We start from the raw sequence: 56,508 nt of genomic DNA on the forward strand, positions 1-56,508 counted from the left end.
CGAAAGCGAGTCTGAATAGGGCGTTTAGTACGTGGTCGTAGACCCGAAACCAGGTGATCTACCCATGTCCAGGGTGAAGTTCAGGTAACACTGAATGGAGGCCCGAACCCACGCACGTTGAAAAGTGCGGGGATGAGGTGTGGGTAGCGGAGAAATTCCAATCGAACCTGGAGATAGCTGGTTCTCCCCGAAATAGCTTTAGGGCTAGCCTTAAGTGTAAGAGTCTTGGAGGTAGAGCACTGATTGGACTAGGGGTCCTCATCGGATTACCGAATTCAGTCAAACTCCGAATGCCAATGACTTATCCTTAGGAGTCAGACTGCGAGTGATAAGATCCGTAGTCAAAAGGGAAACAGCCCAGACCGCCAGCTAAGGTCCCAAAGTGTGTATTAAGTGGAAAAGGATGTGGAGTTGCTTAGACAACTAGGATGTTGGCTTAGAAGCAGCCACCATTTAAAGAGTGCGTAATAGCTCACTAGTCGAGTGACTCTGCGCCGAAAATGTACCGGGGCTAAATACACCACCGAAGCTGCGGATTGATACCAATGGTATCAGTGGTAGGGGAGCGTTCTAAGGACAGTGAAGTCAGACCGGAAGGACTGGTGGAGTGCTTAGAAGTGAGAATGCCGGTATGAGTAGCGAAAGACGGGTGAGAATCCCGTCCACCGAATGCCTAAGGTTTCCTGAGGAAGGCTCGTCCGCTCAGGGTTAGTCAGGACCTAAGCCGAGGCCGACAGGCGTAGGCGATGGACAACAGGTTGATATTCCTGTACCACCTCTTTATCGTTTGAGCAATGGAGGGACGCAGAAGGATAGAAGAAGCGTGCGATTGGTTGTGCACGTCCAAGCAGTTAGGCTGATAAGTAGGCAAATCCGCTTATCGTAAAGGCTGAGCTGTGATGGGGAAGCTCCTTATGGAGCGAAGTCTTTGATTCCCCGCTGCCAAGAAAAGCTTCTAGCGAGATAAAAGGTGCCTGTACCGCAAACCGACACAGGTAGGCGAGGAGAGAATCCTAAGGTGTGCGAGAGAACTCTGGTTAAGGAACTCGGCAAAATGACCCCGTAACTTCGGGAGAAGGGGTGCTTTCTTAACGGAAAGCCGCAGTGAATAGGCCCAAGCGACTGTTTAGCAAAAACACAGCTCTCTGCGAAGCCGTAAGGCGAAGTATAGGGGGTGACACCTGCCCGGTGCTGGAAGGTTAAGGAGAGGGGTTAGCGTAAGCGAAGCTCTGAACTGAAGCCCCAGTAAACGGCGGCCGTAACTATAACGGTCCTAAGGTAGCGAAATTCCTTGTCGGGTAAGTTCCGACCCGCACGAAAGGTGTAACGATTTGGGCACTGTCTCAACCAGAGACTCGGTGAAATTATAGTACCTGTGAAGATGCAGGTTACCCGCGACAGGACGGAAAGACCCCGTGGAGCTTTACTGTAGCCTGATATTGAATTTTGGTACAGTTTGTACAGGATAGGCGGGAGCCATTGAAACCGGAGCGCTAGCTTCGGTGGAGGCGCTGGTGGGATACCGCCCTGACTGTATTGAAATTCTAACCTACGGGTCTTATCGACCCGGGAGACAGTGTCAGGTGGGCAGTTTGACTGGGGCGGTCGCCTCCTAAAGTGTAACGGAGGCGCCCAAAGGTTCCCTCAGAATGGTTGGAAATCATTCGTAGAGTGCAAAGGCATAAGGGAGCTTGACTGCGAGACCTACAAGTCGAGCAGGGACGAAAGTCGGGCTTAGTGATCCGGTGGTTCCGCATGGAAGGGCCATCGCTCAACGGATAAAAGCTACCCCGGGGATAACAGGCTTATCTCCCCCAAGAGTCCACATCGACGGGGAGGTTTGGCACCTCGATGTCGGCTCATCGCATCCTGGGGCTGTAGTCGGTCCCAAGGGTTGGGCTGTTCGCCCATTAAAGCGGTACGCGAGCTGGGTTCAGAACGTCGTGAGACAGTTCGGTCCCTATCCGTCGTGGGCGTAGGAAATTTGAGAGGAGCTGTCCTTAGTACGAGAGGACCGGGATGGACGCACCGCTGGTGTACCAGTTGTTCTGCCAAGGGCATAGCTGGGTAGCTATGTGCGGAAGGGATAAGTGCTGAAAGCATCTAAGCATGAAGCCCCCCTCAAGATGAGATTTCCCATAGCGTAAGCTAGTAAGATCCCTGAAAGATGATCAGGTTGATAGGTTCGAGGTGGAAGCATGGTGACATGTGGAGCTGACGAATACTAATAGATCGAGGACTTAACCATATAATATGTAGCAATGTTATCTAGTTTTGAAGGAATATGCCTTCATAGTTTGGTGATGATGGCAGAGAGGTCACACCCGTTCCCATACCGAACACGGAAGTTAAGCTCTCTAGCGCCGATGGTAGTTGGGACCTTGTCCCTGTGAGAGTAGGACGTCGCCAAGCAACTAAACACGAGTCAAATGACTCGTGTTTTTTCGTGTTTTCTTTTATAATCCATAGTAATTAAAAAAATATGCTTAAATAATTACTATTTTGATTAAATGCAGGGGAATGTGGCTAGGATAGTGAATAAGCAAAAGAGTTGCAAATTTTATTAATACGTATATAATTAAAGTCAAAGATAGTCAAAGTCAATAAAGGTGGCGGATAAATGAGAAATATATCTGATATCATTGAGCAATATCTAAAGCAAGTTATTGACTTAAGTAATAATAATGTGATTGAAATCAAAAGAAATGAGATTGCGGATCGATTCGAGTGCGTACCATCTCAAATCAATTATGTAATCAATACCCGTTTTACATTAGAAAGAGGATTTGTAGTAGAAAGTAAACGTGGTGGAGGAGGTTACATTCGCATTATAAAAGTCAAACTGCATGATGATATAGACATTATTGATCAAATGCTTCATATGATTGATCATAGCGTTGCACAAGGGAATGCAGAGAGTATGATTATACGTTTATTAGAAGAGGGAATCATAACAGGCCGTGAAGCAAAATTAATGTTAAGTGTACTAGATCGTTCTGTATTATCAATGGATATTCCTTCTCGAGATGAACTTAGGGCTCGAATATTATGCGCAATGTTAAGAACACTGAAATATAAATAAATACAGCTTTTGTAAAAGAATGATAATTAAGATAGGGCAGTTAAATATTGTAGAAGTTTTGAAAAAGAGCATGTACTTTTATCTGAGTGGATTAAGGAAAGAGGACAATCTAGTAATGTATGAAAAGTATCATGAGGTAGATCGTTCCTGTTGTAAAGGTGGGGATATTGATGACTTGTCAAAACTGTAATATAAGACCAGCAACTTTACATTATACAAAAGTAATCAACGAGAAGAAGGCGGAAGTTCATCTTTGTGAGCAATGTGCGGAGCAAAGTGGCTATACGTCTTTCTTTCAATCATCACAGTCTAACTTTTCATTTCATGATGTATTTGCTGGTTTATTACACGGTGAATCAACAATGTTTGGAGAAGGAAAAAACGGGTTTTCAAATACAAATACAGTAAGATGTCCAGATTGTAAGATGACATATGAACATTTTACAAAAGTGGGACGCTTTGGTTGTGCTTCTTGTTACGATACATTTAAAGGACACTTAAACCCATTGTTAAAGCGACTTCATGGTGGACATACAGAACATTGTGGAAAAATTCCGGAACGAATGGAAGGAAATATCCACTTAAAGAAAGAATTAGATGAACTAAAACTTATTCTGAAACAATATGTACAGAATGAGGAGTTTGAGAAAGCTGCTGAGGTAAGAGATGAGATTCGAGGGCTTGAAACTCAGCTTAGTGAGCATAGAGAGGGGGAGTAGTTCTATGTCACTGGACAAAATTATGAATGAAGCGATTAGTCCATGGATGAAGGGGGATGGCCCTGATTCTGATATTGTTTTAAGTAGTCGAATTCGTTTGGCTCGTAATTTTAAGCAATATCAATTTTCTACTATGCAAAACGAAGAGGAAGCTCAAAAGGTTCAAGAATTATTTAAAAAGAAATTTATAAATAAAGCGGTAGAGCCCTTTGGGAAGTTTGGACTATTAAAAATGAATGAACTAACTCCTCTTCAAAGGCGAGTTTTAGTCGAAAAGCATTTAATTAGTCCAAATCTAGCAGGGACCGAATATGGAGCATGTCTGTTATCAGAAAGCGAACACATTAGTGTGATGCTTAATGAGGAAGACCACATTAGGATTCAGTGCCTATTTCCAGGACTACAGTTATCAAAGGCGCTTCAAAGCGCCAATCAAATAGATAATTGGATTGAGAAAGAGGTTGAATATGCTTTTGATGAATCACTTGGATATATTACGAGTTGTCCTACTAACGTTGGTACAGGATTAAGAGCTTCTGTAATGATTCATTTACCAGGGCTGGTTTTAACAAAAAGAATTAGCCGTATTATACAAGTAATTCAAAAATTAGGTTTAGTAGTAAGAGGAATATACGGTGAAGGTAGCGAAGCGTTAGGTAATATATTTCAAGTATCAAATCAAATGACGTTAGGGAAATCCGAAGAAGATATTATTGCAGATTTAAAGAGTGTCATGCAGCAAATTATACAACAAGAAAAATTGGCCAGAGAATTAATTGTACAAAATTCGAGCATTGAGCTTGAAGATAAGGTTTATCGTTCTTACGGTATACTAGCAAACAGTCGTTTAATTCAATCTGCAGAAGCGGCAACTTGCTTATCGGATGTACGACTCGGTATTGATCTAGGATATATAAAAGGTATATCGAGAAATATTTTGACTGAGCTAATGGTTCTTACGCAACCTGGTATTTTACAACAATATGCAGGAGGACCTTTAGGACCAGAAGAAAGAGATTATCGAAGAGCAACCTTAATCCGTGAGCGATTACGTATTGAAAAAAACTAAGCGCAAGTAGGAGGCGATTTCTATGATGTTTGGAAGATTTACAGAAAGAGCACAGAAAGTATTAGCTTTATCTCAAGAGGAAGCAATTCGCATTGGGCATAATAACATTGGAACAGAACATATTTTACTTGGGCTTGTACGCGAAGGTGAAGGAATTGCAGCAAAAGCGTTAATTGCTCTTGGATTGAGCCCGGAGAAAGTGCAAAAAGAGGTAGAAGCGTTAATTGGACGTGGAACAGAAGCTTCTCAAACTGTACATTATACACCTCGTGCTAAAAAAGTTATTGAATTGTCTATGGATGAAGCGCGTAAGCTAGGACATTCTTATGTTGGAACAGAACATATTTTACTTGGCTTAATCCGTGAAGGTGAAGGTGTAGCGGCACGTGTATTAAATAATTTAGGTGTAAGCCTCAACAAAGCAAGACAACAAGTGTTACAACTTCTTGGAAGTAACGAAGCAAGTTCAGGTCACCAAGGTGGTTCATCGACAAATGCAAATACACCGACACTAGACAGTTTAGCGCGCGACTTAACAGTTGTTGCACGTGAGAATCGTTTGGATCCTGTTATTGGACGTAGTAAAGAAATTCAACGTGTAATTGAAGTGTTAAGCCGTAGAACAAAAAACAATCCAGTGTTAATTGGAGAGCCTGGTGTAGGTAAAACAGCAATTGCTGAAGGGTTAGCACAGCAAATCGTAAATAATGAAGTTCCTGAAACGTTAAGAGATAAGCGTGTTATGACACTAGATATGGGAACAGTGGTAGCTGGGACGAAATATCGTGGTGAGTTTGAAGATCGTTTAAAGAAAGTAATGGATGAAATACGTCAAGCAGGGAATATTATTCTATTTATTGATGAACTTCATACATTAATCGGTGCAGGTGGAGCAGAAGGTGCAATCGATGCATCGAATATTTTAAAACCATCTTTAGCACGCGGAGAATTACAATGTATTGGTGCGACAACTTTAGATGAGTATCGTAAATATATTGAAAAGGATGCAGCTTTAGAGAGACGTTTCCAGCCAATTCATGTTGATGAGCCGAGTCTAGAAGAATCAACTCAAATCTTGAAAGGATTACGCGATCGTTATGAGGCGCATCACCGTGTGTCTATTACAGATGATGCAATTGATGCAGCTGTAAAACTTTCAGATCGTTATATTACGGATCGTTTCTTACCAGATAAAGCAATTGATTTAATTGATGAAGCTGCTTCAAAAGTTCGCTTGCGTTCTTATACAACACCACCAAACTTAAAAGAGCTTGAAGTGAAGCTTGAGGAAATTCGAAAAGAAAAAGATGCGGCTGTACAAAGTCAAGAGTTTGAAAAGGCTGCTTCCTTACGTGATATGGAACAACGCTTACGTGAGAAATTGGAAGATACAAAACGTCAGTGGAAAGAACAACAAGGAAAAGAAAATTCAGAGGTTACGGTAGAAGATATTGCAAATGTCGTTTCTACATGGACACGTATCCCTGTTTCTAAACTTGCACAAACAGAGACTGATAAATTATTAAACTTAGAATCCATTCTTCATGATCGTGTCATCGGTCAGGATGAAGCTGTAGTGGCTGTAGCGAAAGCTGTTCGTCGTGCAAGAGCAGGATTGAAAGATCCGAAACGTCCAATTGGTTCATTTATTTTCTTAGGGCCAACAGGTGTAGGTAAAACAGAATTAGCAAGAGCATTGGCAGAATCTATGTTCGGTGATGAGGATGCAATGATTCGCATTGATATGTCTGAGTATATGGAGAAACATTCAACTTCTCGCTTAGTTGGTTCTCCTCCAGGATATGTTGGGTATGAAGAAGGCGGACAATTAACAGAGAAGGTTCGTCGTAAGCCTTATTCAGTTGTCCTATTAGATGAAGTAGAGAAGGCACATCCTGATGTATTTAATATTCTACTACAGGTATTGGAAGATGGTCGTTTAACTGATTCTAAAGGACGTACAGTTGATTTCCGTAATACGATTGTTATTATGACGTCTAACGTTGGTGCTGAGGCGTTAAAACGTAACAAACATCTTGGATTTAACGTACAAGATGAAAGCCGTGATTATTCGGATATGAAAGGTAAAGTAATGGATGAGCTGAAAAAGGCATTTCGTCCAGAATTCTTAAACCGTATTGATGAAATTATCGTATTCCATATGCTTGAGAAAAAACATATTCAAGAAATTGTGACTCTTATGGTAAATCAGTTAGTGAATCGCTTAAAAGAACAAGAAATTGAATTGCACTTAACAGAAGGAGCGATTGCAGCTATTGCTGATAAAGGGTTTGATCGTGAATATGGTGCTCGTCCACTACGTAGAGCAATTCAGAAGCATGTAGAAGATAGACTATCGGAAGAACTTTTAAAAGGTGCTATTGAGAAAGGTCAAAAAGTTATCTTTGATGTAGAAGGGGAAACATTTGTCATTCATAGTGCTGAAAAGGTAAAATAAGTATAGACAAACTAAGAGGGCTACGAGATAGCCCTCTTTCTTGTACGAGAAGGTCAAATGTTTATAGATGAAAGCGAAGTGAAATATAAAAAGATATGGCTAAAAAGAAAACAAAATTCACATGTCAAGAGTGTGGTTATCAATCACCAAAATATATGGGTAAATGTCCAGGGTGTGGTCAATGGAATTCGCTTGTTGAAGAGATGGAACCCGTTGTATCATCCAGACGCCTAAATTATGCAAATGCAATTCAAACAGAAGTAACAAAACCAAGACGTCTTACAGAAGTAGAAACAAAGTCTGAGGCACGTATTGAAACAAAATTTCAAGAGTTTAACCGTGTACTAGGTGGCGGAATTGTAGATGGATCTTTAGTACTTATTGGTGGGGACCCTGGGATTGGAAAATCAACGTTATTATTACAGATTTCCTCGCAATTAGCAGATGCTTCATATGATGTATTGTATATATCAGGTGAGGAGTCAGCAAAGCAGATTAAACTTCGTGCAGATCGTTTACATGTAAATGGTAGTAATCTATTTGTTGTATCAGAGACAGATTTACAGCGTATTGCAGCACATATTGAAGAGATGAATCCTGCTTTTGTTGTTATTGATTCTATTCAAACGATACATTTACCTGAGGTAACATCAGCTCCTGGTAGTGTGGCGCAAGTACGTGAATGTACAGCAGAATTAATGAAACTTGCAAAAACAAAGGGAATCCCAATTTTCATCGTAGGACATGTGACAAAAGAAGGTGCAATTGCGGGACCGCGTATGCTAGAACATATGGTTGATGCAGTTCTTTACTTTGAAGGAGATCGACACCATACATATCGTATTTTACGAGCTGTAAAGAATCGTTTTGGTTCTACGAATGAAATGGGTATCTTTGAAATGAAAGAACTTGGCCTTGCAGAAGTCTTAAATCCTTCTGAAATTTTCCTTGAGGAAAGACCAGTTGGAGTTGCAGGTTCAACAGTAGTTGCCTCAATGGAAGGAACAAGACCAGTTTTAGTAGAAATACAGGCATTAATTTCCCCTACTAGTTTTGGAAATCCTCGAAGAATGGCGACAGGAATTGATCATAATCGTGTCTCGCTTATTATGGCGGTACTAGAGAAAAGAACAGGTTTACTATTACAAAATCAAGATGCGTATTTAAAAGTAGCTGGTGGTTTGAAATTAGACGAACCGGCAATTGATTTAGCTGTCGCCTTAAGTATAGCTTCAAGTTTTAGAGATAAATCTACGGCACCAACTGATGCGGTAATAGGAGAAGTTGGATTAACTGGAGAAATAAGAAGAGTATCAAGAATTGAACAACGTGTACAAGAAGCAGCTAAATTAGGATTTCAACGTGCTATCATTCCTAGAAAAAATTTAGGGGGATGGACAATTCCAGAGGGGATTGAGGTTGTAGGTGTTTCTAATTTGGGAGAAGCGCTTCGTTTGACATTAGGAGGCTAGGCTATGGAAGAAAATAAGCAACGTGTCAAAAGTATGATTAACATTTTACAGCTCGTGGCCCCAGGAACACCACTGCGCGAAGGGATAGATAATGTACTTCGCGCACAAACGGGGGGACTAATTGTTCTTGGGTATAATGAGCAGATTAAAAGCATTGTTGATGGTGGTTTTCATATTAATTGCGCATTCTCTCCTGCTAGTTTATATGAATTAGCAAAAATGGATGGAGCACTTATTTTAAATGAAACTGGAAGTAAAATTTTAATTGCAAACGCACAGTTAGTTCCAGATTCATCTATTGATTCTATTGAAACAGGTATGCGTCACCGAACAGCAGAGCGTGTAGCAAAGCAGACGGGCAGCCTTGTTGTGGCCATTTCACAAAGACGTAATGTAATTACGCTATATCAAGGGAACTTACGTTATACATTAAAAGATATAGGTGTCATTTTAACGAAGGCAAATCAAGCAATTCAAACGCTAGAAAAATATAAGGCTGTATGGAATGACGGCATTACGAATTTGGGTATTCTAGAATTTGAAGAGGTCGTTACAATGTCCGAGGTGGTTCACGTTTTACATAGTGTTGAAATGGTGCTGCGTATTAAAAATGAAATATTGAGCTATATTCATGAGTTAGGAACAGAAGGTAGGTTAATTCGTTTACAGCTTACAGAATTACTAGCTGATTTAGAGGCAGAGGCAGCATTGTTAATTAAAGATTATCACCAGGAGAAAACACAAGACCATCATCAAATCTTGAAAAAGTTACAAGATCTTGCAAATACACAACTTTTAGAGGATAGTGATTTAGTTAAATTGCTTGGCTATCCAGGACAAACAAGTTTAGAAGAAAGTGTGACACCTAGAGGGTACCGAATCACAAGCAAGATTTCTCGTGTTCCGCCACTTATTATCGAGAATTTAATTAATCGATTTAAAACATTGCAAGGTGTTTGCCGAGCAACTATTAATGAATTGGATGATGTGGAAGGAATTGGAGAAGTGAGAGCGAAGAAAATACGAGAAGGTCTAAAAAGAATTCAAGAGCATCTCTATATGAGTAGACACAATTAAGAATATTACATTGATTCTATAATATAACGACACTAGAACATTTTTGGTATATGATATGATATATTGGTAAATAAAACTATTTACAAAAAAACACGTCCGCTTTTGCATTCGGCGTTTTGATTAGCGAAACAATGGTTAATAATGAGTAGGAGGTGGTTGGATGTTAAAACGGATTGTACAGCTCTTCTTTTTAGTGATCGGGGGAGCGTTAGGGATTTACTTAATCCCCAAAATTATTAATGTATTAGATATCGGTGCGGTTCCTTTGTTGGAAGGATCGTATGTTCGTGCAATTATTGGTGCAATTATTTTATTTTTAACAACATTTTGGCTTGTAGATTATATTGTTCAACTTATTAAGCATATTGAAGAGGCTCTTGTAAAGGCGCCTGTAGCAGATGTTTTATTTGGTACATTAGGATTAATCTCTGGTCTTATTGTTGCATATTTAATTTTGATACCAATTCGTGAATTTACAATTCCAGTTATTAGTACGGTGTTGCAAGTGTTCTTCACCCTTTTACTTGGATATTTAGGATTCCAAGTAGGATTTAAAAAAAGGAATGAATTGCTAGGATTATTTACATTACCCCAACGCGGAGGTAAGAAGAAAAACAATAGTGAGAATGAAGAGGTAGAGGTCGAAGCAGAAAAATCTACGACTCATTGGAAAATTCTCGATACGAGTGTAATTATTGACGGACGTATTGCAGATATTTGCCAAACAAAGTTTTTAGAAGGAACAATTGTCATTCCGCAATTCGTATTAGAAGAGCTTCAGCATATTGCCGATTCTTCAGATGCTTTAAAGCGTAATCGTGGCCGCAGAGGGCTAGACATTTTAAATCGTATTCAAAAGGAGATGCCAATTCCGGTAGAAATTTATGAAGGCGATTTCGATGATATCCAAGAAGTAGATAGCAAGCTTGTAAAGTTGGCAAAAATCACTGGTGGAACTGTAGTAACAAACGATTTCAATTTAAACAAAGTTTCTGAATTACAAGGGGTTACGGTGTTAAACATTAATGATTTAGCTAATGCGATTAAACCAGTCGTACTCCCTGGTGAAGAATTAAGTGTTTATGTTGTGAAAGATGGTAAAGAACAAAATCAAGGTGTTGCATACTTAGATGATGGTACGATGATTGTAGTAGAAGATGGTAGAGAGTATGTGGGTTCACAACTTGACGTACTTGTTACTAGCGTATTACAAACATCGGCTGGTCGTATGATTTTCGCAAAACGTAAATTGCTAGAAAAAGCATTATAAGTAGAGGATTATTAATATGTATACATTAATTATTCCGGCAGCAGGCCAAGGAAAACGAATGGGTGCTGGTAAAAATAAGTTATTTTTACTTATAGATGAAGTACCAATTATTGTGCACACATTGCGTGCTTTTGAAAAAGATAAAGCGTGCAAAAGTATTATTATGGCAATTAATGAAGAAGAACGCCCGTATTTTGAAGAGTTAATGCAGAAGTACCAGATTGAAAAGCACGTACAATTCATTCAGGGTGGAGCCGAAAGACAAGATAGCGTCTATAACGCACTTCAGTATGCGAGTGGTGTCGAATATGTTCTTGTGCATGACGGGGCGCGCCCGTTCGTAACGAATAAAGTGATTCGCGATGTATTAACTGCAGCAGAAAAATATGGAGCTTCCATTTGTGCAGTGCCAGTAAAAGATACTGTTAAGAAAGTAGAGCAGGGTGTTGTTGTAGAAACGGTAGAGCGATCTCAACTTAACGCTGTACAAACACCACAAGGATTCTCTGTTTCTCTTTTGTTAGAAGCTCATAGAAGCGCAAAGCAAAGTTGTTTTCTTGGCACAGATGATGCAAGTCTCGTAGAACGTGTTGGGAAGCAAGTAGGTGTAGTAGAGGGGAGTTACTATAATATTAAAGTGACGACTCCGGAAGATCTATTAATTGCTGAAAGTTTCCTACGTGTTCAAAAGAAATAACATTGATGACGTGTTAATAAAGAAAAGCTCGGCAACAGCCGGGCTTTTCTTTATAAGGATAGCGATATAATATAGAGTCATAAAGCTCAGTAGTTTAGCTTAAGGAGGAAGTAAGGATGTTTCGAATTGGACAAGGTTTTGATGTACATGAATTTGCGGAAGGGCGCCCGTTGATTATCGGTGGAATTACAATTCCACACGAGAAAGGATTAATCGGCCATTCAGATGCAGATGTATTGTTACATACGATTGCTGATGCATGTTTAGGTGCGATTGCAGCAGGAGATATCGGAAAGCATTTTCCTGATACAGACCCAGCTTTTAAAGATGCAGATTCAGCTGTATTGTTACAAAAAGTTTGGGAATTTGTGCGTGAACAAGGTTACGAGTTAGGAAATTTAGATTGTACAATTATTGCTCAAAAACCAAAAATGGCACCACATATTGAGAGTATGCGTAAGCGCATTAGTGAACTGTTAGAAACGTCTATCGATAACATTAATGTAAAGGCAACAACAACAGAAAAATTAGGATTTACAGGTAGAGAAGAAGGGATTGCTTCTCAAGCGGTTGTTTTATTACAGAAAAAATAATGGTTTTTAATTCGTAAGATGGATAATCACATTTTTTTGGTGTACAATTATAGAATGTGTTGACATTAAGAATGGAAGGTGTACCAATTATGGAAAAGCAAGTGAGAGTGCGCTACGCGCCAAGTCCAACAGGACACTTACATATCGGAAATGCGCGTACGGCATTATTTAATTATTTATTTGCTCGTCATTTAGATGGCAAATTTATTATTCGTATTGAAGATACTGATGTAAAACGTAACGTGGCTGGTGGAGAAGAAAGCCAATTAAAATACTTGAAATGGCTCGGTATGGACTGGGATGAAGGTGTTGATGTTGGTGGTGAATTTGGACCATATCGCCAAACAGAGCGTTTAGATATTTATAAAAAATTATATGAAGATTTATTAGAGCGTGGTCTAGCTTATAAATGTTATATGACAGAAGAAGAGCTAGAAGCAGAGCGTGAAGGACAAATCGCTCGCGGTGAAACACCTCGTTACGCAGGTAACCACCGTGAATTAACTGAAGAACAAGTGAAAGAATTTGAAGCTGAGGGACGTATTCCAAGTATTCGTTTCCGTGTACCAGCTGATCGTGACTACACATTCAAAGATATTGTAAAAGATGAAGTTGCGTTCCATTCAAATGATTTCGGTGATTTTGTTATTGTGAAAAAGGATGGAATTCCAACTTATAACTTTGCAGTAGCAGTAGATGATCATCTAATGGAAATTACACATGTACTTCGTGGTGATGATCATATTTCAAATACACCGAAACAAATGATGATTTATGAAGCTTTCGGCTGGGATATTCCACAATTCGGTCATATGACTCTAATTGTTAATGAAAGTCGTAAAAAGTTAAGTAAGCGTGATGAATCTATTATTCAATTTATTGAGCAATATAAAGAGCTTGGGTATCTTCCAGAAGCAATCTTTAACTTTATTGCACTACTAGGTTGGTCTCCGGTAGGAGAAGAAGAAATCTTCTCTAAAGATGAGTTTATCAAAATGTTCGATGCAGCTCGTTTATCAAAATCACCTGCATTATTTGATTCTCAAAAACTAAAATGGATGAACAACCAGTATATGAAAAAGCAAGATTTAGATACGGTTGTAGAGTTAAGCTTACCGCATTTAGTGAAAGCTGGACGTGTGGGAGAAACTTTAAGTGAACAAGACCAAGCTTGGATTCGTGATGTAATTGCTTTATACCATGAACAAATGAGTTTTGGAGCTGAAATTGTAGAGCTTTCTGAAATGTTCTTTAAAGATCATGTTGATTATGAAGAAGAAGGACAAGAAGTATTAAATGGTGAACAAGTACCTGAAGTACTTCGTGCATTTGCTGGTCAAATAGAAGCTCTAGAAGCAATGGAGCCAGCAGCAATTAAGGCAGCGATTAAAGCAGTTCAAAAGGAAACAGGACATAAAGGTAAAAATTTATTTATGCCAATCCGTGTTGCAACTACAGGACAAACGCATGGTCCAGAGCTTCCGAATGCTATTGCACTTCTTGGAAAAGAAAAAGTTTTAAATCGTCTTCAAAAAGTAATTGGTTAACATTTTCTAGGTTTAGAAATATAATAAGTATACCTAAAACCTAATAAGGAAAAGCGACGAGAAGGAGAAGTAGAAAATCAGGCTTTTTACAGAGAGAACCACCTTTAGGCTGGGAGTGGTTTATAAGCGGATTTTTGAAATGCCCCTTCGAGTCTTCTGCTGAACAGCGAATTGCTTCGTGGGATGTCTTAGGCCGCAAAGTAAGCAGAAGCGGTTTACACCGTTATCATGGATGAGTTTGAGGCTTTTTTAAGCCTAAACAGAGTGGAACCGCGCTTAAAAGGCGTCTCTGTCAATATGACAGAGACGCCTTTTTTTTATACCGTGTAAATAGGTATGAATATAGAATTTATCTCCTTATATAAAGAATTAGGGGAGAAGTGATGAGTTAGGGGAGTTAGTTCGCTCGACAAAAAAGCAGCCCATAAAGGGGAGGGAACACCGATGTTTAAGAGGCTTCGGGAAGATATTGAAGTCGTTTTTGAACAGGATCCAGCGGCAAGAGGTTATTTCGAAGTCATTTTAACTTACTCTGGATTACATGCAGTTTGGGCCCATCGAATTGCACATGCTTTTTATAAAAGAAATTTTTTCTTTCTTGCACGTTTTGTTTCACAAGTGAGCCGCTTTTTTACTGGCATTGAGATCCATCCAGGAGCAACAATTGGTCGACGTTTTTTCATAGATCATGGAATGGGAGTTGTAATCGGAGAAACTTGTGAAATTGGTGATAATGTAACGATTTATCAAGGGGTTACATTAGGTGGTACAGGAAAAGAAAAAGGAAAGAGGCATCCAACAATTCAGGATAATGTATTAATTGCGACGGGTGCTAAAGTTCTTGGTTCTATTACTGTGGGAGAGAATTCTAAAATCGGAGCAGGGTCTGTCGTATTAAAAGAAGTTCCTGCACATTCTACAGTTGTAGGTATACCTGGCCGTGTCGTTATTCAAAATGGAGTAAAGATTGGTCAAGAATTAAATCACTCTGACCTTCCGGATCCGATTTTTGATAAATTAAAGGCTATGGAAGTAGAACTTGATAAATTGAAGAAACAATTGGAATTAAAGGTAGAAAGGAAGGATAAAAATGACTATTCACATTTATAATACGTTAACACGTCAAAAAGAAGAGTTTGTTCCATTAGAAGAAAATAAGGTAAAGATGTATGTATGCGGACCTACAGTTTATAACTACATTCATATTGGGAATGCAAGGCCTCCTATGGTATTCGATACAGTGCGTCGTTATTTAGAATACAAAGGATACGATGTGCAATATGTATCTAACTTTACGGATGTAGATGATAAATTAATTAAAGCGGCAAATGAATTAGGTGAAGATGTACCGACAATTGCTGATCGTTTTGTTGAAGCGTACTTTGAAGATGTAACAGCACTAGGTTGCAAACACGCAACAGTTCATCCTCGTGTAACAGAAAATATGGATATCATTATTGAATTTATTCAAGAACTTGTGAATAAAGGGTATGCATATGAATCAGAGGGTGATGTGTACTTTAAGACGAAGGAATTCGAAGGTTACGGTAAATTATCACATCAACCAATCGCAGATTTACGTCACGGTGCTCGTATTGAGGTAGGGGAAAAGAAACAAGACCCTCTTGATTTTGCTTTATGGAAAGCTGCGAAAGAAGGAGAAATCTTCTGGGAAAGCCCTTGGGGGCAAGGACGTCCAGGATGGCATATTGAATGCTCAGCAATGGCGCGTAAGTACTTAGGGGATACAATTGACATTCATGCTGGTGGTCAAGACTTGGCTTTCCCACATCATGAAAATGAAATTGCGCAGTCAGAGGCATTGACTGGAAAAACGTTTGCACGTTACTGGATGCATAATGGATATATTAATATTAACAATGAGAAGATGTCTAAATCGCTTGGTAACTTTATTTTAGTTCACGATATTATTAAGCAATACGACCCGCAGTTAATTAGATTCTTTATGTTATCAGTACACTATCGTCACCCGATTAACTTTAGTGAAGAGTTATTACAAAGTACGAATAATGGACTGGAAAGAATTAAAACAGCTTATGGAAACTTAAAGCATCGTATGGAGAGTAGTACGGATTTAACGGACCATAATGAGAAATGGTTAGCTGAAATAGAGAAATTCCAGACTGCATTTGAAGAGGCAATGAATGATGACTTTAACACTGCAAATGCAATTACCGAATTATACAACGTAGCAAATCATGCAAATCAATATTTACTTGAAGAGCATACATCTAAAGTTGTGATTGAAGCATACGTAAAACAACTGGAAACGTTATTTGATATTTTGGGATTAGAATTATCAAAAGAAGAATTACTGGATGAAGAAATTGAAGAGCTTATCCAAAAGCGCATTGAAGCTCGTAAAAATCGTGATTTTGCATTGTCTGATCAAATTCGTGACGATTTAAAAGAACGTAATATTATTTTAGAAGATACTGCTCAAGGTACAAGATGGAAAAGAGGATAAGGATGATCGATGCAAAGCAATTAAACAGCTTGGCGTTAGCGTATATGGGTGATGCGGTATATGAACAATATATCCGCTATCACCTCCTTCAAAAAGGAAAAGTTCGCCCTAATCAATTACACCGCTTAGGGACGAGCTTTGTTTCAGCAAAAGCACAGGCGAAAGTTGTTTATCATTTATTAGAGACGGCATTTTTGACAGAGGAAGAAGAGGCGGTATTAAGAAGAGGGCGTAATGCAAATTCAGGTACAGTTCCGAAAAATACGGATGTACAAACATATCGACATAGTACAGCCTTTGAAGCGCTAATTGGTTATCATCATTTATTAAATAATCGTGAAAGATTAGACGAAATTGTATATAAGGCAATTGCAGTTTTAGAAGAAAAGGAAGGGGGCACATCATCATGACTAGTGAATATATTATCGGACGTAACCCTGTAATTGAAGCGTTAAGATCAGGGAGAGATATTAATAAAATTTGGATCGCAGAAGGTGCTGCCAAAGGACAAGTACAAATTGTACTAGCGTTAGCGAAAGAAAATAAGATTATTTTACAACATGCACCAAAGAAAAAGTTAGATCAATTAGTTGAGGGTAATCATCAAGGTGTAATTGCTCAAGTAGCTGCATATCAGTATGCAGAGTTAGAAGATTTATTCAAAGTGGCAGAAAAACGTAATGAAGATCCATTCTTCTTGATTTTAGATGAGATTGAAGATCCGCATAACCTAGGTTCTATTATGCGTACTGCTGATGCAACAGGAGCTCATGGAATTATTATTCCGAAGAGAAGAGCTGTGGGACTTACAGCATCAGTTGCGAAAGCATCAACAGGAGCGATTGAATACATTCCTGTTGCGCGCGTAACAAACTTATCTCGTACAATTGATGAATTAAAAGAGCGTGGACTTTGGATTGCTGGTACAGATGCCAAAGGGAAAACGGATTACCGTAATTTAGATGGTACAATGCCGATTGGGTTAGTAATTGGTAGTGAAGGAAAAGGTATGAGTCGTATTATTGGTGAAAAGTGTGATTTCTTAATCACTTTACCGATGGTTGGTAAAGTTACATCCTTAAATGCTTCAGTAGCCGCAAGTTTGTTAATGTATGAGGTATATCGTAAACGTCACGAAATTGGTAAATAAAAAATGAACGATATTTTAATCGTTGACGGTTACAACATTATCGGAGCTTGGGGAGATTTGAAGAAACTGCGGGATGTAGATTTACAATCATCAAGAGATGCGCTTATTGATAAGATGGCGGATTATCAAGGTTATACAGGTATAAAAGTGATGATAGTCTTTGATGCCTATACAGTCCATGGTATTGAAAAAAAGATGAAACAATCTCGTGTAGAAGTAATATTCACACGAAAGAATCAAACTGCAGACGAAAAGATAGAGCAACTTGCGATAGAGCTTAGAAATATAAATACACAAATATATGTTGCGACTTCTGATTATACAGAACAATGGGTTATATTTGGGCAAGGTGCCCTTCGAAAATCTGCGCGTGAATTAGAGTTGGAAGTACAAGCGATGGAACAACAAGTAAGAAGGCGCACAAAAGACACGAAAGAACAGCAGCCCGCCATGCGAAAGATATTTAGTAAAGATATTACAGAAAAATTAGAAAAATTAAGAAGAGGAGAGCGTTGAAGCATTGACGCTCTTTATCTTTTTACTGTATAATATTGCTAAATAAATAGCGGTCGGAGGGATCAAGGTGGAAGCAGGCTTCGTAAGTATAGGCGACGTTACATTTCGTGATTTAGAGGATGAGGCAATCGTTGAGTTAGTTCGAAAAGGTAATACTGACGCTCTAGAATATTTAATTCACAAGTATAAGAACTTTGTTCGTGCGAAATCAAGATCTTACTTTTTAGTGGGTGCCGATCGAGAAGACATTGTTCAAGAAGGTATGATAGGGTTGTTTAAAGCAATTCGTGATTATAAAGAGGACAAGCTGTCTTCATTCAAAGCATTTGCTGAACTATGTATCACTCGACAAATTATTACCGCTATTAAAACGGCAACAAGACAAAAACATATTCCTTTAAATTCGTATGTGTCTTTAGATAAGCCGATTTACGATGAGGAATCTGATCGAACGTTATTGGATGTTATTTCTGAAGCGAAGGTGACTGATCCTGAAGAGATGATCATTAGCCAGGAAGAATATACAGACATAGAATCAAAAATATCTGAATTATTAAGCGATTTAGAAAGGAAAGTGCTTTCTTTATATTTAGATGGTCGTTCTTATCAAGAGATTTCAGAACAGTTAAACAGGCATGTGAAATCTATTGATAACGCTTTACAAAGAGTAAAGAGAAAATTGGAACGATATATGGAAATGAGAGAAAGTACAACTTTAAATTCATAAGAAGTAACAAGTGCTACAGGTGTAAAATAAATCACCTGTTTTCTTTTGTAGAGAGTACAAAATGCATGTCATTGACATTGTCTTTTATTGTATGATACATTTTTAGGGACATAATGTTACAAGGTTGGTGTAACTAATGAGGAAAAAAGTTGTACTCTCATGTGAAGAGTGTAAAAATCGAAACTACTCTACTATGAAAGATACGAGCTCAATAGAGCGACTTGAAATAAAAAAGTTTTGTAAAACATGCAATCAGCATACAGTTCACAAGGAAACAAAATAAATAATTGAAATAATACACTGGAGGTCCCGCAGATGCGTTTAACGAACTTTTTCGGCGATGTAGGTCGCGAAATGAAAAAAGTAAGTTGGCCTAAAAAAGATGAATTACTCCGCTCAACAGCGACTGTTGTTGCTACAGTTGTGTTCTTTGCGATTTTCTTCGCAGTAGTTGATATGGGCATTTCTTCTTTAATTCGGTTAATTCTTGGTTAATTCTTGAATAAGAAGCACTTATCCATGATATAATGTTATTTATAAGAACTGTGTAAAAGCCCGGTGAACGGGTTTTTTCATTTGCGCAAAAAAATGTACGTCAGGGAGGGAAGGACGCTCGTCCTAAATGAATGGAAAAAAGTTGGTATGTTGTCCATACTTATTCTGGATATGAAAATAAAGTAAAAGCAAACCTAGAGAAACGTGTAGAATCAATGGGTATGCAAGATAAAATTTTCCGTGTTGTTGTCCCGGAAGAAGTAGAAGTAGAAATGAAAAACGGAAAAGAAAAATTAATGAAAAGAAAAGTGTTCCCAGGTTATGTATTAGTAGAATTAATCATGACTGATGACTCTTGGTATGTTGTACGTAACACGCCGGGTGTAACTGGGTTCGTTGGTTCTTCTGGTTCTGGATCTAAACCATCACCTCTATTAGAAGAGGAAGTTGTTACCATTATGAAACATATGGGAATGGACAACGAAGTGGTTGATTTCGACTTTGAACTTCATGAGACAGTACGTGTAAATGAGGGGCCATTCGCAGATTATACAGGTGCTATTGAAGAAATTGATGTGGAGAAGAAAAAGGTTAGCGTGCTTGTGGACATGTTTGGTCGCGAGACTCCAGTTGAACTTGACTTCCATCAAATTGAAAAATTATAAAATGAAACTTGAAATGAATTGTAAAAAGTGATAATATCTTTTAAGTCAGTACGTCTTCGTTATCGGAGACGTTTTTTGAAAGATTTTATCCTTACAGATAAAATATGACGTGGGAGGGCAAATCACTGTCCAATTGACCACATCACGGACTTAAGGAGGTGTGTCTCGTGGCTAAAAAGGTAATTAAAATGGTAAAGCTTCAAATTCCTGCAGGTAAAGCTAACCCAGCTCCACCAGTTGGTCCAGCATTAGGACAAGCAGGTGTTAACATCATGGGCTTCTGTAAAGAGTTTAACGCTCGTACAGCAGATCAAGCTGGTCTTATCATCCCTGTTGAAATTACGGTATTTGAGGACCGTTCATTCACTTTCATTACTAAAACTCCTCCTGCTGCTGTTCTTCTTAAGAAAGTAGCTGGTATTGAGTCTGGTTCTGGTGAACCAAACCGTAATAAAGTGGCAACTGTTAAGCGTGATAAAGTACGCGAAATCGCTGAAACTAAAATGCCTGACCTAAACGCTGCTAGCGTAGAAGCTGCAATGCGTATGGTTGAAGGTACTGCACGCAGTATGGGCATCGTTATCGAAGACTAATTCGATTTGTTTTAAAAAAGGTTGCGGGTCTGGAATTCCAATTCGCAACCTTTATTATCGTAAATGATTATCGTTTTTAAATAAATGGATGGCGCTCATCCTCAGGTTATACCTGAAAACAGGCGTAAACGTGGGAGGTTATTCCGCTAAAACCACATTCGAGGAGGAAATAAAAATGGCTAAAAGAGGTAAAAAGTACGTAGAAGCTGCAAAGCTTGTTGATCGTGCAGCTGCTTACTCTGCAACAGAAGCAGTAGAATTAGTAAAGAAAACAAACACAGCTAAATTTGATGCAACTGTAGAAGCTGCATTCCGTTTAGGTGTTGACCCTAAGAAAGCTGACCAACAAATCCGTGGCGCAGTTGTTCTTCCACACGGTACTGGTAAAGTACAACGTGTATTAGTATTTGCTAAAGGTGAAAAAGCTAAAGAAGCTGAAGCTGCTGGAGCTGACTTCGTAGGCGATACTGATTACATCGGTAAAATCCAACAAGGTTGGTTCGATTTCGATGTAGTAGTAGCAACTCCTGACATGATGGGTGAAGTTGGTAAACTTGGTCGCGTATTAGGACCTAAAGGTTTAATGCCAAACCCTAAAACTGGAACAGTTACTTTCGATGTAACTAAAGCTGTTAACGAAATCAAAGCTGGTAAAGTTGAATACCGCGTTGATAAAGCTGGTAACATCCACGTTCCAATCGGTAAAGTATCTTTCGAAGATGCTAAATTAGTAGAAAACTTCAAAACAATTGCTGACACTTTACAAAAAGTTAAGCCAGCTGCTGCAAAAGGTACTTACATGAAGAACGTAACAGTTGCTTCTACAATGGGACCTGGCGTACGTGTAGACGTTTCTACATTAGCGTAAATTTTGGAAGTTGACTTCATAAAGAAGTTTTAATATAATCATTTATGTTGTGAATTTAATTAGTGTACCGTAGACAGTAGGTGTCAATAGACTTAATTTCCTACCTAGGTGTTAATATACGAAGCGGAATCTTTTTTCTGTGACTATATGCCTCCATGTCTACAAGTTGGGCATGGAGGTTTTTAGTGCACTTTCGGTACATCTTCTATATAATCTACAGGAGGTGTAATAACATGAGCAAAGTAATCGAAACTAAACAACAAGTTGTAACTGAAATCGCGGACAAACTTCGCGCTAGTAAATCTACAATCGTTGTTGACTACCGTGGTTTAACAGTTTCTGAAGCAACAGAATTACGTAAGCAATTACGTGAAGCTGGCGTTGAGTTCAAAGTTTACAAAAACTCTCTAACTCGTCGTGCTGCAGAATCTGCTGAAATGGCTGAGTTAAATGAATTCTTAACAGGACCAAACGCAATCGCGTTCAGTAACGAGGATGTAGTTGCTCCTGCGAAAGTATTAAACGACTTCGCTAAAGATCATGAAGCTTTAGAAATTAAAGCGGGCGTAATCGAAGGTAAACTTGTAACACTTGATGAGGTTAAAGCAATCGCTACTCTTCCATCACGTGAAGGCTTACTTTCTATGCTTCTTAGCGTTCTTCAAGCTCCAATCCGTAACCTTGCACTTGCTACTAAAGCAGTTGCAGACCAAAAGGAAGAGCAAGGCGCTTAATTTTTTAAAAGATAATTACGTATTATCGATAAAACAATACAAACCTATTTAAGGGAGGATATTTACAATGACTAAAGAACAAATCATTGAAGCAGTTAAATCTATGACTGTATTAGAACTTAACGACTTAGTAAAAGCTATCGAGGAAGAATTCGGCGTAACTGCTGCTGCTCCTGTAGCTGTTGCTGGTGGCGCTGGAGAAGCTGCTGCTGAGAAAACTGAATTTGATGTGGAACTAACTAGCGCTGGTGCACAAAAAATCAAAGTTATCAAAGTTGTTCGTGAAATCACTGGTCTTGGCTTAAAAGAAGCTAAAGAATTAGTTGACAACACTCCAAAAGTAATCAAAGAAGCTGCTGCTAAAGAAGAAGCTGAAGAAATCAAAGCTAAACTTGAAGAAGTTGGCGCTGCTGTAGAAGTTAAGTAATTAACTTTTGATGCTTTAAAAAAAGCTCGCTCTCATGCGAGCTTTTTTTTTAACTGTAAAGAAAAGAGGTGGCCATATGGCAGACCATTATTTTTCTAACGACCCTTCTAGTAAAAGTGATCGTAAGCGATGGGAGTTTGACCTTCGTGGATCTCGATTTACTTTCTTATCTGACCATGGGGTGTTCTCGAAAAACGAAGTGGACTTTGGTTCCCGTCTTTTAATTGAAGCGTTTCAAATGCCAGATATTAAAGGTAATATATTAGACGTAGGTTGCGGATACGGTCCTATTGGTTTGTCGTTAGCGAAAGAGTTTCAAGGTCGTGAAGTTCACATGGTGGATGTGAATGAGAGGGCACTTGGGCTTGCGAAAGAAAACGCCGCTAATAACAAAATCGAGAATATACGTATTTTTCAAAGTAGCGTCTATGAAAATGTAGATGGTAAGTATGCTGCTATTCTATCTAACCCTCCAATTCGTGCGGGTAAAGATATCGTACATGAGATTTTAGAAAAAGCTGTGGAGTATTTAGTTCCAGGTGGAGAACTTTGGATTGTTATTCAAAAGAAACAAGGTGCACCGTCTGCGCTAAAAAAACTAGAAGAAGTATTTTCTGAGGTTGAGGTTGTAGAAAAGAAAAAAGGATATTATATCATAAAATCAAAAAAACGTTGACGGTTATTTTTGGCTATGTTAACATTATACAATGCCAATATATGATTTTCTGCGTTGAGAAAGATGTATATTTTTGTTTCTCTTGGAAAAGATAGTAAAATCAGCAGATTATGAAACAGAATGATGGTTTTCTTATAGAAGCCATTTTTCTTTTTTGAGCAGGTAGAAAGACTCAACGTATTTATCTTTAAGAGAAAGAGACTACGCTAATAGCAGTAGTTGTATTTATTTGTGATTTTGCACAAATTTTTTTGTGCATTTATAATACTCATGATTTGAGGGGTGAAGCAGTTGACAGGTCAACTAGTTCAATACGGACGCCACCGCCAACGAAGAAGTTATGCCCGTATTAGTGAAGTATTAGAGTTACCAAATCTTATCGAAATTCAAACCTCTTCTTATCAGTGGTTTCTTGATGAGGGTTTGCGAGAAATGTTCCAAGACATTTCTCCGATTGAAGACTTTACGGGAAATCTATCGCTTGAATTTATCGACTACAGCTTAGGTGAACCTAAATACTCTGTAGACGAATGCAAAGAGCGTGATGTGACGTATGCAGCACCACTTCGTGTAAAAGTGCGTCTAATCAACAAGGAAACTGGTGAAGTAAAAGAACAAGATGTGTTCATGGGAGATTTCCCACTCATGACAGAGACTGGAACATTCGTAATTAACGGTGCAGAACGTGTTATCGTTTCCCAGTTAGTTCGCTCTCCAAGCGTATACTATAGTGGCAAAGTGGATAAAAACGGAAAACGTGGTTTTACTGCTACTGTAATTCCAAACCGCGGAGCTTGGTTAGAGTATGAGACAGATGCTAAGGATGTTGTATATGTGCGTATTGACCGTACGCGTAAACTTCCTGTAACTGTTTTGTTACGCGCATTAGGGTTTGGCTCTGATCAAGAAATCACCGAGCTTTTAGGTGATAACGAATACTTAAGCAACACATTAGAAAAAGACAACACAGATAGCACAGAAAAAGCATTGCTTGAAATTTATGAGCGTCTACGTCCTGGTGAACCACCAACGGTAGAAAATGCTAAGAGCTTACTTGTGTCTCGTTTCTTTGATCCAAAGCGCTACGATTTAGCAAATGTAGGTCGCTATAAGATCAACAAGAAGTTACACATTAAAAACAGATTGTTTAATCAACGTTTAGCTGAAACATTAGTGGATCCAGAAACTGGTGAAATTTTAGCGGCAGAAGGAACAATCTTAGATCGTCGTACACTTGATCGCATTTTACCTTACTTAGAGAAAAACATTGGATTCAAAACAGCGAAACCAATGGGTGGAGTGGTAGAAGGCGATGTTGAGCTGCAATCTATTAAGATTTATGCTCCTGAGTCGGAAGGCGAACGCGTAATTAATGTAATTGGTAATGCAAACATTACTCGTGATGTGAAACACATTACACCAGGTGATATCCTTGCTTCTATCAGTTACTTCTTCAACCTACTATACAAAGTAGGGGATACAGATGATATTGACCATTTAGGAAACCGTCGTCTGCGTTCTGTTGGAGAACTGTTACAAAATCAATTCCGTATCGGTCTTTCTCGTATGGAACGTGTTGTTCGTGAGAGAATGTCGATCCAAGATACAAATGCAATTACACCACAGGCACTAATTAATATTCGTCCTGTTATTGCATCTATTAAAGAGTTCTTCGGAAGTTCTCAGTTATCTCAGTTTATGGACCAAACAAACCCATTAGCAGAGTTAACTCACAAACGAAGACTATCTGCATTAGGACCTGGTGGTTTAACGCGTGAGCGCGCAGGCTTTGAAGTGCGTGACGTTCATTACTCTCACTACGGTCGTATGTGTCCGATTGAAACACCAGAGGGACCAAACATCGGTTTGATTAACTCATTATCTTCGTTCGCGAAAGTAAATGAGTTTGGTTTCATTGAAACACCATACCGTCGTGTTGACCCAGAAACTGGTCTTGTAACAGGGCATGTTGATTACTTAACAGCAGATGAAGAAGATAACTATGTTGTAGCCCAAGCGAATATGAAATTATCTGACGAAGGTGAATTCCTAAGTGAAGATATCGTAGCTCGTTTCCGTGGTGAAAACATTGTCACAAATAGAGAACGCATCGACTACATGGATGTATCTCCAAAACAAGTAGTGTCGGCAGCGACAGCTTGTATTCCGTTCTTAGAAAACGATGACTCTAACCGCGCACTTATGGGAGCGAACATGCAACGTCAGGCGGTTCCGTTAATGAATCCGGAATCTCCGATTGTAGGTACAGGTATGGAGTACGTATCAGCAAAAGACTCAGGTGCTGCAGTAATCTGTAAACATCCTGGGGTTGTTGAGCGCGTAGAAGCACGTGAAGTTTGGGTACGTCGCTATGTAGAAGTTGACGGTCAAACAGTAAAAGGCGACTTAGATCGCTACAAAATGCAAAAATTCATTCGTTCTAACCAAGGAACTTGTTACAACCAACGTCCAATCGTAAGTGTTGGAAATGAAGTTGTAAAAGGTGAAATCCTTGCGGATGGTCCTTCTATGGAATTAGGTGAACTAGCACTTGGACGTAACGTGCTTGTTGGCTTCATGACTTGGGACGGTTATAACTACGAGGATGCGATCATCATGAGTGAGCGCCTTGTAAAAGATGATGTGTACACTTCTATTCATATTGAAGAATATGAATCAGAAGCTCGTGATACGAAGCTTGGACCAGAAGAAATTACACGTGACATTCCAAACGTTGGGGAAGACGCATTACGTAACCTTGACGAGCGCGGTATCATTCGCGTTGGTGCTGAAGTAAAAGATGGAGATTTACTTGTTGGTAAAGTAACACCTAAAGGTGTAACAGAATTAACAGCTGAAGAACGTCTATTACATGCTATCTTTGGAGAAAAAGCGCGTGAAGTACGTGATACATCACTACGTGTACCACATGGTGGTGGCGGTATTATCTTAGACGTAAAAGTATTCAACCGTGAAGATGGCGATGAATTGCCACCGGGCGTGAATCAACTTGTACGTGCATATATCGTTCAAAAACGTAAAATTTCTGAAGGTGACAAGATGGCCGGACGTCACGGTAACAAAGGTGTTATTTCTCGTATTTTACCAGAAGAAGATATGCCTTACCTACCAGACGGTACGCCAATCGATATCATGTTAAACCCATTAGGGGTACCATCTCGTATGAATATCGGTCAGGTATTAGAGCTTCATCTTGGTATGGCAGCAAGATACCTTGGCATTCACATTGCAACACCAGTATTCGATGGTGCTCGTGAGGAAGATGTTTGGGGCACAATTGAAGAAGCTGGTATGGCAAATGACGCGAAAACAATCCTGTATGACGGACGTACTGGTGAACCATTCGATAACCGCGTATCTGTTGGTGTCATGTATATGATCAAACTTGCGCACATGGTTGACGATAAACTTCATGCTCGTTCTACTGGACCATACTCACTTGTAACGCAGCAACCTCTTGGAGGTAAAGCTCAGTTCGGTGGACAGCGTTTCGGTGAGATGGAGGTTTGGGCACTTGAAGCTTACGGTGCTGCTTATACTCTTCAAGAAATCTTAACAGTGAAGTCTGATGATGTTGTTGGACGTGTTAAGACTTATGAAGCAATTGTTAAAGGCGAAAATGTTCCAGAACCAGGCGTTCCTGAATCATTCAAAGTATTGATTAAAGAGCTGCAAAGTTTAGGTATGGACGTTAAAATGATGTCTAGCGACGATACAGAAATTGAAATGCGTGATACAGAAGATGACGATGATCATCAATCAGCAGATAAATTGAATGTCGAAGTTGAGACAACTAAGGAATAATTGGGATAACCTGTAGACTAAAAGGGAGGTAGGCCCCTTGATAGATGTAAATAACTTTGAATATATGAAGATTGGACTTGCTTCACCTGACAAGATTCGTTCTTGGTCATACGGTGAAGTTAAGAAACCAGAAACTATTAACTATCGTACGTTAAAGCCTGAAAAAGATGGCTTATTCTGTGAGCGTATTTTCGGACCACAAAAGGACTGGGAATGTCATTGCGGAAAATACAAACGTGTACGTTATAAAGGTGTAGTTTGTGATCGATGTGGCGTTGAAGTAACGCGTGCAAAAGTACGTCGTGAACGTATGGGTCATATCGAATTAGCTGCTCCTGTATCTCATATTTGGTATTTCAAAGGTATCCCGAGCCGCATGGGACTTGTCTTAGACATGTCCCCTCGCGCGCTTGAAGAAGTAATTTATTTCGCTTCTTATGTTGTAACAGAAAGTGGAGATACACCACTTGATAAGAAGCAATTACTTTCTGAAAAAGAATACCGTGCATATCGTGATCGATATGGTAGCACATTCCAAGCTGCTATGGGTGCAGAAGCAATTAAAAAGCTACTACAAGACATCGATTTAGATAAAGAAGTAGACTTCTTAAAAGAAGAATTAAAAACAGCACAAGGACAACGCCGTACTCGTGCTATTAAACGTCTAGAAGTATTAGAAGCATTCCGTAACTCTGGAAATGAACCGTCTTGGATGATCTTAGATGTTCTACCAGTAATCCCACCAGAACTACGCCCAATGGTACAGTTAGACGGTGGACGTTTTGCTACTTCTGACTTAAACGACTTATACCGTCGTGTAATTAACCGTAACAACCGTTTAAAACGTCTATTGGACTTAGGTGCACCAAGCATCATTGTTCAAAACGAAAAACGTATGTTACAAGAAGCTGTAGACGCATTAATCGATAATGGTCGTCGTGGCCGTCCAGTTACTGGGCCAGGTAACCGTCCATTAAAATCACTATCTCACATGCTTAAAGGTAAACAAGGACGTTTCCGTCAAAACTTATTAGGTAAACGTGTTGACTACTCTGGTCGTTCTGTAATCGTTGTAGGACCGAACTTAAAGATGTATCAATGTGGATTGCCAAAAGAAATGGCGCTTGAACTGTTCAAACCTTTCGTAATGAAAGAGTTAGTTGAAAAAGGATTAGCACATAACATTAAGAGTGCGAAACGTAAAATCGAGCGTGTACAACCTGAAGTTTGGGACGTTTTAGAGTCTGTGATTAAAGAACATCCAGTACTTCTAAACCGCGCACCAACACTTCACCGTCTTGGTATCCAGGCGTTTGAACCTACATTAGTAGAAGGTCGCGCAATCCGTCTTCACCCACTTGTATGTACTGCATACAACGCGGACTTTGACGGTGACCAAATGGCCGTTCACGTACCTTTATCATCAGAAGCTCAAGCTGAAGCTCGTCTTCTTATGTTAGCGGCACAAAACATCTTGAACCCGAAAGACGGTAAACCAGTTGTTACTCCATCTCAGGATATGGTATTAGGTAACTATTACTTAACACTTGAGCGTGAAGGTGCAATCGGTGAAGGTATGGTCTTCAAAGATGCAAACGAAGCATTGCTTGCATATCAAAATGGATATGTTCATCTTCATACACGTGTTGCAGTAGCTGCAAGTGCAGTAAACAACGCAACATTTACTGAAGAGCAAAAGAGTATGCTTCTATTAACAACAGTTGGTAAATTAATATTTAACGAAATCTTACCAGAGTCGTTCCCTTATATTAATGAACCAACAAATTCAAACCTTGAAAAAGAAACACCAGCGAAATATTTCGTTGAAAAAGGTGCGAACATTAAAGAAATTATTGCTAGTCGCGAAGAAGTGGCGCCATTTAGCAAGAAGATCCTTGGTAACATCATTGCGGAAGTGTTCAAACGTTTCCAAATTACAGAAACGTCTCGCATGCTTGACCGTATGAAAAACTTAGGATTCAAGTACTCTACAAAAGCTGGTATTACAGTTGGGGTATCTGACATTCTTGTATTAGGCGAAAAAGATGAAATTCTCCACGAAGCACAAGCAAAAGTAGATAATGTAATTAAACAATTCCGTCGCGGTTTAATCACGGAAGAAGAACGTTACGATCGCGTTATCTCTATTTGGAGTAATGCAAAAGATGTTATCCAAGGAAAACTGATGAAATCCTTGAATAAACGCAACCCAATCTTCATGATGAGTGACTCAGGTGCCCGTGGTAACGCATCTAACTTTACTCAGCTTGCTGGTATGCGTGGTCTTATGGCCAATCCATCTGGTCGTATCATCGAACTTCCAATCAAATCGAGTTTCCGTGAAGGTTTAACAGTACTTGAGTACTTCATCTCTACGCATGGTGCGCGTAAAGGTCTTGCCGATACAGCACTTAAAACTGCCGATTCTGGTTACTTAACACGTCGTCTTGTTGACGTTGCACAAGATGTAATCGTTCGTGAAGATGATTGTGGAACAGATCGCGGTTTATTAATTGGTGCGATTAAAGAGGGTAATGAAGTTATCGAGTCATTATATGATCGTCTTGTTGGACGTTTTGCAAGAAAAACTGTAAAACATCCTGAAACAGGTGAAGTATTAGTTGCTGAAAATCAATTAATTACTGAAGATATCGCTCATATCGTTGAAAATTCGGGTGTTGAAACTGTAAACATTCGTTCAGCGTTTACGTGTAACACTCGCCACGGTGTATGTAAGAAGTGTTACGGTCGTAACTTAGCAACTGGAACAGACGTAGAAGTAGGAGAAGCGGTAGGTATTATCGCAGCTCAATCTATCGGTGAGCCAGGTACACAGTTAACGATGCGTACATTCCATACAGGTGGGGTTGCCGGAGATGATATTACTCAAGGTTTACCTCGTATCCAAGAGATCTTCGAAGCTCGTAATCCGAAAGGTCAGGCAGTTATCAGTGAAATCGACGGTGTTATCGCAGCGATCAACGACGTTAAAGATCGCCAAGAAGTAGTTGTACAGGGTGAAGTTGAAGCTCGTACGTATGCTATTCCTTACGGTGCTCGTCTGAAAGTAACTCCAGGACAGCCAATTAGCCACGGTAAAGAGTTAACAGAAGGTTCTATTGATCCGAAAGAATTACTAAAAGTAACGGACATTACGGCGGTTCAAGAATACTTATTACGTGAAGTTCAAAAAGTATACCGTATGCAAGGGGTAGAAATTGGTGACAAACACGTAGAGGTAATGGTACGTCAAATGTTACGTAAAGTTCGTGTAAGTGATGCAGGTGAAACAGATGTATTACCAGGAACATTACTAGATATCCATCAGTTTACTGATGCGAATGCTAAGGTCTTACTGCAAGGTAAGCAACCAGCAACAGCTAGACCTGTTCTACTTGGTATTACAAAAGCTTCACTTGAAACAGATTCATTCTTATCTGCAGCATCGTTCCAAGAAACAACTCGTGTCTTAACTGATGCAGCAATTAAGGGTAAACGCGATGAACTTCTAGGATTAAAAGAAAATGTTATTATCGGTAAACTTGTTCCTGCTGGAACAGGTATGAATCGTTATCGCAAAGTGGATCTTGTAAAAACAACACAAGATGACATGAACGTAGAAAACGATGAGGTTTATGTGGAACAGTAAAATTTTCCGTCATAAATTTTGTATAAAAACAATTAATCTTAGTTGACATTGTATGAGTCAAAATGTTACTATAATCAAGGTTGCTCCTGAACGATGCTTTGGAGGATATTTATATGTCTTATCAAAAAGTATCAACTGCTGAAAATGTAGTCGTTGGTCATAAACGCACATTGGAAGCAATCAAAAATGGTACAGTTAAAGAAGTTGTCATCGCAGAGGATGCTGACATGCGGTTAACCCATGCTATCATTCGTATTGCAATGCAATATAACGTGCCCATAACAAAAGTTGAATCAGTTCGTAAGCTTGGTAAAGCTTCGGGGATTCAAGTGGGAGCTTCAGCAATAGGAATAATAAGTTAAAACTGTTTTTGTGAGGAGAGAGCATTTGCTCTTCCTTGCAAAAACTTTGTTTTCAACTAATAATGAACCACCTGGATATGTGGTCATACAAACATGCGAAGGGAGGATAATCAAATGCCTACTATTAACCAATTAGTGAGAAATGGTCGTACTGATAAAGTATGGAAATCTAAATCACCTGCGTTAAACAAAGGTTTTAACTCTTTAAAGAAAAAATCAACTGATATCTCTGCACCTCAAAAACGTGGTGTATGTACTCGTGTTGGTACAATGACTCCAAAGAAACCTAACTCAGCGTTACGTAAATACGCTCGTGTACGTTTAACAAACGGTATCGAGGTTACAGCTTACATCCCAGGTATCGGTCATAACCTACAAGAGCATAGCGTAGTATTAATTCGCGGTGGTCGTGTAAAGGATTTACCGGGGGTACGTTACCACATCGTTCGTGGTGCGCTTGACACAGCTGGTGTTGACAAACGTATGCAAGGACGTTCTAAATATGGTACTAAGAGACCAAAACCTGCTAAAAAATAATAACTTTAAAATGAAAGGAGGAACTCAATATGCCTCGTAAAGGACCTGTTGCGAAACGTGACGTGTTACCAGATCCAATGTACAATTCGAAGCTAGTAACACGCCTTATCAACAAAATGATGGTTGACGGTAAAAAAGGTAAATCTCAAACAATTCTTTATAATGCGTTCGATATCGTAAACGAACGTACTGGTAAAGAGCCAATGGAAGTATTCGAGCAAGCTCTTAAGAACATCATGCCTGTTCTTGAAGTACGCGCTCGTCGTGTTGGTGGTGCTAACTACCAAGTTCCAGTTGAGGTTCGTCCAGAACGCCGTACAACTTTAGGTCTTCGTTGGTTAGTAAACTACGCTCGTCTTCGTGGTGAAAAAACTATGGAAGAGCGTCTTGCTAACGAAATCTTAGATGCAGCTAACAACGCTGGTGCATCTGTTAAGAAACGTGAAGACACTCATAAAATGGCAGAAGCTAACAAAGCATTTGCTCATTACCGTTGGTAGGATTCAACGTAAAATAAATGTAAGCATAAACCGCTTTATTTGTCGCTTATGGAAGTGTGGAGAGGGAGAATGCCTCTCCCTTTCATCGGGCGCTCGTTTTACATAATGAGAGTACTGGACATACTGACATGTGTAACAATATAAAGTGGCTTTTTTGCTACTTAAAATAAAAAAATCCAATCCATATATGGAAGGAGCAAGACACCAAATGGCAAGAGAGTTCTCTTTAGAAAACACTCGTAATATTGGTATCATGGCTCACATCGATGCTGGTAAAACAACAGCAACTGAGCGTATTCTGTACTACACAGGACGTATTCATAAAATCGGTGAAACTCACGAAGGTGCATCTCAGATGGACTGGATGGAGCAAGAGCAAGAGCGTGGTATCACAATTACTTCTGCTGCAACTACAGCACAATGGAAAGGTCATCGTGTAAACATCATTGATACTCCAGGACACGTAGATTTCACAGTAGAAGTAGAACGTTCTTTACGCGTACTTGATGGCGCTGTAGCAGTACTTGATGCGCAATCTGGTGTAGAACCACAAACAGAAACTGTTTGGCGTCAGGCTACTACTTACGGCGTACCTCGTATCGTATTCGTTAACAAAATGGATAAGATCGGTGCAGATTTCTTATACTCTGTAGGAACAATCCACGATCGTTTACAAGCAAACGCACATCCAATTCAGTTACCAATCGGTGCTGAAGATGAGTTCAATGGTATCATTGACCTTGTTGAAGAGTGTGCTTACATGTACGGTAACGATTTAGGAACAGACATTCAACGTGTTGAAATTCCTGAAGAGCACAAAGAATTAGCTGAAGAATACCGTGGAAAACTTATTGAAGCGGTAGCTGAGCTTGATGAAGAAATGATGATGAAGTACCTAGAAGGTGAAGAAATCACTGTAGAAGAGCTTAAAGCTGGTATCCGTAAGGCTACAACTTCTGTAGAATTCTTCCCAGTAATTTGTGGTTCTGCATTCAAAAACAAAGGTGTTCAAATTCTGTTAGACGCAGTTATCGACTACCTTCCATCTCCACTAGATGTACCTGCTATTAAAGGTACTCTACCGGATACAGATGAAGAAGTAGAACGTAAGTCTAGCGATGAAGAACCATTCGCAGCTTTAGCATTCAAAATCATGACTGACCCTTATGTTGGTAAGTTAACGTTCTTCCGTGTGTACTCTGGTGTGTTAAACTCTGGATCATACGTGAAAAACTCAACTAAAGGTAAGCGTGAGCGTGTAGGTCGTATCCTACAAATGCACGCTAACAGCCGTGAAGAGATTTCAACAGTTTACGCTGGTGATATCGCTGCTGCTGTAGGTTTAAAAGATACTACTACTGGTGATACTCTTTGTGACGAGAAGAGCCTTGTTATCCTTGAGTCTATGGAATTCCCAGAGCCAGTTATCTCTGTAGCTATCGAACCAAAATCTAAAGCTGACCAAGATAAAATGGGTACAGCATTATCTAAGCTTTCTGAAGAAGATCCAACATTCCGTGCTCACACTGACCAAGAAACTGGCCAAACTATCATCGCTGGTATGGGTGAACTTCACCTTGATATCATCGTTGACCGTATGCGCCGTGAATTCAAAGTGGAAGCAAACGTTGGTGCTCCTCAGGTAGCATACCGTGAGACTTTCCGCGCTGCAGCGAAAGTTGAAGGTAAGTTCGCTCGTCAATCTGGTGGTCGTGGACAATTCGGTCACGTTTGGATTGAGTTTGAACCTAACGAAGAAGGTAAAGGATTCGAATTCGAAAACAAGATCGTCGGTGGTGTAGTTCCTCGTGAATACATCCCAGCTGTTGGAGCAGGTCTTGAAGATGCACTTAAAAATGGTGTACTAGCTGGTTATCCACTAGTTGACATTAAAGCTGCATTAGTTGACGGATCTTACCATGATGTCGATTCATCTGAGATGGCGTTCAAAATCGCTGCATCTATGGCACTTAAAGCTGCGGTTTCTAAATGTAGCCCAGTAATTCTTGAGCCAATGATGAAAGTTGAAGTTGTAATTCCTGAAGAGTACATGGGTGACATTATGGGTGACGTAACATCTCGTCGTGGACGTGTAGAAGGTATGGAAGCTCGCGGTAACGCACAAGTTGTTCGCGCTATGGTTCCACTTTCTGAAATGTTCGGTTATGCAACGTCATTACGTTCTAACACTCAAGGACGCGGAACATTCTCTATGGTGTTTGACCACTATGAAGAAGTACCAAAGTCTGTTTCTGAAGAAATTATCAAAAAAAATAAAGGTGAATAATTGATTTTTATCGATTGTTCAAGTATAACTACTTATGTAAGCTTAGAAAGTGGGACGTAAGTTTCACTTTCTAGTCTAAATATAAAATAACCTATATAAACTAAGGAGGAATTTAGAATGGCTAAAGCTAAATTCGAACGTTCTAAACCCCATGTTAACATCGGTACAATCGGCCACGTTGACCATGGTAAAACTACATTAACTGCTGCGATCACTACAGTTCTTGCAAAAGCTGGTGGTGCTGAAGCACGCGGATACGATCAAATCGATGCTGCTCCAGAAGAAAGAGAGCGCGGTATCACAATCTCAACTGCACACGTTGAGTACGAAACTGAAACTCGTCACTATGCACACGTTGACTGCCCAGGTCACGCTGACTATGTTAAAAACATGATCACTGGTGCTGCTCAAATGGACGGCGGTATCTTAGTAGTATCTGCTGCTGATGGCCCAATGCCTCAAACACGTGAGCACATCCTTCTTTCTCGTCAAGTAGGTGTTCCTTACATCGTTGTATTCTTAAACAAATGCGACATGGTAGATGACGAAGAATTATTAGAATTAGTAGAAATGGAAGTTCGCGACCTATTATCTGAATACGGATTCCCAGGCGACGACATTCCTGTAATCAAAGGTTCTGCTCTTAAAGCTCTTCAAGGAGAAGCTGATTGGGAAGCAAAAATCATTGAATTAATGGCTGAAGTTGATGCTTACATCCCAACTCCAGAACGTGAAACTGACAAACCATTCTTAATGCCTGTAGAGGACGTATTCTCTATCACAGGTCGTGGTACAGTTGCTACTGGTCGTGTTGAGCGCGGTATCGTTAAAGTTGGTGACGTAGTAGAAATCATCGGTCTTGCTGAAGAAAATGCTTCTACAACTGTAACTGGTGTAGAGATGTTCCGTAAACTTCTTGACCAAGCTCAAGCTGGAGACAACATCGGTGCTTTACTTCGTGGGGTTGCTCGTGAAGACATCCAACGTGGACAAGTACTTGCAAAAAGCGGTTCTGTAAAAGCTCACGCTAAATTCAAAGCTGAAGTTTTCGTATTATCTAAAGAAGAAGGTGGACGTCACACTCCATTCTTCGCTAACTACCGTCCTCAGTTCTACTTCCGTACAACTGACGTAACTGGTATCATCCAATTACCAGAAGGTACTGAAATGGTAATGCCTGGTGACAACATCGAAATGACTATCGAACTTATCGCTCCAATCGCTATCGAAGAGGGAACTAAATTCTCTATTCGTGAAGGTGGACGTACAGTAGGTTACGGTGTAGTTGCTACTATCGTTGAGTAATCTTAACTGATATAAAAAAACCTAAGGGATTTTCCCTTAGGTTTTTTGTTTGCGTTTATATAAGGAAGAAGAGGGTGTTTTTTGTTTTGACGAGTTTCTTCTATAGTATTATAAAAACGACAAAAGATAATCCAGAAACTGTAAAATGAATTCTGTTAGATGAAAACTTGAAATTCTTTAAAGTGCCATGTATAATAGCAAAAGTAGAGAAAAGCAGATGCAAACAAAAAGATGCTTGCATCTAGACGAATAACATTGTATAATAGACAATGTTGGTCTTTGACTGCGATGAAGTGGAAGGTTGCTGACACACCCGGCCGCTTTGCCATGGCATGGTGTGGGGAAATTTCCATGGAGAAGGTCTATTTTAGAAATAGGCGAACGAAGGAGGGAAAATAATGGCAAAAGAAAAAATTCGTATCCGTTTAAAAGCTTACGATCACCGTATTCTTGATCAGTCAGCTGAGAAAATTGTAGAAACAGCTAAGCGTTCTGGGGCAACAGTTTCTGGTCCGATCCCATTACCAACTGAAAAAACTGTTTACACAATTCTTCGTGCTGTTCATAAGTACAAAGATTCTCGTGAGCAATTCGAAATGCGCACGCACAAACGTCTAATCGACATCGTGAGTCCTACTCCACAAACAGTAGATTCATTAATGCGTTTAGACTTACCATCTGGTGTAGATATCGAAATCAAACTATAATTTATATAACTTAAAAATGTAGGAGGTGTAACTCATGACCAAAGGAATCTTAGGAAGAAAGATCGGTATGACTCAAGTATTTGCTGAGAACGGTGAGTTAATCCCAGTAACAGTTATCGCTGCTAATCCAAACGTTGTTCTTCAAAAGAAAACAACTGAAACTGATGGCTACAATGCAATCCAGTTAGGATTTGAAGATAAACGTGAAAAGTTAACTAACAAACCTGAACAAGGCCACACTGCTAAAGCATCTACAACTCCTAAGCGCTTCATTCGCGAAATCCGCGATGCAGACGTGGACGGATTAGAGGTTGGTCAAGAGGTAAAAGTTGACGTATTCGCTACAGGTGAAATCGTTGATGTAACAGGAATTTCTAAAGGTAAAGGTTTCCAAGGTGTTATCAAACGCCACGGACAATCTCGCGGACCTATGTCTCATGGTTCTCGCTATCACCGTCGTCCAGGTTCAATGGGCCCAGTTGCTCCGAACCGTGTATTCAAAGGCAAAAAACTTGCTGGACGTATGGGTGGAGACCAAGTTACTATCCAAAACTTAGAAATCGTTCAAGTTGACACTGAGCGCAACTTATTACTAGTAAAAGGTAACGTTCCAGGTGCTAAGAAATCTCTTGTAGTTGTTCAAGGCGCTGTGAAGGTTAGCAAATAATTCACAATAGGAAGGAGGAATTCCAATGCCAAAAGTTACTGTATATAACCAAACTGGTTCACAGGTTGGTGAAATCGAATTAGCTGAAGCTATTTTCGGTATCGAACCAAATGAAGCTGTACTTTTCGAAGCTGTAATGATGCAACGTGCATCTTTACGTCAAGGTACACACAAAGTAAAAACTCGCTCTGAAGTTCGCGGTGGTGGTCGTAAACCATGGCGTCAAAAAGGAACTGGACGTGCTCGTCAAGGGTCTATCCGCTCTCCTCAATGGCGTGGTGGTGGTACGGTATTCGGACCTACACCAAGAAGCTATGCGTACAAACTTCCTAAGAAAGTTCGTCGTTTAGCAATCAAATCTGCATTAGCTACTAAAGTAGTTGAGAACAACATTGTAGTTCTTGAAGACCTAGTGTTAAATGCACCAAAAACAAAAGACATGCTAGCAGTACTTAAAGGATTAACTGTTGAGAAGAAAGCTCTTATCGTAACTGCTGATGCAAACGAATCTGTAGAGTTATCTGCTCGCAATATCCCTGGAGTAACAGTAATCACTGCTGATGGCGTAAACGTTTTAGACGTGCTTCATCATGATAAGCTAATCATGACAAAAGCGGCAGTGGAAAAAGTAGAGGAGGTGCTTGCATAATGAGAGATCCTCGTGATATCATTAAGCGCCCAGTTATCACTGAACGTTCTATGGAAATGATGGCTGAAAAAAAATACACGTTCGATGTGGACGTTAAATCTAATAAAACAGAAGTTAAAGATGCTCTTGAAGCGATCTTTGGTGTTAAAGTAGAAAAAGTGAACATCATGAACTACAAGCCGAAAGCAAAACGCGTTGGTCGTCACGCTGGTTTTACTAGCCGTCGTCGTAAAGCAATCGTTAAGCTAACTGCTGACAGCAAAGAAATCGAAATCTTCCAAGGCGTTTAATTCTTACTAAAGAAGGAGGGAAATTGAGATGGGAATCAAAAAGTATAATCCAACTACTAACGGTCGTCGTAATATGACTACGAATGATTTCGCTGAAATCACGACTGATAGACCCGAAAAGTCATTACTTGCTCCTTTAAGCAAGAAGGCTGGTCGTAATAACCAAGGTAAAATCACTGTACGTCATCAAGGTGGCGGACATAAGCGTCAATACCGTATCATCGACTTTAAGCGTAACAAAGATGGAATTCCAGGACGCGTTGCTACGATCGAATACGATCCAAACCGCTCTGCGAATATCGCATTAATTAACTACGTTGACGGTGAAAAACGTTACATTCTTGCTCCTAAGTCTTTAGAAGTAGGTATGGAAGTTATGTCTGGCCCAGAAGCTGACATTAAAATCGGTAACGCATTACCATTAATCAACATTCCAGTAGGTACTGTTGTTCATAACATCGAGCTTAAGCCTGGTCGTGGCGGACAATTAGTTCGTTCTGCTGGTACATCTGCTCAAGTACTTGGTAAAGAAGGTAAATACGTACTTGTACGTTTAACTTCTGGTGAAGTACGTCTTGTATTATCTGCTTGTCGCGCTTCAATCGGTCAAGTAGGTAACGAACAACACGAACTTATCAAAATCGGTAAAGCAGGTCGCTCTCGCTGGTTAGGTAAACGCCCAACAGTTCGTGGTTCTGTAATGAACCCTGTTGATCACCCACACGGTGGTGGTGAAGGACGTTCTCCAATCGGACGTAAGTCTCCAATGTCTCCATGGGGTAAACCAACTCTTGGATTCAAGACTCGTAAGAAAAACAAAGCGTCTGACAAATTTATCGTTCGTCGTCGTAAAAAATAATGGGATTGTAGTACGGTTCATTTCTAGAACCGTACGCCAATCACGAAGGGAGGCACCAAAATGGCTCGTAGCTTAAAAAAAGGACCATTTGTCGATGATCACTTAATGAGCAAAATGGAAAAATTAGTTGCATCTGAGCAAAAACAAGTTGTTAAAACTTGGTCTCGCCGTTCAACAATCTTCCCTCAGTTCATCGGACACACAATCGCTGTATATGATGGTCGTAAACACGTACCTGTGTACATCACTGAGGATATGGTTGGCCATAAGTTAGGTGAATTCGCACCAACTCGTACGTACAAAGGTCACCTTGCTGACGATAAGAAAACTAGAAGATAATGAGAGGAGGCACTTCAATGCAAGCTAAAGCAGTAGCGAGAACAGTTCGTATTGCTCCTCGTAAAGTTCGTTTAGTAGTAGACTTAATCCGAGGTAAGCAAGTGGGTGAAGCGATTGCTATCCTTAACCACACACCAAAAACTGCTTCTCCAGTTGTAGAAAAAGTTTTAAAATCTGCAATCGCAAATGCAGAGCACAATTATGAGATGGACATTAACAACCTAGTTGTAGAAAAAGTTTTCGTTGACGAAGGTCCAACGTTAAAACGTTTCCGTCCACGTGCAATGGGTCGTGCAAGCCAAATTAACAAACGCACAAGCCACATCACAGTTGTGGTATCAGAAAAGAAGGAGGGATAATCGATGGGTCAAAAGGTTAATCCAATTGGTCTTCGTGTCGGCGTTATCCGTGACTGGGAATCTCGTTGGTTCGCTGAGAAAGATTACGCTACATTATTACATGAAGACATCAAAATCCGTGAGTACATTAATGTACGCTTAAAAGATTCTGCTGTTGCTAAAGTAGAAATCGAACGTGCAGCAAATCGTGTAAATGTTACAATTCACACTGCAAAACCTGGTATGGTAATTGGTAAAGGTGGTACTGAAGTTGAAGCACTTCGTAAAGCTCTTAACCAATTAACAGGCAAGCGTGTACACATCAACATTTTAGAAGTTAAGAGAGCTGATCTTAACGCTAAATTAGTAGGCGAAAACATCGCTCGTCAATTAGAAAACCGTGTATCATTCCGTCGTGCACAAAAGCAAGTTATTCAACGTGCTATGCGTGCAGGTGCTAAAGGTATTAAAACACAGGTTTCTGGTCGTCTTGGCGGAGCTGATATCGCTCGTGCAGAATCTTACAGTGAAGGAACTGTTCCACTTCATACACTTCGCGCTGATATTGACTATGCAGCAGTTGAAGCTGATACAACATACGGTAAATTAGGCGTAAAAGTATGGATCTACCGTGGAGAAGTCCTTCCTACAAAAAAGAAAGCTTCTGAGGAAGGAGGAAAATAATATGTTAATGCCAAAACGCGTAAAATATCGTAGAGAGCATCGTGGTAAAATGCGTGGTCGTGCTAAAGGTGGAACTGAAATTGCTTTCGGTGAATTCGGTTTACAAGCACAAGCTGCTTCATGGATTACAAACCGTCAAATCGAAGCTGCTCGTCGTGCAATGACTCGTTACATGAAACGTGGCGGTAAAGTATGGATTAAAATTTTCCCTTCTAAACCTTACACTGCAAAACCTCTAGAAGTACGTATGGGTTCCGGTAAAGGGGCACCAGAAGGCTGGGTAGCAGTAGTAAAACCTGGGAAAATTATGTTCGAAATCGCGGGTGTATCTGAAGAGGTAGCACGCGAAGCATTACGTCTTGCAGCTCACAAGTTACCTGTGAAATGTAAATTCGTAAAACGTGAAGAAAATGGTGGTGAATCTAATGAAAACTAATGATATTCGTGAATTAACCACTGCCGAAATCGAAACAAAAGTTAAAGCTTTAAAGGAAGAGTTGTTTAATCTTCGCTTCCAACTTGCTACAGGACAATTAGAGAATCCAACTCGCATTCGTGAAGTGCGTAAAGCAATTGCTCGTATGAAAACTGTAGTTCGTGAAAGAGAGATCGGAATTAATCGATAAATTGAGGGGAGGTTTGCATAGTGAGCGAACGTAACCAACGCAAAGTTTATACTGGTCGTGTAGTGTCTGACAAAATGGACAAAACGATTACAGTTTTAGTTGAAACTTACAAAACTCATTCCTTGTACGGAAAACGTGTTAAGTATTCTAAGAAGTACAAAGCCCATGATGAGCAAAACCAAGCGAAACTTGGCGATATCGTTAAAATCATGGAAACTCGCCCGCTTTCTGCTACTAAGCGTTTCCGTTTAGTTGAAATCGTTGAAGAAGCGGTTATTATCTAAATAGACGAATCGGAATTTTTAGTCCGAAGGGAGGTTTCATAACATGATCCAACAAGAATCTCGTTTGAAAGTTGCTGACAACTCTGGTGCACGTGAACTTTTAACAATTAAAGTATTAGGCGGCTCTGGTCGTAAATATGCTAACATTGGTGACATTATCGTTGCTACGGTAAAACAAGCAACACCAGGTGGCGTTGTTAAAAAAGGTGACGTTGTTAAAGCAGTAGTAGTACGTACGAAGAGCGGAGCTCGTCGTCCGGACGGTTCTTACATCAAATTTGATGAAAACGCAGCGGTTATCATTAAAGACGATAAGAGCCCACGTGGTACTCGTATCTTCGGACCAGTAGCTCGTGAATTACGTGATAGCAACTTCATGAAGATCGTTTCTTTAGCTCCAGAAGTTCTATAATTTAAGGTATTGCCTTGCTAAGGAGGTGCAGAATTAAGATGCATGTAAAAAAAGGTGATAAAGTACAGGTAATCACTGGTAAAGACAAAGGAAAACAAGGCGTTATCCTTGTGGCTTTCCCAAAGCAAAACCGTGTTATCGTTGAGGGTGTCAATATCGTTAAGAAGCACTCTAAGCCATCTCAATTAAATCCACAAGGTGGAATTATTACTAAAGAAGCACCTATTCACGTTTCTAACGTTATGATTTTAGATCCGAAAACAGGTGAACCTACTCGCGTAGGCTTCAAAGTAGAAGATGGTAAAAAAGTTCGTATTGCAAAAAAATCTGGTGAATTATTAGATAAATAATTTTCTTAAGAAAGGAGGTCACTTCATTGAATCGCCTTAAAGAGAAGTTCCAAAAGGAAATTACTCCTGCTCTAGTGAGCAAGTTTAACTATAAATCTGTAATGCAGGTACCAAAAATCGAAAAGATCGTAATCAACACTGGTGTTGGTGACGCGGTATCTAACTCAAAAGCGTTAGACAACGCAGTAGAAGAATTAACACAAATCACAGGTCAAAAACCTGTTGTAACTCGTGCTAAAAAATCAATCGCTGGTTTCCGTCTTCGTGAAGGTATGCCAATCGGTGCGAAAGTAACTTTACGCGGCGAGCAAATGTATGAGTTCTTCGACAAATTAGTATCAGTTTCTTTACCACGTGTACGTGATTTCCGTGGTGTTTCTAAGAAATCATTCGATGGTCGTGGAAACTATACATTAGGTGTTAAAGAGCAACTTATTTTCCCTGAGATTGATTATGATAAAGTAAGCAAAGTCCGCGGTATGGACATCGTAATCGTTACTACAGCGAAAACTGATGAAGAAGCTCGTGAACTTTTAACACAATTCGGTATGCCATTCCAAAAATAATGGAAGCCAACGCTAAGTAGAGGAGGCGAAAACGTGGCTAAAAAATCTATGATAGCGAAACAAAAGCGTACTCCTAAGTTTAAAGTACAAGAGTATACACGTTGCGAACGCTGCGGTCGTCCGCATTCTGTATACCGCAAATTTAAACTTTGCCGTATTTGTTTCCGTGAACTTGCATATAAAGGTCAAATTCCTGGTGTTAAAAAAGCTAGTTGGTAAAACCCACAAATGGGAAGGAGGTAAAACACATGGTGATGACAGATCCAATTGCAGACATGCTTACTCGCATCCGTAATGCGAACATGGTACGTCATGAGAAATTAGAGGTTCCTGCTTCTAAAATCAAAAAAGAGATCGCTGAACTTTTAAAACGTGAAGGTTTCATTCGTGATGTAGAATACATCGAGGATAACAAACAAGGTATCCTTCGTATTTTCCTGAAATATGGTGCAAACAATGAACGTGTAATCACTGGATTAAAACGTATCAGTAAACCTGGCTTACGCGTTTACGCTAAAGCTGACGAAGTACCACGTGTACTTAACGGATTAGGTATCGCTCTTGTTTCTACATCTAAGGGAGTAATGACAGACAAAGACGCTCGTCAATTACAAACTGGTGGAGAAGTAGTAGCATACGTTTGGTAATATATATTTAAAACGAACGGAGGTGTGACCACATGTCTCGTATTGGTAAAAAGATTCTTGAAATCCCTGCAGGTGTTACTATTACAGTTGCAGAAGACAATACTGTAACAGTAAAAGGCCCTAAAGGTGAATTAACTCGTACTTTCAATGCTGATATGCTTATCAAAATTGAAGAGAATACATTAACAGTTGAGCGTCCATCTGAACAGAAGGAACACCGTGCATTACACGGTACAACTCGTGCTTTAATCGGAAACATGGTTGAAGGTGTAACTGAAGGTTTCGCACGCGGACTTGAATTAGTCGGTGTTGGTTACCGTGCTCAAAAACAAGGTGATAAACTTGTATTAAGCGTAGGTTATTCTCATCCAGTAGAAATGACTCCGGAAGCAGGTCTTGAAGTTGAAGTACCTGCACCAACTAAGATCGTAATTAAAGGTATCGACAAGCAACGTGTTGGCGAATTCGCTGCTAACATCCGTGCTGTACGTGCTCCTGAGCCTTACAAAGGTAAAGGTATTCGTTACGAAGGCGAAGTTGTTCGTCGTAAAGAAGGTAAAACTGCTAAGTAAACCCGTTAGGTGAGAGAAAGGAGTGACAAGAATGATCACTAAAGCTGATAAAAATGCGACTCGTAAGAAAAGACATGCACGTGTACGTGCTAAACTTACTGGTACTGCAGAGCGTCCACGTTTAAACGTGTTCCGTTCTAACCAACATATTTACGCTCAAGTTATTGATGATGTGAATGGTGTAACGTTAGTAAGTGCATCTACTCTTGATAAAGACCTTGCTCTTAACGGTACTAGCAATATTGAAGCTGCTACGAAAGTTGGAGAATCAGTTGCTAAGCGTGCTGTAGAGAAAGGCGTTAAAGAAGTAGTATTTGATCGCGGTGGTTACTTATACCATGGCCGTGTTAAAGCTCTAGCTGAAGCTGCTCGTGAGGCTGGATTACAATTTTAATGGTCAAAGGAGGGAAAATTGATGCATCGCATTGACCCAAGTAAATTAGAACTTGAAGAACGTGTAGTTACGATAAATCGTGTCGCGAAAGTTGTTAAGGGTGGTCGTCGTTTCCGCTTTGCTGCACTAGTTGTAGTTGGCGATAAAAACGGTCATGTTGGATTCGGTACTGGTAAAGCACAAGAGGTACCAGACGCAATCCGTAAAGCTATCGAAGACGCTAAGAAAAACTTAATCGCTGTACCATTAGTTGGTACAACAATTCCACACACAATCAACGGTCATTTTGGCGCTGGTGAAGTGTTCTTAAAACCTGCTGCTGAGGGTACTGGTGTTATTGCTGGTGGACCTGTTCGTGCGGTCCTTGAATTAGCTGGTGTACAAGATATTCTTTCGAAATCTCTTGGTTCTAACACACCAATCAACATGATTCGCGCTACTGTGAACGGATTAAGCGAACTTAAGCGCGCTGAAGATGTTGCAAAATTACGCGGTAAATCTGTAGAAGAGCTACTAGGTTAAGGAGGGAAAACAAATGGCGAAAAAGTTAGAAATTACCCTCACTCGTAGTGTAATTGGTCGTCCACAAGATCAACGTGCGACGGTAGAAGCTTTAGGTCTTAAAAAGTTGAATTCAACTGTAGTTAAGGAAGAAACTCCTGCTATTCTTGGTATGATCAACAAAGTTTCTCACCTTGTAACTGTAAAAGAAGCTTAAGGATAACTCATTAATATAAGGAGGTGCCTGGGAATGAAACTTCATGAATTAAAACCTGCAGAAGGTTCTCGTAAAGTACGTAACCGTGTCGGTCGTGGTATCGGTTCTGGTAACGGTAAAACTGCTGGTAAAGGTCATAAAGGACAAAACGCACGTTCTGGCGGCGGTGTTCGTCTTGGCTTCGAAGGTGGTCAAACTCCATTATTCCGTCGTTTACCAAAACGCGGCTTCACAAACATTAACCGTAAAGAGTTTGCTATTGTAAACTTATCAACGTTAAATCGTTTTGAAGATGGTACAGAAGTAACACCTGAATTATTGCTGGAAACTGGCGTTATCAGCAAGTTAAACGACGGTGTTAAAGTTCTTGCAAGCGGAGCAGTAGAGAAAAAACTAACTGTTAAAGCGCACAAGTTCTCTTCAAGTGCTAAAGAAGCAATTGAAGCAGCTGGCGGATCAGTTGAGGTGATCTAATGTTTCGTACAATCTCCAACTTTATGCGCGTTGCTGAGATAAGACGTAAAATATTATTCACTTTAGCGATGTTAATCGTATTCAGGATTGGCACGTTTATCCCCGTGCCATTTACAAATGGAGACGTACTGAAGGCACAAGATCAATTAAATGCTTTAGGTATTCTAAATACATTTGGCGGTGGAGCCTTGAAAAACTTCTCCATCTTTGCGATGGGAATCATGCCGTATATTACAGCATCCATCATCGTGCAATTATTGCAGATGGATGTTGTTCCTAAATTTTCGGAATGGTCGAAGCAAGGTGAAATGGGCCGTCGTAAATTAACGCAATTCACGCGTTACTTTACAATTGTTCTTGCGTTTATTCAGGGGTTTGGTATGTCAATCGGTTTTAACGGTATGGTAGGTGGACAATTAATTTTGAATCCAGGTTGGAGCACTTATTTATACATTGCTACGGTACTGACTGCTGGTACTGCATTTTTAATGTGGTTAGGTGAACAGATTACAGCTAAAGGTGTAGGTAATGGTATTTCCATCCTTATCTTTGGCGGTATTGCCGCAGCGATCCCAAGTGTTATATCTCAAGTGTATCAGCAACAGTTTCAAAATATCGGAGATCAATTGTTCATGAGTATCGTTAAAGTTGCATTGATTTTACTAGCTGTGCTAGCAGTTATTGTGGGTGTTATTTTCATTCAACAGGCTGTTAGAAAGATCCCAATTCAATATGCGAAGCGTGTAACAGGAGGAAATGGTGGTTATGCTGGAGCACAAAACACACATTTACCGCTTAAGGTAAATAGTGCTGGTGTTATTCCAGTAATTTTTGCTGTTTCATTCTTAATTACGCCTCCGACTATTGCACAGTTCTTCCCGAAACATGATGTATCGCAGTGGATTATTGCAAACTTTAACTATTCTCACCCAGTGGGAATGATCATATATGTTGCGCTCATTGTAGCCTTCACATATTTCTATGCATTTGTTCAGGTTAATCCAGAGCAAATGTCAGAGAATCTAAACAAGCAAGGTGGATATGTTCCAGGTATTCGTCCGGGTAAGAATACGGAACAATATCTAACAAAAATCTTGTATCGTTTGACCTTTGTAGGATCAATTTTCCTAGCAGCGATTGCAATCTTACCAGTTATCTTTACGAAATTGGGAAATCTTCCTCCATCTGCACAGATCGGTGGAACGAGTATGTTAATCGTTGTCGGCGTTGCTTTAGAAACAATGAAGCAGCTAGAAAGCCAACTGGTAAAACGCCATTACAAAGGGTTTATCAAGCAGTGAGTAAGTGGGAAGAATTGTCTTCCCTACATGCTCATGTACTCTGAGGGGGAACAAGGATGAACTTAATTTTAATGGGGCTTCCTGGTGCTGGTAAAGGTACACAAGCCGAACAGATTGTTGCCAAGTATAACATCCCTCACATTTCAACAGGAGACATGTTCCGTGCAGCTATGAAGGCTGAAACTGAAATGGGTCTACAAGCAAAATCTTTTATTGATAAAGGTGCACTTGTTCCAGATGAAGTTACAATCGGAATCGTTCGTGAACGTTTAAGTCAAGACGACTGCGTAAGAGGTTTCTTACTAGACGGTTTCCCACGAACTGTTGCACAAGCATCAGCTCTTGAAGAAATTATGAAAGATCTTGGCAAAAAAATCGACTATGTTTTAAACATTAATGTGGATTCAGGGTTGTTATTAAAACGCCTTACAGGCCGTCGCATTTGTAAAGAGTGCGGTGCGACTTACCACTTAGAATTCAATCCACCAGCAAAAGCTGATGTGTGCGATAAATGTGGTGGCGAATTATATCAACGCTCTGATGACAATGAAGAAACTGTAGCAAATCGTTTAGATGTAAATATTAAGCAAACAAAACCTTTGCTTGATTTCTACGAAGAGCTTGGTTACTTACAAAGCATTAATGGTGAGCAAGATATCAATAAAGTATTTGCTGATATCGATGTTCTCATCGGAGGCTTAGCGTAATGATAATCTGCAAAACTCCTCGCGAGATAGAAATCATGCGAGAAGCTGGCAGGATCGTTGCTTTGACTCATCAAGAGTTGAAACAGCACATTACTCCAGGAATTACAACGAAAGAGCTCGATCAAATAGCGGAAAAGACGATTCAAAAATATGGTGCTACGCCATCTTTTAAAGGATACAACGGATTTCCGGGGAGCATATGTGCTTCTGTAAATGAAGAGCTTGTACACGGAATTCCAGGGAAGCGCAAGCTCAAAGAGGGCGATATCATCAGTATCGATATTGGTGCGAAATACAATGGGTACCATGGAGATTCTGCATGGACGTATCCAGTTGGAAACATTTCTGAATCTGTTCAAAAGCTACTTGATGTCACAGAAAAATCGTTGTATCTTGGTCTAGAACAAGTAAAACCAGGCGAGAGATTATCAAATATCTCACATGCGGTTCAAACCCATGCTGAAGAGAATGGATTCTCGATCGTTAGGGAGTATGTTGGTCACGGAATCGGGCAAGACTTACATGAGGACCCTCAAATCCCGCACTATGGTCCACCAAATAGAGGCCCTAGATTAAAGCCGGGAATGGTCATCTGTGTTGAGCCGATGGTGAATCAAGGAAGACGATATGTAAAAACACTATCTGATGACTGGACAGTGGTAACGGTAGATGGTAAATGGTGTGCCCATTTTGAGCACACGATTGCTCTTACAGAAGCAGGATACGAAATCCTTACCACTTTATAAGTAGCTGGCTCTCCGGGATTTCAGAGCAGTGTAAAATGTTACTGATTTGAAGAAGGGAGAACTATTGAATGGCTAAAGATGATGTAATTGAAGTCGAAGGTACCGTTCTTGAAACGTTGCCAAATGCTATGTTCAAAGTAGAATTAGAGAATGGGCATGTCGTATTGGCTCACGTTTCTGGTAAAATCCGTATGAACTTCATTCGTATTTTACCAGGAGACAAAGTTACGGTAGAATTATCTCCGTACGATTTAAATCGTGGTCGTATTACGTACCGTTTTAAATAATATAGCACTCCGTAATCTTTAAGGAGGTTCGAGACATGAAAGTAAGACCGTCAGTTAAACCAATCTGCGAAAAATGTAAAGTTATTCGTAGACGTGGAAAAGTAATGGTTATTTGTGAAAACCCTAAACATAAACAAAAACAAGGTTAATCAGAAGGAGGTGCATTCGTAATGGCACGTATCGCAGGTGTAGATATTCCTCGAGACAAACGCGTTGTTATTTCTTTAACTTACGTATTCGGCATTGGTCGCACAACTGCTGAAAAAATTCTTGCTGAAGCAGGTATTTCTGAAGAAACACGAGTTCGTGATTTAACGGAAGACGAATTAGGACGTATCCGTGATATCATCGATCGTATTAAAGTTGAGGGAGACCTTCGTCGTGAAGTATCTCTTAACATCAAACGTCTAATGGAGATCGGTTCTTACCGTGGTCTTCGTCACCGTCGTGGTTTACCAGTTCGTGGTCAAAACTCTAAAAACAATGCTCGTACACGTAAAGGTCCACGTCGTACAGTAGCAAATAAAAAGAAATAATAAGTAAAGGAGGTTGAACTAACAATGGCACGTAAAACAAACACTCGTAAAAAACGTGTGAAAAAGAATATTGAAGCTGGTATAGCTCATATTCGTTCTACTTTCAACAACACAATCGTAACACTTACAGATACTCACGGTAACGCACTTTCTTGGTCTAGTGCTGGTGCACTTGGTTTCCGTGGATCTCGTAAATCTACTCCATTCGCTGCGCAAATGGCTGCTGAAACTGCTGCTAAAGCTGCAATGGAACACGGTTTAAAAACTTTAGAGGTTACTGTTAAAGGTCCTGGTGCTGGTCGTGAAGCTGCAATTCGTGCTCTTCAAGCTGCAGGTCTAGAAGTAACAGCAATTAGAGATGTTACTCCAGTTCCTCATAATGGATGTCGTCCACCAAAACGTCGTCGTGTGTAATTTTTCTGTATAGAATTTTCCCTTTTGTCTATAATGGATATGATGCATTATCGAGAAATTTCGTACAGAAACATCGCTTGTTGTGCACAATCGGGAACTGCCTAAGGGGGACTTTCGGTTAGACAGGGGTTATACCTTTGTTTAACCGGGGTTTCGACGTTTTGAAGGAGGGTTTAGTTAATGATTGAAATCGAAAAGCCGAAAATCGAAACGGTTGAACTTAACGAAGATGCTAAATATGGTAAATTCGTAATTGAACCGCTTGAGCGTGGATATGGTACTACTTTGGGTAACTCCTTACGTCGTATTCTTTTATCCTCACTCCCTGGTGCCGCTGTTACTGCTATCCAAATCGATGGCGTATTACATGAATTTTCAACAGTTGAGGGCGTAGTAGAAGACGTTACGACGATCATCTTAAACTTGAAAAAGTTAGCTCTTAAAATCTACTCTGAAGAAGAGAAGACGTTGGAAATTGATGTACAGGGCGAAGGTATTGTCACAGCTGCTGATATTACTCACGATAGTGATGTAGAAATCTTAAATCCAGATTTACACATTGCAACGTTAGCAAAAGATGCGCATTTCCGCGTGCGTTTAACTGCAAAGCGTGGCCGTGGGTATACGCCAGCTGATGCAAATAAAAGCGAAGATCAACCAATAGGAGTAATTCCTATTGATTCTATTTATACTCCAGTATCACGTGTGACTTACCAAGTGGAAAAGACACGTGTCGGACAAGTGGCTAATTATGATAAGCTTACGCTTGATGTATGGACGGATGGAAGCATCGGGCCAAAAGAAGCTATCTCTTTAGGTGCCAAAATCTTAACTGAGCATTTAAATATCTTTGTTGGTTTAACTGATGAAGCACAAAATGCTGAGATTATGGTCGAGAAGGAAGAAGATCAAAAAGAGAAAGTTCTTGAGATGACTATCGAAGAACTAGACCTTTCTGTTCGTTCTTATAATTGCCTAAAACGTGCAGGAATTAATACTGTACAAGAGCTTGCGAACAAAACAGAAGAAGATATGATGAAAGTTCGTAACTTAGGACGTAAATCCTTAGAAGAAGTTAAACATAAACTTGAGGAATTAGGTTTAGGTTTACGTAAAGACGACTGAGGATTTAAACCCATCAACAAAGGAGGGAACTACGAATGGCATACAGAAAATTAGGCCGTACAAGTGCGCAACGTAAAGCTATGTTACGTGATTTAGCTACTGATTTAATTATCAACGAGCGCATCCAAACGACAGAAACTCGTGCAAAAGAACTTCGTTCTGTAGTGGAAAAAATGATCACTTTAGGTAAACGCGGAGATCTTCATGCTCGTCGTCAAGCAGCAGCTTTCATTCGCAATGAAGTAGCTAACGCTGAGACTGGTCAAGATGCACTTCAAAAACTATTCGCTGATGTAGCTCCACGCTATGCTGAGCGCCAAGGCGGATACACTCGTATTGCAAAAATTGGTCCACGTCGCGGAGACGCAGCACCAATGGTAATTATCGAGTTAGTATAATGATAATTAAAAGGGCAGGACAGTTCTTTTCAAGAAACTGGTCATGGCCCTTTTTTTTAAATATAAAAATAGGCTAACTTGGCGAAGGAAAGGGTGCCTTCTATTGAAAAAAGAGAAACTTCGGATAGAAAATATATCATTTCAATATCCTGGGGCAGCCACTTATGCATTAAAAGATGTTTCATTTTCCTTATATGAGGGAGAATGGGTATCTATTATTGGACAAAACGGTTCAGGAAAGTCTACACTTGCAAAATTATTGAATGGTTTGTTTTTGCCAGAAGCAGGGACTATTACAGTAAATGATACAATGGTTTTATCAGAGGAAACGGTATGGGATGTTCGAAAACAAATTGGAATGGTATTTCAAAATCCAGATAATCAATTTGTTGGAACGACAGTGCAAGATGATGTTGTATTTGGCTTGGAGAATATCGGAATGCCAAGAGAACAAATGATTGAAAGATTAGAACAGGCCTTGCAACTTGTCCGTATGGAAGATTTTCTTAATGATGAGCCTCATTCCTTATCTGGTGGGCAAAAGCAGCGAGTGGCAATAGCAGGCGTTTTAGCACTTCAACCATCTATTTTAATATTAGATGAAGCAACGTCAATGTTAGACCCTCAAGGGAGACGTGAAGTAGTAGAAACGGTTAGACAACTTGTTACTCAAAAAGGTATTACCGTGTTATCAATTACGCACGATTTAGAAGAAGCGGCACAGTCAGATCGTGTCATTATTTTAAATAAGGGAGAAATATTAGAGGAAGGGACTCCAGAAAAAATTTTCAAATCCTCTCATATGCTCCAAGAAATTGGCTTAGATGTACCGTTTTCGGTGAAAATAGCAGAATTATTAAAAAGAAATGAAATTCTCTTGCAAAATACGCATCTTACAATGGAAAGCTTGGTGAACGAACTTTGGAGATTACATTCCAAAAAGTAGAACATCGTTATCAATATAAAACTCCATTTGAAAGACGCGCACTTTATGATGTAGACGTGTCGTTTCCAAGTGGGGGCTATTATGCCATTATCGGTCATACTGGTTCAGGAAAGTCGACGATGATTCAACATTTAAATGGTTTATTGCAGCCGACAAATGGTACAGTTCAAATTGGTGAACATTTGATTTCGGCAGGAAAGAAAGAAAAAAAGCTAAAGCCACTACGTAAAAAAGTAGGGGTTGTCTTTCAATTTCCAGAACATCAGTTGTTTGAAGAGACTGTGGAGAAAGATATTTGTTTCGGCCCTACTAATTTTGGAGTATCTGTAGACGAAGCAAGGCAAAAGGCTAGAAAGGCAATTGAACTTGTAGGGCTAGAACCAGAACTGTTAACACGTTCTCCGTTCGAATTAAGTGGTGGACAAATGAGACGTGTTGCTATAGCGGGTGTACTGGCAATGGAACCTGAAGTGCTTGTATTAGATGAACCTACAGCAGGACTAGATCCAAAAGGGCAGAACGAACTTATGGAGATGTTTTATAAGCTGCACAAGGAGAAGGGTCTTACAGTCATCCTTGTAACGCATAATATGGAGGATGCTGCTCAGTATGCGGAGCAGATTGTAGTTATGCATAAAGGAACGGTCTTTTTGCAAGGAAGTGCAGAGGAAGTATTTTCACATGCTGATGAACTAGAGAAAATTGGTGTGGATCTTCCTATGTCATTAAAGTATAAACGTGCAATTGAAGAGAAGTTTGGTATTTCAATTCCAAAGGCTACCTTATCTTTAGAGGATCTTACTCATGAAGTTGTGCAGGTGTTACGAAAAGGTGGTCATGAATCATGCAGCAGTTGATTATTGGGAGATATATCCCGGGGAATTCACTTATTCATCAACTTGATCCACGTACGAAGCTGCTGATTGTCTTTTTATATGTATTTGTTGTTTTCTTAGCAAATAATGCGATTTCATATGGATTTTTATTTTTATATGCACTCATTGCTTTATTTTTTGCAAAAGTGCCGATTCGTTATGTACTTTCGGGCTTAAAACCAATTTTATGGATTTTTCTTTTTACATTTTTCCTGCATATTTTTACAAATAAAGAGGGGGATGTACTATTCCAGCTTGGTTGGTTTTCGATATATGAAAAAGGATTAGAGCAAGGGATATACATTTCTGTACGATTCTTCGTTATTATTTTAATGACGACATTATTAACGTTAACGACGACACCTATTGAAATTACAGATGGTTTGGAGACGTTATTAAAGCCGTTGAAGCGTATAAAGGTTCCTGTTCATGAAATCGCATTAATGATGTCAATTTCTCTTCGTTTTATCCCGACATTAATGGATGAAACGAGTAAAATAATGAAAGCACAAGCGTCACGTGGTATTGATTTTGCCGGGGGACCGATAAAAGATAGAATGAAAGCTATTATTTCACTGCTCGTTCCTCTGTTTATCAGTGCTTTTAAGCGTGCAGAGGACTTAGCCATTGCGATGGAAGCTCGTGGATATCAAAGTGGTGAAGGACGTACTAAATTTAGGCAACTACGCTGGAAAACAAGCGATACAGTAACGATTGTCAGCTTATTTTGTTTAGCTTGTATTTTGGCATGGGTGCGATCGTAATGGAGAATAGAGAAATGGATAGAATAAAATGTACGGTTGCATATGATGGCATGCATTTTTGTGGTTATCAAATTCAGCCGAACCATCGTACTGTTCAACAGGAGATAGAAAAAGCATTGCAGAAATTGCATAAGGGAGAACTTGTTCGTGTTCAGGCATCTGGTAGAACAGATTCTACAGTTCATGCAAAAGGACAAGTAATACACTTTGATACTCCTTTGTCTCTTGAAGAGTGGCAATGGAGTAATGCTTTAAACACAATGTTGCCAGATGATATTGTTATTAGGCAAGTAGAGAAAAAAACAGAAGAATTTCATGCACGTTACGGTGTTGAGAAAAAAGAATATCGTTATCGTGTATTATTATCAAAGACTGCGGATGTATTCCGTAGAAATTACGTATATCAATATCCATACCCGCTCGAAATCAACTCTATAAGAAAAGCAATTCCTTATTTTATTGGAACGCATGATTTTACTTCTTTTTGTTCGGCAAAAACTGACAAAAAAGATAAAGTGCGAACAATTTATGAAATCGAGTTAATTGAACAAGATGATGAAATAATTTTTCGTTTTGTAGGTAATGGATTTTTATATAATATGGTCAGAATTATTGTTGGTACGTTACTTAGCGTAGGGCAAGGAAAGCTTGATCCTGATAGCATTCCAGAGATTTTAGCGAAACAAAATCGTCAGTTTGCTGGAAAGATGGCTCCAGGTCATGGGCTTTACTTATGGGAGGTAAACTATAACAACTAATCCTGGTGTAACATTTGCTTGACATTAGAAACTCAAAAGTATATCATAACATATGGTATTGTTTCTAAAACCACGATTAGCCCCGGAAGGAAATCGTGTTTAAGATAAACAATAGATTTTTTCTATGGAAAAGATAACGAGGAGGGAAACACATGCGTACGACTTTTATGGCAAAAGCTAACGAAGTTGAGCGTAAATGGTATGTGGTTGATGCTGAAGGTCAAACTTTAGGTCGCCTTGCTAGTGAAGTAGCATCCATTTTACGTGGTAAAAACAAACCTACATTTACACCACACGTTGACACGGGTGATCATGTAATTATTATTAACGCTGAGAAAATTCATTTAACAGGTAATAAATTAAACGATAAAATTTACTACCGTCACACTAACCACCCAGGTGGACTTAAGCAAAGAACAGCTCTTGAAATGCGTACAAACTACCCTGTACAAATGTTAGAGCTTGCAATTAAAGGCATGCTTCCAAAAGGACGCTTAGGCCGTCAAGTTTCTAAGAAACTTAACGTGTATGCTGGAGCAGAGCATCCACACCAAGCACAAAAACCAGAAGTTTACGAACTTCGCGGATAATTAATTAAAGGAGGGCTTACTTTGGCACAGGTTCAATACTATGGCACTGGACGTCGTAAGAGTTCAGTAGCGCGCGTACGCCTAGTTCCAGGCGAAGGACGCGTTATCATTAACGGTCGTGATTTTGAAAACTATATCCCATTTGCTGCATTACGTGAAGTAGTGAAACAACCTCTAGTTGCAACAGAAACTTTAGGTAACTACGATGTACTTGTAAACGTAAATGGTGGTGGATACACTGGTCAAGCTGGTGCTATTCGTCACGGTATTTCTCGCGCTTTATTAAAAGCTGATCCAGAATACCGTCTAACACTAAAACGTGCAGGTCTATTAACTCGTGACGCACGTATGAAAGAGCGTAAAAAATACGGTCTTAAAGGCGCACGTCGTGCACCTCAGTTCTCAAAACGTTAATTTTTGCGAACTACAAACCCCAACCATTTTGGTTGGGGTTTTTTTATGTTTCATTCCTCTTTTGCAATTTTTATAGCTTGGAATATTTTAGTGCTACCGCCGCGCGTATGCTTCTTCTTTAGAAGTTTAGACTAATACGTATTAGGGAGGTTTATATGTACTATGAATGTCATTGTCAGCTTACAAGAAAAACAAAAAGAAAAGCAGTTAAAATACGAGCGGAAGATGTTGCGGGAATTATCATTAAAAACATTGCGTTCAAATATTCGTGATGCCTTTCAAATGCAAGAGCTTCATCGTCAGTATGAAGATTACTGTATTGAATTAGGGATAGAATCTTATTTATTAGGAGCGAGATACAGTAAATTTGGTTATTATGGTGAATCGTTTTTTGATGTGAAATATAGAGCTTTAGAAGAAGAACAACAATTAACTGAAACGCTATTTCAATTTTTAACGAGTATGACTATGCGAGAAATAAAGTTGAAAGATGAGGAGTTACTTTTTGAATCTTGTCAGCAGTTTATAGGATTGTGGTGGCAAGAAGGGTATGAAAAAGGTGAAAGAAGATATCGATTAAAGCTTCATTAAGACAAGCATAAACTTTCCTCTTGTCCCATATAAGTAATTAGAGGGACTAGCTGGAGGAGGAAAGGTATGAAGAGAATTCGAATTATCTCTTTTGCACTCGCTGCGGTTGTATTGTTTTTTTTAGTCAAGCAAGAATTTCAAATTACAAAATCGTGGCGAGCTTGGAATTTACCCTTATCAGGGAAAGTAATTGTATTAGATGCTGGGCATGGTGGACCAGATGGAGGGGCTGTTGGTGGAAAGGATATTATAGAAAAGGATATTACGCTTGAAATTACAAAAAAGGTACAAGACTATTTACAAGAACAAGGTGCACTAGTTATTTTAACGCGTGAGGGAGATTATGATTTAGCTAACAAAGATACAAAGTCATATAGTAGACGTAAAGCAGAGGATTTAAAAAAACGTGTAGAAATCATCAATAAACCTGATGTAGATTTTTTTGCAAGTATTCATTTAAATGCTTTAACTAGTAGTGGATCGAAAGGCGCACAAACGTTCTATTACCGCTCTTCGATTGAAAATGAACGTGCTGCAAAATTTATACAGGCTGAATTGAGAACAAGTTTAGAGAACACGAATCGTTCTGCTAAGACAATTTCGCATGTATATTTATTAAAGTATTCTAAAACACCAGGTGCTTTAATTGAAGCTGGCTTTTTATCGAATGTGAACGAAAGGTATATGTTAAA

The 56,508-nt window shown here is 39.6% G+C and carries 69 protein-coding genes, 2 rRNA genes and 2 other annotated features (2 of these 73 cut by a window edge); all 71 genes read left to right on the plus strand.

Features of this window, described 5'->3' with window-relative positions:
* Positions 1-2,248 (plus strand): 23S ribosomal RNA (locus GD442_RS00500); it begins 674 nt to the left of the window's first position.
* 48 nt (positions 2,249-2,296) lie between these two features.
* A 5S ribosomal RNA gene (gene rrf / locus GD442_RS00505) occupies positions 2,297-2,412 on the plus strand.
* Between the two features lie 208 nt (positions 2,413-2,620).
* Positions 2,621-3,082, plus strand: a complete 462-nt coding sequence (gene ctsR / locus GD442_RS00510) for a transcriptional regulator CtsR (RefSeq protein ID WP_001244565.1) — start codon at positions 2,621-2,623, stop codon at positions 3,080-3,082.
* A 170-nt stretch (positions 3,083-3,252) separates the two neighbouring features.
* On the plus strand, positions 3,253-3,801 hold the full coding sequence (gene mcsA, locus GD442_RS00515; protein ID WP_000128399.1) for a protein-arginine kinase activator protein McsA: 549 nt from the start codon (positions 3,253-3,255) through the stop codon (positions 3,799-3,801).
* A 4-nt stretch (positions 3,802-3,805) separates the two neighbouring features.
* Positions 3,806-4,870: a protein-arginine kinase McsB gene (gene mcsB / locus GD442_RS00520; protein ID WP_000050842.1), complete on the plus strand. Its 1,065-nt coding sequence runs from the start codon at positions 3,806-3,808 to the stop codon at positions 4,868-4,870.
* 22 nt (positions 4,871-4,892) lie between these two features.
* Complete coding sequence (gene clpC, locus GD442_RS00525) at positions 4,893-7,328, plus strand: ATP-dependent protease ATP-binding subunit ClpC (RefSeq protein WP_000971183.1); 2,436 nt, start codon at positions 4,893-4,895, stop codon at positions 7,326-7,328.
* 95 nt (positions 7,329-7,423) lie between these two features.
* Positions 7,424-8,800 carry a DNA repair protein RadA gene (radA, locus tag GD442_RS00530; RefSeq protein WP_001085202.1) on the plus strand — a complete coding sequence of 459 codons (1,377 nt, stop codon included), beginning with the start codon at positions 7,424-7,426 and terminating at the stop codon, positions 8,798-8,800.
* Positions 8,801-8,803: 3 nt separating this feature from the next.
* Entirely contained in the window at positions 8,804-9,877 is a 1,074-nt protein-coding gene (gene disA, locus GD442_RS00535; protein ID WP_000392163.1) for a DNA integrity scanning diadenylate cyclase DisA, read from the plus strand.
* A 160-nt stretch (positions 9,878-10,037) separates the two neighbouring features.
* A complete protein-coding gene (locus GD442_RS00540; RefSeq protein WP_000919677.1) occupies positions 10,038-11,147 on the plus strand; it encodes a PIN/TRAM domain-containing protein in 1,110 nt (369 codons plus the stop codon).
* 16 nt (positions 11,148-11,163) lie between these two features.
* Positions 11,164-11,844 carry a 2-C-methyl-D-erythritol 4-phosphate cytidylyltransferase gene (gene ispD / locus GD442_RS00545; protein ID WP_000288284.1) on the plus strand — a complete coding sequence of 227 codons (681 nt, stop codon included), beginning with the start codon at positions 11,164-11,166 and terminating at the stop codon, positions 11,842-11,844.
* Positions 11,845-11,960: 116 nt separating this feature from the next.
* On the plus strand, positions 11,961-12,437 hold the full coding sequence (gene ispF, locus GD442_RS00550; RefSeq protein ID WP_000488386.1) for a 2-C-methyl-D-erythritol 2,4-cyclodiphosphate synthase: 477 nt from the start codon (positions 11,961-11,963) through the stop codon (positions 12,435-12,437).
* 89 nt (positions 12,438-12,526) lie between these two features.
* Complete coding sequence (gene gltX / locus GD442_RS00555) at positions 12,527-13,984, plus strand: glutamate--tRNA ligase (protein ID WP_000415143.1); 1,458 nt, start codon at positions 12,527-12,529, stop codon at positions 13,982-13,984.
* 47 nt (positions 13,985-14,031) lie between these two features.
* Positions 14,032-14,278 (plus strand) — a binding site (T-box leader).
* Positions 14,279-14,428: 150 nt separating this feature from the next.
* The gene (gene cysE / locus GD442_RS00560) at positions 14,429-15,094 is read left to right on the plus strand and encodes a serine O-acetyltransferase (RefSeq protein ID WP_000476497.1); all 666 of its coding nucleotides are present in this window, start codon (positions 14,429-14,431) and stop codon (positions 15,092-15,094) included.
* The gene (gene cysS, locus GD442_RS00565) at positions 15,075-16,472 is read left to right on the plus strand and encodes a cysteine--tRNA ligase (protein ID WP_000152276.1); all 1,398 of its coding nucleotides are present in this window, start codon (positions 15,075-15,077) and stop codon (positions 16,470-16,472) included. The genes cysE and cysS overlap by 20 nt, the downstream gene beginning before the upstream one ends.
* 2 nt (positions 16,473-16,474) lie before the next feature.
* Entirely contained in the window at positions 16,475-16,882 is a 408-nt protein-coding gene (locus GD442_RS00570) for a Mini-ribonuclease 3 (RefSeq protein WP_000564261.1), read from the plus strand.
* Positions 16,879-17,622: a 23S rRNA (guanosine(2251)-2'-O)-methyltransferase RlmB gene (gene rlmB, locus GD442_RS00575; RefSeq protein ID WP_000200237.1), complete on the plus strand. Its 744-nt coding sequence runs from the start codon at positions 16,879-16,881 to the stop codon at positions 17,620-17,622. The genes GD442_RS00570 and rlmB overlap by 4 nt, the downstream gene beginning before the upstream one ends.
* 3 nt (positions 17,623-17,625) lie before the next feature.
* The gene (locus GD442_RS00580; RefSeq protein WP_000997876.1) at positions 17,626-18,138 is read left to right on the plus strand and encodes an NYN domain-containing protein; all 513 of its coding nucleotides are present in this window, start codon (positions 17,626-17,628) and stop codon (positions 18,136-18,138) included.
* A 67-nt stretch (positions 18,139-18,205) separates the two neighbouring features.
* The gene (locus GD442_RS00585; RefSeq protein WP_000387193.1) at positions 18,206-18,865 is read left to right on the plus strand and encodes an RNA polymerase factor sigma-70; all 660 of its coding nucleotides are present in this window, start codon (positions 18,206-18,208) and stop codon (positions 18,863-18,865) included.
* 136 nt (positions 18,866-19,001) lie between these two features.
* Positions 19,002-19,148, plus strand: a complete 147-nt coding sequence (rpmG, locus tag GD442_RS00590) for a 50S ribosomal protein L33 (protein WP_014481927.1) — start codon at positions 19,002-19,004, stop codon at positions 19,146-19,148.
* 32 nt (positions 19,149-19,180) lie between these two features.
* Complete coding sequence (gene secE / locus GD442_RS00595; protein WP_001241323.1) at positions 19,181-19,360, plus strand: preprotein translocase subunit SecE; 180 nt, start codon at positions 19,181-19,183, stop codon at positions 19,358-19,360.
* A 131-nt stretch (positions 19,361-19,491) separates the two neighbouring features.
* Positions 19,492-20,025: a transcription termination/antitermination protein NusG gene (gene nusG, locus GD442_RS00600; RefSeq protein ID WP_000415794.1), complete on the plus strand. Its 534-nt coding sequence runs from the start codon at positions 19,492-19,494 to the stop codon at positions 20,023-20,025.
* A gap of 167 nt (positions 20,026-20,192) precedes the next feature.
* The gene (gene rplK, locus GD442_RS00605) at positions 20,193-20,618 is read left to right on the plus strand and encodes a 50S ribosomal protein L11 (protein WP_001085872.1); all 426 of its coding nucleotides are present in this window, start codon (positions 20,193-20,195) and stop codon (positions 20,616-20,618) included.
* 175 nt (positions 20,619-20,793) lie between these two features.
* Positions 20,794-21,486: a 50S ribosomal protein L1 gene (gene rplA, locus GD442_RS00610; RefSeq protein WP_001987630.1), complete on the plus strand. Its 693-nt coding sequence runs from the start codon at positions 20,794-20,796 to the stop codon at positions 21,484-21,486.
* A gap of 49 nt (positions 21,487-21,535) precedes the next feature.
* Positions 21,536-21,680: a sequence feature (ribosomal protein L10 leader region), on the plus strand.
* 39 nt (positions 21,681-21,719) lie between these two features.
* Positions 21,720-22,220 carry a 50S ribosomal protein L10 gene (gene rplJ / locus GD442_RS00615; protein ID WP_000048716.1) on the plus strand — a complete coding sequence of 167 codons (501 nt, stop codon included), beginning with the start codon at positions 21,720-21,722 and terminating at the stop codon, positions 22,218-22,220.
* 67 nt (positions 22,221-22,287) lie between these two features.
* The gene (gene rplL, locus GD442_RS00620; RefSeq protein WP_000159736.1) at positions 22,288-22,647 is read left to right on the plus strand and encodes a 50S ribosomal protein L7/L12; all 360 of its coding nucleotides are present in this window, start codon (positions 22,288-22,290) and stop codon (positions 22,645-22,647) included.
* A 76-nt stretch (positions 22,648-22,723) separates the two neighbouring features.
* Positions 22,724-23,323 carry a class I SAM-dependent methyltransferase gene (locus GD442_RS00625; RefSeq protein WP_000763268.1) on the plus strand — a complete coding sequence of 200 codons (600 nt, stop codon included), beginning with the start codon at positions 22,724-22,726 and terminating at the stop codon, positions 23,321-23,323.
* Positions 23,324-23,614: 291 nt separating this feature from the next.
* Positions 23,615-27,148 carry a DNA-directed RNA polymerase subunit beta gene (gene rpoB, locus GD442_RS00630; RefSeq protein ID WP_000147553.1) on the plus strand — a complete coding sequence of 1,178 codons (3,534 nt, stop codon included), beginning with the start codon at positions 23,615-23,617 and terminating at the stop codon, positions 27,146-27,148.
* Positions 27,149-27,185: 37 nt separating this feature from the next.
* Positions 27,186-30,797, plus strand: a complete 3,612-nt coding sequence (rpoC, locus tag GD442_RS00635) for a DNA-directed RNA polymerase subunit beta' (RefSeq protein WP_000567939.1) — start codon at positions 27,186-27,188, stop codon at positions 30,795-30,797.
* 113 nt (positions 30,798-30,910) lie between these two features.
* A complete protein-coding gene (locus GD442_RS00640; RefSeq protein ID WP_000121836.1) occupies positions 30,911-31,159 on the plus strand; it encodes a 50S ribosomal protein L7ae-like protein in 249 nt (82 codons plus the stop codon).
* Positions 31,160-31,273: 114 nt separating this feature from the next.
* Positions 31,274-31,696, plus strand: a complete 423-nt coding sequence (gene rpsL / locus GD442_RS00645; protein ID WP_001142341.1) for a 30S ribosomal protein S12 — start codon at positions 31,274-31,276, stop codon at positions 31,694-31,696.
* A gap of 29 nt (positions 31,697-31,725) precedes the next feature.
* Positions 31,726-32,196: a 30S ribosomal protein S7 gene (gene rpsG, locus GD442_RS00650; RefSeq protein WP_001137491.1), complete on the plus strand. Its 471-nt coding sequence runs from the start codon at positions 31,726-31,728 to the stop codon at positions 32,194-32,196.
* Positions 32,197-32,404: 208 nt separating this feature from the next.
* On the plus strand, positions 32,405-34,483 hold the full coding sequence (gene fusA, locus GD442_RS00655) for an elongation factor G (RefSeq protein WP_000090370.1): 2,079 nt from the start codon (positions 32,405-32,407) through the stop codon (positions 34,481-34,483).
* A gap of 117 nt (positions 34,484-34,600) precedes the next feature.
* A complete protein-coding gene (gene tuf, locus GD442_RS00660) occupies positions 34,601-35,788 on the plus strand; it encodes an elongation factor Tu (RefSeq protein WP_001029614.1) in 1,188 nt (395 codons plus the stop codon).
* Between the two features lie 398 nt (positions 35,789-36,186).
* Positions 36,187-36,495, plus strand: a complete 309-nt coding sequence (gene rpsJ / locus GD442_RS00665) for a 30S ribosomal protein S10 (protein ID WP_001040596.1) — start codon at positions 36,187-36,189, stop codon at positions 36,493-36,495.
* Positions 36,496-36,529: 34 nt separating this feature from the next.
* Entirely contained in the window at positions 36,530-37,162 is a 633-nt protein-coding gene (gene rplC, locus GD442_RS00670) for a 50S ribosomal protein L3 (protein ID WP_000160207.1), read from the plus strand.
* A 25-nt stretch (positions 37,163-37,187) separates the two neighbouring features.
* On the plus strand, positions 37,188-37,811 hold the full coding sequence (gene rplD / locus GD442_RS00675; RefSeq protein ID WP_001127258.1) for a 50S ribosomal protein L4: 624 nt from the start codon (positions 37,188-37,190) through the stop codon (positions 37,809-37,811).
* The gene (gene rplW / locus GD442_RS00680) at positions 37,811-38,101 is read left to right on the plus strand and encodes a 50S ribosomal protein L23 (protein WP_001205558.1); all 291 of its coding nucleotides are present in this window, start codon (positions 37,811-37,813) and stop codon (positions 38,099-38,101) included. Before rplD ends, rplW begins: the two co-directional genes overlap by 1 nt.
* Positions 38,102-38,129: 28 nt before the next feature.
* The gene (gene rplB, locus GD442_RS00685) at positions 38,130-38,960 is read left to right on the plus strand and encodes a 50S ribosomal protein L2 (RefSeq protein WP_000511583.1); all 831 of its coding nucleotides are present in this window, start codon (positions 38,130-38,132) and stop codon (positions 38,958-38,960) included.
* A 60-nt stretch (positions 38,961-39,020) separates the two neighbouring features.
* Positions 39,021-39,299: a 30S ribosomal protein S19 gene (gene rpsS / locus GD442_RS00690; protein ID WP_000124454.1), complete on the plus strand. Its 279-nt coding sequence runs from the start codon at positions 39,021-39,023 to the stop codon at positions 39,297-39,299.
* A gap of 17 nt (positions 39,300-39,316) precedes the next feature.
* The gene (gene rplV, locus GD442_RS00695; RefSeq protein WP_001148024.1) at positions 39,317-39,658 is read left to right on the plus strand and encodes a 50S ribosomal protein L22; all 342 of its coding nucleotides are present in this window, start codon (positions 39,317-39,319) and stop codon (positions 39,656-39,658) included.
* Positions 39,659-39,661: 3 nt separating this feature from the next.
* The gene (rpsC, locus tag GD442_RS00700) at positions 39,662-40,321 is read left to right on the plus strand and encodes a 30S ribosomal protein S3 (protein WP_000529956.1); all 660 of its coding nucleotides are present in this window, start codon (positions 39,662-39,664) and stop codon (positions 40,319-40,321) included.
* 1 nt (position 40,322) lies between these two features.
* Positions 40,323-40,757, plus strand: a complete 435-nt coding sequence (gene rplP, locus GD442_RS00705; RefSeq protein WP_000928969.1) for a 50S ribosomal protein L16 — start codon at positions 40,323-40,325, stop codon at positions 40,755-40,757.
* On the plus strand, positions 40,747-40,947 hold the full coding sequence (gene rpmC, locus GD442_RS00710) for a 50S ribosomal protein L29 (protein ID WP_000855718.1): 201 nt from the start codon (positions 40,747-40,749) through the stop codon (positions 40,945-40,947). Before rplP ends, rpmC begins: the two co-directional genes overlap by 11 nt.
* A gap of 20 nt (positions 40,948-40,967) precedes the next feature.
* Positions 40,968-41,231, plus strand: coding sequence for a 30S ribosomal protein S17 (gene rpsQ / locus GD442_RS00715; protein ID WP_000004106.1), 264 nt, complete (start codon positions 40,968-40,970; stop codon positions 41,229-41,231).
* 43 nt (positions 41,232-41,274) lie between these two features.
* Positions 41,275-41,643, plus strand: a complete 369-nt coding sequence (gene rplN / locus GD442_RS00720; RefSeq protein WP_000615912.1) for a 50S ribosomal protein L14 — start codon at positions 41,275-41,277, stop codon at positions 41,641-41,643.
* Between the two features lie 38 nt (positions 41,644-41,681).
* On the plus strand, positions 41,682-41,993 hold the full coding sequence (rplX, locus tag GD442_RS00725) for a 50S ribosomal protein L24 (protein WP_000558200.1): 312 nt from the start codon (positions 41,682-41,684) through the stop codon (positions 41,991-41,993).
* Between the two features lie 26 nt (positions 41,994-42,019).
* A complete protein-coding gene (rplE, locus tag GD442_RS00730; protein WP_001080831.1) occupies positions 42,020-42,559 on the plus strand; it encodes a 50S ribosomal protein L5 in 540 nt (179 codons plus the stop codon).
* A 33-nt stretch (positions 42,560-42,592) separates the two neighbouring features.
* A complete protein-coding gene (rpsN, locus tag GD442_RS00735; protein ID WP_001085700.1) occupies positions 42,593-42,778 on the plus strand; it encodes a 30S ribosomal protein S14 in 186 nt (61 codons plus the stop codon).
* A gap of 29 nt (positions 42,779-42,807) precedes the next feature.
* A complete protein-coding gene (gene rpsH, locus GD442_RS00740) occupies positions 42,808-43,206 on the plus strand; it encodes a 30S ribosomal protein S8 (protein ID WP_000245511.1) in 399 nt (132 codons plus the stop codon).
* Positions 43,207-43,238: 32 nt separating this feature from the next.
* Positions 43,239-43,778, plus strand: a complete 540-nt coding sequence (gene rplF, locus GD442_RS00745) for a 50S ribosomal protein L6 (RefSeq protein WP_000086558.1) — start codon at positions 43,239-43,241, stop codon at positions 43,776-43,778.
* A gap of 31 nt (positions 43,779-43,809) precedes the next feature.
* Positions 43,810-44,172, plus strand: a complete 363-nt coding sequence (gene rplR / locus GD442_RS00750) for a 50S ribosomal protein L18 (RefSeq protein ID WP_000628816.1) — start codon at positions 43,810-43,812, stop codon at positions 44,170-44,172.
* A 21-nt stretch (positions 44,173-44,193) separates the two neighbouring features.
* The gene (gene rpsE, locus GD442_RS00755) at positions 44,194-44,694 is read left to right on the plus strand and encodes a 30S ribosomal protein S5 (protein WP_000554646.1); all 501 of its coding nucleotides are present in this window, start codon (positions 44,194-44,196) and stop codon (positions 44,692-44,694) included.
* 13 nt (positions 44,695-44,707) lie between these two features.
* Positions 44,708-44,890: a 50S ribosomal protein L30 gene (gene rpmD, locus GD442_RS00760; RefSeq protein WP_001085234.1), complete on the plus strand. Its 183-nt coding sequence runs from the start codon at positions 44,708-44,710 to the stop codon at positions 44,888-44,890.
* Between the two features lie 33 nt (positions 44,891-44,923).
* Entirely contained in the window at positions 44,924-45,364 is a 441-nt protein-coding gene (gene rplO, locus GD442_RS00765) for a 50S ribosomal protein L15 (protein WP_000766081.1), read from the plus strand.
* Positions 45,364-46,665, plus strand: coding sequence for a preprotein translocase subunit SecY (secY, locus tag GD442_RS00770; RefSeq protein WP_000490117.1), 1,302 nt, complete (start codon positions 45,364-45,366; stop codon positions 46,663-46,665). The genes rplO and secY overlap by 1 nt, the downstream gene beginning before the upstream one ends.
* A 56-nt stretch (positions 46,666-46,721) precedes the next feature.
* Positions 46,722-47,372, plus strand: a complete 651-nt coding sequence (locus tag GD442_RS00775; protein WP_001048989.1) for an adenylate kinase — start codon at positions 46,722-46,724, stop codon at positions 47,370-47,372.
* Positions 47,372-48,118, plus strand: a complete 747-nt coding sequence (gene map, locus GD442_RS00780) for a type I methionyl aminopeptidase (protein WP_000582539.1) — start codon at positions 47,372-47,374, stop codon at positions 48,116-48,118. The genes GD442_RS00775 and map overlap by 1 nt, the downstream gene beginning before the upstream one ends.
* A gap of 68 nt (positions 48,119-48,186) precedes the next feature.
* Positions 48,187-48,405 carry a translation initiation factor IF-1 gene (gene infA, locus GD442_RS00785; protein WP_001029884.1) on the plus strand — a complete coding sequence of 73 codons (219 nt, stop codon included), beginning with the start codon at positions 48,187-48,189 and terminating at the stop codon, positions 48,403-48,405.
* Positions 48,406-48,440: 35 nt separating this feature from the next.
* Positions 48,441-48,554: a 50S ribosomal protein L36 gene (rpmJ, locus tag GD442_RS00790; RefSeq protein WP_000868344.1), complete on the plus strand. Its 114-nt coding sequence runs from the start codon at positions 48,441-48,443 to the stop codon at positions 48,552-48,554.
* 21 nt (positions 48,555-48,575) lie between these two features.
* A complete protein-coding gene (gene rpsM / locus GD442_RS00795) occupies positions 48,576-48,941 on the plus strand; it encodes a 30S ribosomal protein S13 (protein WP_000090788.1) in 366 nt (121 codons plus the stop codon).
* A gap of 24 nt (positions 48,942-48,965) precedes the next feature.
* Positions 48,966-49,355: a 30S ribosomal protein S11 gene (gene rpsK / locus GD442_RS00800; protein ID WP_000101798.1), complete on the plus strand. Its 390-nt coding sequence runs from the start codon at positions 48,966-48,968 to the stop codon at positions 49,353-49,355.
* 180 nt (positions 49,356-49,535) lie between these two features.
* Positions 49,536-50,480 (plus strand): DNA-directed RNA polymerase subunit alpha, encoded by a 945-nt coding sequence (locus GD442_RS00805; protein WP_000569643.1) that lies wholly within the window; start codon positions 49,536-49,538, stop codon positions 50,478-50,480.
* Positions 50,481-50,515: 35 nt separating this feature from the next.
* Positions 50,516-50,878, plus strand: coding sequence for a 50S ribosomal protein L17 (rplQ, locus tag GD442_RS00810; RefSeq protein WP_000331490.1), 363 nt, complete (start codon positions 50,516-50,518; stop codon positions 50,876-50,878).
* A 103-nt stretch (positions 50,879-50,981) separates the two neighbouring features.
* Positions 50,982-51,824, plus strand: coding sequence for an energy-coupling factor ABC transporter ATP-binding protein (locus GD442_RS00815; RefSeq protein WP_000711757.1), 843 nt, complete (start codon positions 50,982-50,984; stop codon positions 51,822-51,824).
* Positions 51,800-52,681 carry an energy-coupling factor ABC transporter ATP-binding protein gene (locus tag GD442_RS00820; protein WP_000406535.1) on the plus strand — a complete coding sequence of 294 codons (882 nt, stop codon included), beginning with the start codon at positions 51,800-51,802 and terminating at the stop codon, positions 52,679-52,681. Before GD442_RS00815 ends, GD442_RS00820 begins: the two co-directional genes overlap by 25 nt.
* On the plus strand, positions 52,669-53,463 hold the full coding sequence (locus tag GD442_RS00825; protein ID WP_001186526.1) for an energy-coupling factor transporter transmembrane component T family protein: 795 nt from the start codon (positions 52,669-52,671) through the stop codon (positions 53,461-53,463). The genes GD442_RS00820 and GD442_RS00825 overlap by 13 nt, the downstream gene beginning before the upstream one ends.
* A gap of 14 nt (positions 53,464-53,477) precedes the next feature.
* Complete coding sequence (gene truA, locus GD442_RS00830) at positions 53,478-54,221, plus strand: tRNA pseudouridine(38-40) synthase TruA (RefSeq protein WP_002164804.1); 744 nt, start codon at positions 53,478-53,480, stop codon at positions 54,219-54,221.
* Positions 54,222-54,373: 152 nt separating this feature from the next.
* Positions 54,374-54,811 (plus strand): 50S ribosomal protein L13, encoded by a 438-nt coding sequence (rplM, locus tag GD442_RS00835; RefSeq protein ID WP_001260793.1) that lies wholly within the window; start codon positions 54,374-54,376, stop codon positions 54,809-54,811.
* Positions 54,812-54,832: 21 nt separating this feature from the next.
* A complete protein-coding gene (gene rpsI, locus GD442_RS00840) occupies positions 54,833-55,225 on the plus strand; it encodes a 30S ribosomal protein S9 (protein WP_000079986.1) in 393 nt (130 codons plus the stop codon).
* A 162-nt stretch (positions 55,226-55,387) separates the two neighbouring features.
* Entirely contained in the window at positions 55,388-55,816 is a 429-nt protein-coding gene (locus tag GD442_RS00845; RefSeq protein WP_001101005.1) for a DUF2521 family protein, read from the plus strand.
* 66 nt (positions 55,817-55,882) lie between these two features.
* Positions 55,883-56,508, plus strand: the 5' portion of a protein-coding gene (gene cwlD, locus GD442_RS00850) for an N-acetylmuramoyl-L-alanine amidase CwlD (RefSeq protein WP_000822439.1). The gene runs 88 nt beyond the window's last position; 626 of the gene's 714 nt are visible here — the first part of the coding sequence; its start codon is at positions 55,883-55,885; the stop codon falls past the right edge of the window.

Source organism: Bacillus sp. A260, assembly GCF_009861435.1.
Lineage (GTDB): Bacteria > Bacillota > Bacilli > Bacillales > Bacillaceae_G > Bacillus_A > Bacillus_A cereus.

Coding starts and splice junctions, on each gene's coding strand:
- rplC (WP_000160207.1), top strand. CDS start 36,530: ATGACCAAAGGAATCTTAGGAAGAAAGATCGGTATGACTCAAGTATTT.
- rpsG (WP_001137491.1), top strand. CDS start 31,726: ATGCCTCGTAAAGGACCTGTTGCGAAACGTGACGTGTTACCAGATCCA.
- rpsJ (WP_001040596.1), top strand. CDS start 36,187: ATGGCAAAAGAAAAAATTCGTATCCGTTTAAAAGCTTACGATCACCGT.
- rpmJ (WP_000868344.1), top strand. CDS start 48,441: ATGAAAGTAAGACCGTCAGTTAAACCAATCTGCGAAAAATGTAAAGTT.
- cysS (WP_000152276.1), top strand. CDS start 15,075: ATGACTATTCACATTTATAATACGTTAACACGTCAAAAAGAAGAGTTT.
- cysE (WP_000476497.1), top strand. CDS start 14,429: ATGTTTAAGAGGCTTCGGGAAGATATTGAAGTCGTTTTTGAACAGGAT.
- rpmC (WP_000855718.1), top strand. CDS start 40,747: ATGAAAACTAATGATATTCGTGAATTAACCACTGCCGAAATCGAAACA.
- GD442_RS00580 (WP_000997876.1), top strand. CDS start 17,626: ATGAACGATATTTTAATCGTTGACGGTTACAACATTATCGGAGCTTGG.
- rplP (WP_000928969.1), top strand. CDS start 40,323: ATGTTAATGCCAAAACGCGTAAAATATCGTAGAGAGCATCGTGGTAAA.
- tuf (WP_001029614.1), top strand. CDS start 34,601: ATGGCTAAAGCTAAATTCGAACGTTCTAAACCCCATGTTAACATCGGT.
- nusG (WP_000415794.1), top strand. CDS start 19,492: ATGGAAAAAAGTTGGTATGTTGTCCATACTTATTCTGGATATGAAAAT.
- GD442_RS00640 (WP_000121836.1), top strand. CDS start 30,911: ATGTCTTATCAAAAAGTATCAACTGCTGAAAATGTAGTCGTTGGTCAT.
- GD442_RS00805 (WP_000569643.1), top strand. CDS start 49,536: ATGATTGAAATCGAAAAGCCGAAAATCGAAACGGTTGAACTTAACGAA.
- rplN (WP_000615912.1), top strand. CDS start 41,275: ATGATCCAACAAGAATCTCGTTTGAAAGTTGCTGACAACTCTGGTGCA.
- rpsM (WP_000090788.1), top strand. CDS start 48,576: ATGGCACGTATCGCAGGTGTAGATATTCCTCGAGACAAACGCGTTGTT.
- rplV (WP_001148024.1), top strand. CDS start 39,317: ATGCAAGCTAAAGCAGTAGCGAGAACAGTTCGTATTGCTCCTCGTAAA.
- rpsE (WP_000554646.1), top strand. CDS start 44,194: ATGCATCGCATTGACCCAAGTAAATTAGAACTTGAAGAACGTGTAGTT.
- rpmD (WP_001085234.1), top strand. CDS start 44,708: ATGGCGAAAAAGTTAGAAATTACCCTCACTCGTAGTGTAATTGGTCGT.
- rpmG (WP_014481927.1), top strand. CDS start 19,002: ATGAGGAAAAAAGTTGTACTCTCATGTGAAGAGTGTAAAAATCGAAAC.
- GD442_RS00825 (WP_001186526.1), top strand. CDS start 52,669: ATGCAGCAGTTGATTATTGGGAGATATATCCCGGGGAATTCACTTATT.
- ispD (WP_000288284.1), top strand. CDS start 11,164: ATGTATACATTAATTATTCCGGCAGCAGGCCAAGGAAAACGAATGGGT.
- rplR (WP_000628816.1), top strand. CDS start 43,810: ATGATCACTAAAGCTGATAAAAATGCGACTCGTAAGAAAAGACATGCA.
- rplX (WP_000558200.1), top strand. CDS start 41,682: ATGCATGTAAAAAAAGGTGATAAAGTACAGGTAATCACTGGTAAAGAC.
- rplQ (WP_000331490.1), top strand. CDS start 50,516: ATGGCATACAGAAAATTAGGCCGTACAAGTGCGCAACGTAAAGCTATG.
- rplW (WP_001205558.1), top strand. CDS start 37,811: ATGAGAGATCCTCGTGATATCATTAAGCGCCCAGTTATCACTGAACGT.
- truA (WP_002164804.1), top strand. CDS start 53,478: ATGGATAGAATAAAATGTACGGTTGCATATGATGGCATGCATTTTTGT.
- rplJ (WP_000048716.1), top strand. CDS start 21,720: ATGAGCAAAGTAATCGAAACTAAACAACAAGTTGTAACTGAAATCGCG.
- rplD (WP_001127258.1), top strand. CDS start 37,188: ATGCCAAAAGTTACTGTATATAACCAAACTGGTTCACAGGTTGGTGAA.
- rplB (WP_000511583.1), top strand. CDS start 38,130: ATGGGAATCAAAAAGTATAATCCAACTACTAACGGTCGTCGTAATATG.
- rpsL (WP_001142341.1), top strand. CDS start 31,274: ATGCCTACTATTAACCAATTAGTGAGAAATGGTCGTACTGATAAAGTA.
- rplF (WP_000086558.1), top strand. CDS start 43,239: ATGTCTCGTATTGGTAAAAAGATTCTTGAAATCCCTGCAGGTGTTACT.
- rplO (WP_000766081.1), top strand. CDS start 44,924: ATGAAACTTCATGAATTAAAACCTGCAGAAGGTTCTCGTAAAGTACGT.
- GD442_RS00845 (WP_001101005.1), top strand. CDS start 55,388: ATGAATGTCATTGTCAGCTTACAAGAAAAACAAAAAGAAAAGCAGTTA.
- mcsA (WP_000128399.1), top strand. CDS start 3,253: ATGACTTGTCAAAACTGTAATATAAGACCAGCAACTTTACATTATACA.
- rpsS (WP_000124454.1), top strand. CDS start 39,021: ATGGCTCGTAGCTTAAAAAAAGGACCATTTGTCGATGATCACTTAATG.
- rpsK (WP_000101798.1), top strand. CDS start 48,966: ATGGCACGTAAAACAAACACTCGTAAAAAACGTGTGAAAAAGAATATT.
- GD442_RS00570 (WP_000564261.1), top strand. CDS start 16,475: ATGATCGATGCAAAGCAATTAAACAGCTTGGCGTTAGCGTATATGGGT.
- fusA (WP_000090370.1), top strand. CDS start 32,405: ATGGCAAGAGAGTTCTCTTTAGAAAACACTCGTAATATTGGTATCATG.
- rplA (WP_001987630.1), top strand. CDS start 20,794: ATGGCTAAAAGAGGTAAAAAGTACGTAGAAGCTGCAAAGCTTGTTGAT.
- radA (WP_001085202.1), top strand. CDS start 7,424: ATGGCTAAAAAGAAAACAAAATTCACATGTCAAGAGTGTGGTTATCAA.
- secE (WP_001241323.1), top strand. CDS start 19,181: ATGCGTTTAACGAACTTTTTCGGCGATGTAGGTCGCGAAATGAAAAAA.
- rpsH (WP_000245511.1), top strand. CDS start 42,808: ATGGTGATGACAGATCCAATTGCAGACATGCTTACTCGCATCCGTAAT.
- rplL (WP_000159736.1), top strand. CDS start 22,288: ATGACTAAAGAACAAATCATTGAAGCAGTTAAATCTATGACTGTATTA.
- gltX (WP_000415143.1), top strand. CDS start 12,527: ATGGAAAAGCAAGTGAGAGTGCGCTACGCGCCAAGTCCAACAGGACAC.
- GD442_RS00775 (WP_001048989.1), top strand. CDS start 46,722: ATGAACTTAATTTTAATGGGGCTTCCTGGTGCTGGTAAAGGTACACAA.
- rlmB (WP_000200237.1), top strand. CDS start 16,879: ATGACTAGTGAATATATTATCGGACGTAACCCTGTAATTGAAGCGTTA.
- rplM (WP_001260793.1), top strand. CDS start 54,374: ATGCGTACGACTTTTATGGCAAAAGCTAACGAAGTTGAGCGTAAATGG.
- ispF (WP_000488386.1), top strand. CDS start 11,961: ATGTTTCGAATTGGACAAGGTTTTGATGTACATGAATTTGCGGAAGGG.
- rpsC (WP_000529956.1), top strand. CDS start 39,662: ATGGGTCAAAAGGTTAATCCAATTGGTCTTCGTGTCGGCGTTATCCGT.
- ctsR (WP_001244565.1), top strand. CDS start 2,621: ATGAGAAATATATCTGATATCATTGAGCAATATCTAAAGCAAGTTATT.
- infA (WP_001029884.1), top strand. CDS start 48,187: ATGGCTAAAGATGATGTAATTGAAGTCGAAGGTACCGTTCTTGAAACG.
- map (WP_000582539.1), top strand. CDS start 47,372: ATGATAATCTGCAAAACTCCTCGCGAGATAGAAATCATGCGAGAAGCT.
- secY (WP_000490117.1), top strand. CDS start 45,364: ATGTTTCGTACAATCTCCAACTTTATGCGCGTTGCTGAGATAAGACGT.
- mcsB (WP_000050842.1), top strand. CDS start 3,806: ATGTCACTGGACAAAATTATGAATGAAGCGATTAGTCCATGGATGAAG.
- clpC (WP_000971183.1), top strand. CDS start 4,893: ATGATGTTTGGAAGATTTACAGAAAGAGCACAGAAAGTATTAGCTTTA.
- GD442_RS00540 (WP_000919677.1), top strand. CDS start 10,038: ATGTTAAAACGGATTGTACAGCTCTTCTTTTTAGTGATCGGGGGAGCG.
- GD442_RS00625 (WP_000763268.1), top strand. CDS start 22,724: ATGGCAGACCATTATTTTTCTAACGACCCTTCTAGTAAAAGTGATCGT.
- disA (WP_000392163.1), top strand. CDS start 8,804: ATGGAAGAAAATAAGCAACGTGTCAAAAGTATGATTAACATTTTACAG.